This is a genomic window from Acinetobacter albensis (assembly GCF_900095025.1).
GTDB lineage: Bacteria > Pseudomonadota > Gammaproteobacteria > Pseudomonadales > Moraxellaceae > Acinetobacter > Acinetobacter albensis.
This window is the reverse complement of record NZ_FMBK01000009.1, coordinates 1-57671: the sequence shown is the minus strand read 5'-3', so window position 1 is coordinate 57671 and position 57671 is coordinate 1. Positions and strand designations below refer to the sequence as shown.

At 39.1% G+C, this 57671-nt stretch carries 58 protein-coding genes, 2 tRNA genes and 1 pseudogene (1 of these 61 running past the window's edge); 38 read left to right on the top strand and 23 right to left on the bottom strand.

Features of this window, described 5'->3' with window-relative positions:
• Positions 1-1234, top strand: the 3' portion of a protein-coding gene (locus tag GA0116959_RS08805) for a bifunctional 3-(3-hydroxy-phenyl)propionate/3-hydroxycinnamic acid hydroxylase (RefSeq protein WP_092720267.1). Its footprint begins 374 nt before the window's first position; 1234 of the gene's 1608 nt are visible here — the last part of the coding sequence; its start codon lies off the left edge, out of view; it ends in the stop codon at positions 1232-1234.
• Between the two features lie 103 nt (positions 1235-1337).
• On the opposite strand, the gene GA0116959_RS08800 is transcribed toward GA0116959_RS08805, so the two are convergent.
• Positions 1338-2231: a LysR substrate-binding domain-containing protein gene (locus tag GA0116959_RS08800; protein ID WP_092720266.1), complete on the bottom strand. Its 894-nt coding sequence runs from the start codon at positions 2229-2231 to the stop codon at positions 1338-1340.
• 619 nt (positions 2232-2850) lie between these two features.
• Here GA0116959_RS08800 and mhpT point away from each other — a divergent pair.
• A complete protein-coding gene (gene mhpT / locus GA0116959_RS08795; protein ID WP_092720264.1) occupies positions 2851-4056 on the top strand; it encodes a 3-(3-hydroxy-phenyl)propionate transporter MhpT in 1206 nt (401 codons plus the stop codon).
• Between the two features lie 381 nt (positions 4057-4437).
• Here the strand turns inward: mhpT and gorA are convergent, their stop codons facing one another.
• From gorA to GA0116959_RS08780, 3 genes are all read right to left on the bottom strand, one after another.
• Positions 4438-5790: a glutathione-disulfide reductase gene (gene gorA, locus GA0116959_RS08790; RefSeq protein ID WP_092720262.1), complete on the bottom strand. Its 1353-nt coding sequence runs from the start codon at positions 5788-5790 to the stop codon at positions 4438-4440.
• Positions 5791-6168: 378 nt separating this feature from the next.
• Positions 6169-6244, bottom strand: a tRNA-Gly gene (locus GA0116959_RS08785).
• A 39-nt stretch (positions 6245-6283) separates the two neighbouring features.
• Positions 6284-6359, bottom strand: a tRNA-Gly gene (locus GA0116959_RS08780).
• A 205-nt stretch (positions 6360-6564) separates the two neighbouring features.
• Between GA0116959_RS08780 and GA0116959_RS08775 the strand changes: the two genes are divergently transcribed.
• The 5 genes from GA0116959_RS08775 to GA0116959_RS08755 all read left to right on the top strand — a co-directional run bounded on the left by GA0116959_RS08775 (position 6565) and on the right by GA0116959_RS08755 (position 9416).
• Entirely contained in the window at positions 6565-6876 is a 312-nt protein-coding gene (locus GA0116959_RS08775) for a BolA family protein (protein ID WP_092720261.1), read from the top strand.
• 13 nt (positions 6877-6889) lie between these two features.
• Complete coding sequence (locus GA0116959_RS08770) at positions 6890-7282, top strand: SirB2 family protein (RefSeq protein ID WP_092720259.1); 393 nt, start codon at positions 6890-6892, stop codon at positions 7280-7282.
• A gap of 85 nt (positions 7283-7367) precedes the next feature.
• Positions 7368-8204, top strand: a complete 837-nt coding sequence (locus GA0116959_RS08765; protein WP_092720257.1) for a ParA family protein — start codon at positions 7368-7370, stop codon at positions 8202-8204.
• A 15-nt stretch (positions 8205-8219) separates the two neighbouring features.
• Complete coding sequence (locus GA0116959_RS08760; protein WP_053579041.1) at positions 8220-8606, top strand: hypothetical protein; 387 nt, start codon at positions 8220-8222, stop codon at positions 8604-8606.
• A gap of 219 nt (positions 8607-8825) precedes the next feature.
• Positions 8826-9416 carry a LysE family translocator gene (locus GA0116959_RS08755; protein WP_053579040.1) on the top strand — a complete coding sequence of 197 codons (591 nt, stop codon included), beginning with the start codon at positions 8826-8828 and terminating at the stop codon, positions 9414-9416.
• A 36-nt stretch (positions 9417-9452) separates the two neighbouring features.
• On the opposite strand, the gene GA0116959_RS08750 is transcribed toward GA0116959_RS08755, so the two are convergent.
• A complete protein-coding gene (locus tag GA0116959_RS08750) occupies positions 9453-10085 on the bottom strand; it encodes a DedA family protein (protein WP_053579039.1) in 633 nt (210 codons plus the stop codon).
• A gap of 191 nt (positions 10086-10276) precedes the next feature.
• Here GA0116959_RS08750 and GA0116959_RS08745 point away from each other — a divergent pair, with 191 nt between their 5' ends.
• From GA0116959_RS08745 to GA0116959_RS08730, 4 genes and pseudogenes are all read left to right on the top strand, one after another.
• Positions 10277-10696, top strand: coding sequence for a DoxX family protein (locus tag GA0116959_RS08745; RefSeq protein WP_092720255.1), 420 nt, complete (start codon positions 10277-10279; stop codon positions 10694-10696).
• Between the two features lie 141 nt (positions 10697-10837).
• The gene (locus GA0116959_RS08740) at positions 10838-11206 is read left to right on the top strand and encodes a NirD/YgiW/YdeI family stress tolerance protein (RefSeq protein ID WP_092720254.1); all 369 of its coding nucleotides are present in this window, start codon (positions 10838-10840) and stop codon (positions 11204-11206) included.
• A 143-nt stretch (positions 11207-11349) separates the two neighbouring features.
• On the top strand, positions 11350-12918 hold the full coding sequence (guaA, locus tag GA0116959_RS08735) for a glutamine-hydrolyzing GMP synthase (RefSeq protein ID WP_053579037.1): 1569 nt from the start codon (positions 11350-11352) through the stop codon (positions 12916-12918).
• Positions 12919-13010: 92 nt separating this feature from the next.
• Positions 13011-13949: pseudogene (locus GA0116959_RS08730) on the top strand (restriction endonuclease).
• On the opposite strand, the gene GA0116959_RS08725 reads toward GA0116959_RS08730, so the two are convergent.
• Positions 13950-15212: a GGDEF domain-containing protein gene (locus tag GA0116959_RS08725; protein WP_092720252.1), complete on the bottom strand. Its 1263-nt coding sequence runs from the start codon at positions 15210-15212 to the stop codon at positions 13950-13952.
• 313 nt (positions 15213-15525) lie between these two features.
• Between GA0116959_RS08725 and GA0116959_RS08720 the strand changes: the two genes are divergently transcribed.
• Entirely contained in the window at positions 15526-16473 is a 948-nt protein-coding gene (locus GA0116959_RS08720) for a pirin family protein (protein ID WP_092720251.1), read from the top strand.
• Positions 16474-16972: 499 nt separating this feature from the next.
• On the top strand, positions 16973-17620 hold the full coding sequence (locus tag GA0116959_RS08715; RefSeq protein WP_092720249.1) for a glutathione S-transferase family protein: 648 nt from the start codon (positions 16973-16975) through the stop codon (positions 17618-17620).
• A 48-nt stretch (positions 17621-17668) separates the two neighbouring features.
• Here GA0116959_RS08715 and phoR read toward each other — a convergent pair whose 3' ends face one another.
• The 3 genes from phoR to GA0116959_RS08700 form a co-directional block, all read right to left on the bottom strand.
• Positions 17669-19030: a phosphate regulon sensor histidine kinase PhoR gene (gene phoR / locus GA0116959_RS08710; protein ID WP_053579032.1), complete on the bottom strand. Its 1362-nt coding sequence runs from the start codon at positions 19028-19030 to the stop codon at positions 17669-17671.
• Between the two features lie 23 nt (positions 19031-19053).
• Positions 19054-19764, bottom strand: a complete 711-nt coding sequence (phoB, locus tag GA0116959_RS08705) for a phosphate regulon transcriptional regulator PhoB (protein WP_053579031.1) — start codon at positions 19762-19764, stop codon at positions 19054-19056.
• 237 nt (positions 19765-20001) lie between these two features.
• Complete coding sequence (locus GA0116959_RS08700) at positions 20002-20694, bottom strand: TetR/AcrR family transcriptional regulator (RefSeq protein ID WP_092720248.1); 693 nt, start codon at positions 20692-20694, stop codon at positions 20002-20004.
• Between the two features lie 233 nt (positions 20695-20927).
• On the opposite strand from GA0116959_RS08700, the gene GA0116959_RS08695 reads away from it, so the two are divergent.
• The 9 genes from GA0116959_RS08695 to GA0116959_RS08655 all read left to right on the top strand — a co-directional run bounded on the left by GA0116959_RS08695 (position 20928) and on the right by GA0116959_RS08655 (position 29214).
• Entirely contained in the window at positions 20928-21770 is an 843-nt protein-coding gene (locus GA0116959_RS08695) for an SDR family NAD(P)-dependent oxidoreductase (protein ID WP_092720246.1), read from the top strand.
• 282 nt (positions 21771-22052) lie between these two features.
• On the top strand, positions 22053-22994 hold the full coding sequence (locus tag GA0116959_RS08690; protein WP_171256895.1) for a TauD/TfdA dioxygenase family protein: 942 nt from the start codon (positions 22053-22055) through the stop codon (positions 22992-22994).
• A gap of 56 nt (positions 22995-23050) precedes the next feature.
• Positions 23051-23818: a Crp/Fnr family transcriptional regulator gene (locus GA0116959_RS08685; protein ID WP_244878582.1), complete on the top strand. Its 768-nt coding sequence runs from the start codon at positions 23051-23053 to the stop codon at positions 23816-23818.
• 110 nt (positions 23819-23928) lie between these two features.
• Positions 23929-24144 (top strand): TOBE domain-containing protein, encoded by a 216-nt coding sequence (locus GA0116959_RS08680; RefSeq protein ID WP_092720242.1) that lies wholly within the window; start codon positions 23929-23931, stop codon positions 24142-24144.
• A gap of 13 nt (positions 24145-24157) precedes the next feature.
• On the top strand, positions 24158-25636 hold the full coding sequence (locus GA0116959_RS08675) for a coiled-coil domain-containing protein (RefSeq protein WP_092720239.1): 1479 nt from the start codon (positions 24158-24160) through the stop codon (positions 25634-25636).
• Between the two features lie 34 nt (positions 25637-25670).
• Positions 25671-26738 (top strand): ABC transporter substrate-binding protein, encoded by a 1068-nt coding sequence (locus GA0116959_RS08670; protein WP_092720235.1) that lies wholly within the window; start codon positions 25671-25673, stop codon positions 26736-26738.
• Positions 26739-26767: 29 nt separating this feature from the next.
• A complete protein-coding gene (locus tag GA0116959_RS08665) occupies positions 26768-27628 on the top strand; it encodes an ABC transporter permease (protein WP_244878581.1) in 861 nt (286 codons plus the stop codon).
• Positions 27625-28392 carry an ABC transporter permease gene (locus tag GA0116959_RS08660; RefSeq protein WP_092720232.1) on the top strand — a complete coding sequence of 256 codons (768 nt, stop codon included), beginning with the start codon at positions 27625-27627 and terminating at the stop codon, positions 28390-28392. Before GA0116959_RS08665 ends, GA0116959_RS08660 begins: the two co-directional genes overlap by 4 nt.
• A gap of 9 nt (positions 28393-28401) precedes the next feature.
• Positions 28402-29214, top strand: a complete 813-nt coding sequence (locus GA0116959_RS08655) for an ABC transporter ATP-binding protein (protein ID WP_092720230.1) — start codon at positions 28402-28404, stop codon at positions 29212-29214.
• A 97-nt stretch (positions 29215-29311) separates the two neighbouring features.
• Here the strand turns inward: GA0116959_RS08655 and GA0116959_RS08650 are convergent, their stop codons facing one another.
• The 3 genes from GA0116959_RS08650 to GA0116959_RS08640 form a co-directional block, all read right to left on the bottom strand.
• The gene (locus GA0116959_RS08650) at positions 29312-30679 is read right to left on the bottom strand and encodes an MATE family efflux transporter (protein ID WP_092720228.1); all 1368 of its coding nucleotides are present in this window, start codon (positions 30677-30679) and stop codon (positions 29312-29314) included.
• Positions 30680-30794: 115 nt separating this feature from the next.
• Positions 30795-31949, bottom strand: coding sequence for a methionine aminotransferase (locus tag GA0116959_RS08645; RefSeq protein WP_092720227.1), 1155 nt, complete (start codon positions 31947-31949; stop codon positions 30795-30797).
• Between the two features lie 187 nt (positions 31950-32136).
• Positions 32137-33057: a Dyp-type peroxidase gene (locus tag GA0116959_RS08640; protein ID WP_092720225.1), complete on the bottom strand. Its 921-nt coding sequence runs from the start codon at positions 33055-33057 to the stop codon at positions 32137-32139.
• A 155-nt stretch (positions 33058-33212) separates the two neighbouring features.
• Between GA0116959_RS08640 and GA0116959_RS08635 the strand changes: the two genes are divergently transcribed.
• Positions 33213-33833, top strand: a complete 621-nt coding sequence (locus GA0116959_RS08635; protein WP_092720222.1) for a LysE family transporter — start codon at positions 33213-33215, stop codon at positions 33831-33833.
• Between the two features lie 124 nt (positions 33834-33957).
• Here GA0116959_RS08635 and znuB read toward each other — a convergent pair whose 3' ends face one another.
• Genes znuB through GA0116959_RS08620 form a run of 3 tightly spaced genes read right to left on the bottom strand, consistent with a single transcriptional unit; the run spans position 33958 to position 36023 of the window.
• Positions 33958-34758, bottom strand: coding sequence for a zinc ABC transporter permease subunit ZnuB (znuB, locus tag GA0116959_RS08630; protein WP_053579024.1), 801 nt, complete (start codon positions 34756-34758; stop codon positions 33958-33960).
• Between the two features lie 3 nt (positions 34759-34761).
• Positions 34762-35553: a zinc ABC transporter ATP-binding protein ZnuC gene (znuC, locus tag GA0116959_RS08625; RefSeq protein WP_092720221.1), complete on the bottom strand. Its 792-nt coding sequence runs from the start codon at positions 35551-35553 to the stop codon at positions 34762-34764.
• Entirely contained in the window at positions 35529-36023 is a 495-nt protein-coding gene (locus GA0116959_RS08620) for a transcriptional repressor (protein ID WP_092720219.1), read from the bottom strand. The genes znuC and GA0116959_RS08620 overlap by 25 nt, the downstream gene beginning before the upstream one ends.
• 142 nt (positions 36024-36165) lie before the next feature.
• Between GA0116959_RS08620 and GA0116959_RS08615 the strand changes: the two genes are divergently transcribed.
• From GA0116959_RS08615 to GA0116959_RS08570, 10 genes are all read left to right on the top strand, one after another.
• Entirely contained in the window at positions 36166-37005 is an 840-nt protein-coding gene (locus tag GA0116959_RS08615) for a metal ABC transporter solute-binding protein, Zn/Mn family (protein WP_092720217.1), read from the top strand.
• 170 nt (positions 37006-37175) lie between these two features.
• Positions 37176-37574, top strand: coding sequence for an ATP synthase subunit I (locus GA0116959_RS08610; RefSeq protein ID WP_092720215.1), 399 nt, complete (start codon positions 37176-37178; stop codon positions 37572-37574).
• A gap of 103 nt (positions 37575-37677) precedes the next feature.
• Positions 37678-38553 (top strand): F0F1 ATP synthase subunit A, encoded by an 876-nt coding sequence (gene atpB, locus GA0116959_RS08605; RefSeq protein WP_053579019.1) that lies wholly within the window; start codon positions 37678-37680, stop codon positions 38551-38553.
• Positions 38554-38635: 82 nt separating this feature from the next.
• On the top strand, positions 38636-38881 hold the full coding sequence (gene atpE, locus GA0116959_RS08600; protein WP_000424060.1) for a F0F1 ATP synthase subunit C: 246 nt from the start codon (positions 38636-38638) through the stop codon (positions 38879-38881).
• A 38-nt stretch (positions 38882-38919) separates the two neighbouring features.
• Positions 38920-39390 (top strand): F0F1 ATP synthase subunit B, encoded by a 471-nt coding sequence (locus GA0116959_RS08595; RefSeq protein ID WP_053579018.1) that lies wholly within the window; start codon positions 38920-38922, stop codon positions 39388-39390.
• Positions 39391-39401: 11 nt separating this feature from the next.
• Positions 39402-39938, top strand: a complete 537-nt coding sequence (locus tag GA0116959_RS08590; RefSeq protein WP_053579017.1) for a F0F1 ATP synthase subunit delta — start codon at positions 39402-39404, stop codon at positions 39936-39938.
• Between the two features lie 48 nt (positions 39939-39986).
• Entirely contained in the window at positions 39987-41531 is a 1545-nt protein-coding gene (atpA, locus tag GA0116959_RS08585) for a F0F1 ATP synthase subunit alpha (protein WP_053579016.1), read from the top strand.
• Between the two features lie 88 nt (positions 41532-41619).
• Positions 41620-42489 (top strand): F0F1 ATP synthase subunit gamma, encoded by an 870-nt coding sequence (gene atpG / locus GA0116959_RS08580; protein WP_053579015.1) that lies wholly within the window; start codon positions 41620-41622, stop codon positions 42487-42489.
• A 26-nt stretch (positions 42490-42515) separates the two neighbouring features.
• Entirely contained in the window at positions 42516-43910 is a 1395-nt protein-coding gene (gene atpD, locus GA0116959_RS08575) for a F0F1 ATP synthase subunit beta (RefSeq protein WP_053579014.1), read from the top strand.
• Between the two features lie 27 nt (positions 43911-43937).
• The gene (locus tag GA0116959_RS08570) at positions 43938-44357 is read left to right on the top strand and encodes a F0F1 ATP synthase subunit epsilon (RefSeq protein WP_005401890.1); all 420 of its coding nucleotides are present in this window, start codon (positions 43938-43940) and stop codon (positions 44355-44357) included.
• Positions 44358-44473: 116 nt separating this feature from the next.
• On the opposite strand, the gene GA0116959_RS08565 is transcribed toward GA0116959_RS08570, so the two are convergent.
• From GA0116959_RS08565 to GA0116959_RS08550, 4 genes are all read right to left on the bottom strand, one after another.
• Positions 44474-45052, bottom strand: a complete 579-nt coding sequence (locus GA0116959_RS08565) for a hypothetical protein (protein WP_092720213.1) — start codon at positions 45050-45052, stop codon at positions 44474-44476.
• 348 nt (positions 45053-45400) lie between these two features.
• A complete protein-coding gene (locus tag GA0116959_RS08560) occupies positions 45401-45946 on the bottom strand; it encodes a glutathione peroxidase (protein WP_092720212.1) in 546 nt (181 codons plus the stop codon).
• Between the two features lie 156 nt (positions 45947-46102).
• Positions 46103-46636 (bottom strand): hypothetical protein, encoded by a 534-nt coding sequence (locus tag GA0116959_RS08555; RefSeq protein WP_092720210.1) that lies wholly within the window; start codon positions 46634-46636, stop codon positions 46103-46105.
• A gap of 171 nt (positions 46637-46807) precedes the next feature.
• Complete coding sequence (locus GA0116959_RS08550) at positions 46808-47581, bottom strand: AraC family transcriptional regulator (protein WP_425304206.1); 774 nt, start codon at positions 47579-47581, stop codon at positions 46808-46810.
• A 149-nt stretch (positions 47582-47730) separates the two neighbouring features.
• Between GA0116959_RS08550 and GA0116959_RS08545 the strand changes: the two genes are divergently transcribed.
• Positions 47731-48639, top strand: a complete 909-nt coding sequence (locus GA0116959_RS08545) for a DMT family transporter (RefSeq protein ID WP_092720206.1) — start codon at positions 47731-47733, stop codon at positions 48637-48639.
• Between the two features lie 372 nt (positions 48640-49011).
• Here GA0116959_RS08545 and tsaC read toward each other — a convergent pair whose 3' ends face one another.
• Genes tsaC through GA0116959_RS08530 form a run of 3 tightly spaced genes read right to left on the bottom strand, consistent with a single transcriptional unit; the run spans position 49012 to position 52010 of the window.
• Positions 49012-49581 carry an L-threonylcarbamoyladenylate synthase type 1 TsaC gene (tsaC, locus tag GA0116959_RS08540; RefSeq protein ID WP_092720204.1) on the bottom strand — a complete coding sequence of 190 codons (570 nt, stop codon included), beginning with the start codon at positions 49579-49581 and terminating at the stop codon, positions 49012-49014.
• A gap of 42 nt (positions 49582-49623) precedes the next feature.
• Positions 49624-50835, bottom strand: a complete 1212-nt coding sequence (gene dprA, locus GA0116959_RS08535) for a DNA-processing protein DprA (RefSeq protein ID WP_092720202.1) — start codon at positions 50833-50835, stop codon at positions 49624-49626.
• 20 nt (positions 50836-50855) lie between these two features.
• Positions 50856-52010, bottom strand: coding sequence for a LysM peptidoglycan-binding domain-containing protein (locus GA0116959_RS08530; protein WP_092720201.1), 1155 nt, complete (start codon positions 52008-52010; stop codon positions 50856-50858).
• Positions 52011-52129: 119 nt separating this feature from the next.
• Between GA0116959_RS08530 and def the strand changes: the two genes are divergently transcribed.
• From def to GA0116959_RS08515, 3 genes are all read left to right on the top strand, one after another.
• A complete protein-coding gene (def, locus tag GA0116959_RS08525) occupies positions 52130-52660 on the top strand; it encodes a peptide deformylase (RefSeq protein ID WP_053579005.1) in 531 nt (176 codons plus the stop codon).
• Between the two features lie 89 nt (positions 52661-52749).
• Positions 52750-53175 carry a DUF2946 family protein gene (locus GA0116959_RS08520; protein ID WP_092720199.1) on the top strand — a complete coding sequence of 142 codons (426 nt, stop codon included), beginning with the start codon at positions 52750-52752 and terminating at the stop codon, positions 53173-53175.
• Between the two features lie 89 nt (positions 53176-53264).
• The gene (locus tag GA0116959_RS08515) at positions 53265-55328 is read left to right on the top strand and encodes a TonB-dependent copper receptor (protein ID WP_092720463.1); all 2064 of its coding nucleotides are present in this window, start codon (positions 53265-53267) and stop codon (positions 55326-55328) included.
• Between the two features lie 49 nt (positions 55329-55377).
• Here GA0116959_RS08515 and GA0116959_RS08510 read toward each other — a convergent pair whose 3' ends face one another.
• Positions 55378-56586: an oxygenase MpaB family protein gene (locus GA0116959_RS08510; protein ID WP_171256898.1), complete on the bottom strand. Its 1209-nt coding sequence runs from the start codon at positions 56584-56586 to the stop codon at positions 55378-55380.
• A gap of 95 nt (positions 56587-56681) precedes the next feature.
• On the opposite strand from GA0116959_RS08510, the gene GA0116959_RS08505 reads away from it, so the two are divergent.
• The gene (locus GA0116959_RS08505; RefSeq protein ID WP_092720196.1) at positions 56682-57278 is read left to right on the top strand and encodes a TetR/AcrR family transcriptional regulator; all 597 of its coding nucleotides are present in this window, start codon (positions 56682-56684) and stop codon (positions 57276-57278) included.
• The last annotated feature ends 393 nt before the right edge of the window (positions 57279-57671 follow it).

Sequence of the window (57671 nt, the reverse complement as noted above, 5' to 3'; positions counted from 1 at the left end):
AACAGCCCAGATTTTATTTTCGCGTGATCTGACCCAATTTAGTCAAGATGCCGATGGCGTCACTTTAAATATTCAAACTGCAGACCAGCAAGCTGAAGTGATTCAGGCTCAATATTTGATTGCGTGTGATGGAGGAAACTCTATTGTTCGACGCACGTTAAATATTGGATTTGATGGTAAAACAGCGCCCAATCAGTGGATTGTGATTGATCTTGAAAATGATCCATTAGCCACGCCACATGTTTATTTGTGTTGTGATCCTGTGCGTCCCTATGTTTCTGCTGCTTTACCACACGGTATCCGCCGTTTCGAATTCATGGTCATGCCGGGTGAAACTCAAGAAGAACTCAGCAAGCCGGAAAATATTAATAAACTTCTTGCTAAAGTCCTTCCAAATACTGAAAACATTGAAGTGATTCGTCAACGTGTCTACACCCATAATGCCCGTATTGCGGATAAATTCCGTGTTGATCGAATTTTATTGGCAGGTGATGCGGCCCACATTATGCCAGTATGGCAAGGCCAAGGTTATAACAGTGGTATGCGTGATGCATTCAACCTTGCTTGGAAAATTGCGTTGGTGGTCGAAGGCAAATCGGGTCCTGAATTACTCGACTCTTATCAACTTGAACGAAAAGATCATGCCAAAGCCATGATCGATCTTTCGGTCATGGCGGGTCATGTACTTGCACCGCCTAAAGTCTGGCAAGGTTTTGTCCGTGATCGAATTGCTTACGCTTTAAATTACATTAAACCCATCAAACAATATTTATTGGAAATGCGCTTTAAACCGATGCCTAAATACGCAGATGGTGCCTTGGTCAAAGATAGCAATAAGCATTCACCTATTGGTAAGATGTTTATTCAGCCTCAAGTTAAACTAGACTCTGGTGAATCGGTTTTACTGGATGAAGTGATTGCAAATGATTTTGCAATTATTGCTTGGGGTGTTAACCCTAAATGGGGCATCAATGATGCAACCATGCAAAAATGGCAAACTCTCGGGGTGAAATTTATCCAAGTACTTCCAGCAATACAAATGGATAATCCGCAACGTAAAAAACTAGATGGCGTAATTACGATTGGAGATGTGGGGATAGATATTCGTACATGGTTTGGTAAAACCACCCAATCGATTGTGATTTTACGTCCTGATCGTTTTGTGGCAGCCTTAGCGATTCCGCAGACAGTAAATAGTATTAGCAATCAGTTATTTGAAAAACTGTATTCATAATTACTGAATTAAATAAAAAAAGTCACTGAATTCAGTGACTTTTTTATCATCCATAAAACTCAATCACTTAAATTTCTCTGATTAAATTTTGTTTAGAGCTGAATTACAAAATATTAATATAAAAGTGTTCTTTTAATATTCTTAAAATTAAATCAATTGCTTCATTTTTCTGATTTTTGCGATAGCTGACATATAAGCTAATCATTGGTAAAGGTTCAACGGTATTTTTCACCACCACTTTATCACCCAAGAGTGGCGTTACATACATCGGTACGAGACTCCAACCTAATCCCATCCCCACTAAATTTACATTTAGTAAAATATTGGTCGAATACTGCACGATATTAGGGCTAAGTTTTTCTTTCTTTAAAAAGTTTTGAATAATTTTATAGAGTTGTGGTGAAGATGCTTCATCACTGATCACGAAATTTTGTTGATTGAAACTTTTAATATTGACTTGTTTTACTGATGTCACTGAGGCGTCTTTTGGAACAATTAAAACCAAAGGTTCTTGAAAAACTTGCAACGACTCAAGTTCTTCATTTTCATCGATATAACGTGTAAAGGCGATATCAATTTCGCCTTTTTTTAATGCCTGAAATTGCAATTCATCTGTCAGGCTTTGAAAATTAATGGTTAAACTAGGAAAGTGCGCACGAATATTGGGCATGATATAGGGGAATACCTTCATTTCTGCGACAGGAATAAAGCCTATATTTAAATGATCCTGATTAAACTTAGAGACTTGACGTGCATCGTGTATGGCTTTTTTTGCATGTTCTAAACAAAGTAATGCTTCTTTTAAAAATGCTTTTCCTTCTTCTGTCAGTTCAACTTTACGATTGGTACGTACCAAAAGTTGTACACCCACTTCTTGTTCTAAATCTTTAATTTGTTGACTTAATGAAGGTTGCACCGTACACATACGTTGAGCTGCTTTAGTGAAATTGAGCTCTTCAGCAACCGCAACAAAATACCGCAAATGACGTAATTCCATAATTTTACTGTATATTCCTTAAGGATTTAAAAATTGTACTAAACGTTCAGACTTGATCAAAAACCTATATTTTCATCAGAATGTTCTTCATACAGTGCAGATTTCATCTTATTCAATCAAACGATATCAGATTTTAACTGTATTTCGGCAAGGTTTTTATATTTTGGTTGTGTGGTTTTAATAATCAAGCATTAAGTGCTGATATGGGTTTGAATTAAATTTTTTGAGATGAAAGCAACTAAAAATTATTTTAAATATTGGATACACAAAAATGGTCAATATAAAAAATAAAAAGCTGAATGTGTCGTTAATTGGATTATTTAACGCTTAACCAATATTATTTTTTATTTCCAAATTTTAACTCATCTGTTTTGAGTATGGTTTAATCATAAATAACTACTTATTTTCATAAACATATGAATAGATTGAATAATAAAAATTATTTGATTATCCAAAACTCTTTTTTTTAATATTTTGATTCGAATAAGCGGTATTTTATTAAGTTTAGCTTGATTATATCCGACCATTGTCTTGGTATTTATGTATAAAGATTAAACACAGAATAGGGGAGCAAATCATCGTTTTAAAACGATTTGTATTTTATGGATGGAGATCAAGCATGACGCAGATACACACAGGGAAAGTACAAAAAATATTAACCATATTTTTATGTTTTTGGGTCGCTTTTTTTGAAGGCTTTGACCTTCAAGCCCCAGGCATTGCCGCCAAAGGAATCGCATTAACTTTCGGTTTAGACCAAGTGCAAATGGGCTATGTCTTTAGTTTAGGTGTCTTCGGAATGTTATTTGGCGCATTTTTTGGGGGGAGAATTGCAGATTATATGGGGCAAAAGAAAGTTCTTATGCTCTCTATTGCAATTTTTGGTGTGTTTATGTCTATCACTGCATTAGCACCGACTGTTGAAGTTTTATATGCCGCTCGTTTTATTACAGGTTTAGGTCTGGGGGCAGCAATGCCAACCATGATTTCAGTTGTGGGCGATGAAGCAACTGAAAAAAATCGGGGTAAATTAAATAGTTTGATGTATTGCGGATTACCTGTAGGCGCAATTTTTGTTGCCAGTCTTGCAATCTTATTACCCGAGATTAAATGGCAAACTTTATTTTTAATTGGCGGATTAATGCCGTTGTTATTAATTCCATTCATGGCCATTATTCTTAAAGATAAGCCGAAAGCATTGACTGTGAACCATACAGCAACAGAAACTGTGCCTAACATGGCACAGGTATTATTTAAAGATCAACAATATAAAAAGACTTTGCCGCTTTGGACAGGTTTTTTCTTTACCTTAATGATTAACTATATTTTGATTAGTTGGTTACCTAATTTATTGATGGAGCAAGGCTTAGAAAAACAACAAGCGTTTATGGTTATGTTGGTCTTTCAAGTGGGTGCAGTCATTGGTACTTTAGGATTGGGCTACTTACTGGATCGTTTAAAACTTTGGCAATTGGCCGCAATTATTTATAGTGGTCTATTTATTGCGTTAAGTTTATTGTTCACCACCACGTATATTCCGATGTTAATTATAGCTGGCGTGATGGGTGGCATCTTTTCTACAGGAGGACAATCTATTCTGTACGGGATCTCACCAATTTTCTACTCAGGTACAGGTAAAGTCACGGGTGTAGGCAGTGCGATTTCCTTAGGTCGGTTAGGCGCAATGACTGGGCCATTATTAACAGGAAAAATCTTGGCTTTAGGCGTGGGAACTACAGGAATTTTGGTCGCAAGTTTGCCTGCAGTCATTATTTCAGCAATTGCCGTTGCGACACTGTCACATTATAAATCTACGTTGAAATAAAATGATCATCTTATAGGTTGAACGATAAGGTGAATTGATCTTTACTGATCAAAAATACAGAGAAAGGGTTTTGTTGACTCAACTTAATCCTGTTCTATGGTGTAGTGAATTGAATCGAACGTAATCAAAATCAGATTGTGATATTGAAAATATTGATCAATGCTTATTTCTAATCACTCTTATCCTAGCTTTAGAGAGCACCCGATAAACTTTGGATTGAAAGGCGCTGTTTGTGCGTTGTGTCCTGATGGTTCTGAATGAATTTTTAACTTGAAAATAAGAACCTGATTTTATAAAACCCTGTCAGCGCTTTTGATAGATCCCAAAATAAAAATCCCAACAGGATGTCGGGATTTTTATGCTTTCTTTTTAACTCAAAAACTAACGCATGGTGACGAATTCTTCAGCTGAAGTCGGGTGGATAGCCACCGTATCATCAAAATCTTTTTTGGTGGCCCCCATTTTGAGTGCGACAGCAAAACCTTGCAAAATTTCATCCATCCCATAACCAATACCATGTATACCCACTATTTTTTCTTCAGCTCCAGAGCAAATTAATTTCATTTTTGAAGCTTGTCGATGCTCGGTTACTGCCGTATACATGGATGTAAAAGATGAGCTATATATTTTAATCTGGTCTTGTCCAAATTTTGAAACAGCCTGCTCCTCGGTTAAACCCACCGTGCCAATCGGTGGATGGCTAAAAACGACCGTGGGTATATTGTCATAATTTAAATATTCGCCAGATTTGCCATTAAACAAACGTTCTGAGAGTTTACGACCCGCAGCGACAGCCACAGGTGTTAATTCAACTTTACCCGTAATATCGCCTACTGCATAAATATGGGGTGCGGATGTGTTTTGGAACTGGTCAACTTGAATGTATTTGGAATCATCTAATTGAATAGAGGTATTTTCGAGTTTCAGTGCTTTGGTATTGGGGTTTCGTCCAACCGCCCAAATGAGGCAGTCAATACTATGCTGTGTACCATCTTCTAGATGTAAAAGGAGAGAACCATCTTCAAGTTTGGAGACTTTAGCAGGCGTTGCTTGGGTGTGAACTTGAATGTCATCGTTGCGCATGCTGTCTAACAAGGTTTCACTTAAAAACTTATCTAGACTGCGTAAGGGTAAGTTTTTACGTATACAGAGATGAACTTCAGAACCTAAAGAATTTAAAACACCTGCTAATTCAACAGCAATGTAACCTGAACCAATAATCGCCGTACGTTTTGGTAAGGCTTGTAACTCAAAGAAACCATTTGAATCAATGCCGAATTCAGCCCCTTCAATATCTGGGCGAGAGGGTTGAGTTCCTGTGGCAATCAAAATATGGTTTGCTGTATAGGTTTCACCATTAACTTCAATGGTTTTATCATCAACGAATGTTGCGAAACCATGGATCACATCCACATTGTTTTTACTGAGACCCGATTGATACGATGCGTGAATTCTTTTGATGTAGGCTTGTCTATTTTCTACCAGTTTTTCCCAATCAAATTTTTTAAGTTCAGTATTAAATCCATAACTCGGGCCATATTTTTGAATCGCATCTGCAATTTGAGCGGAGTACCACATGACTTTTTTAGGCACGCAGCCGACATTAACGCAAGTACCTCCTAAATCCGCGACTTCAATCAAGGCACATTTTTTTCCATAAGATGCAGCACGATTTACTGATGCAATTCCACCGCTACCACCACCAATGGCAATATAATCATAGTGTTTAGACATTTATGACCTCGTTATCTTTTTACGTTATTTTATTTAAAATGGCTCTTTCATTTTGAGCACTCAAAATAGGGATAAAGAGAGTTTAACATCGACTAAATTGAGGCCATTGCATTGTTTTGTATCTAGTCCGTGAATATATTTCCTTTTTTAACAGTATTTTATTGATCTCTTTTCTCTAACAATTAATAAGTTGGATATTTATTTTTATAATCTTAAATCAGCTATAGACAGATTTTGGTCACACTCTGGTCACAACGCTAAATTATATTAAGATGAGAAATAATAGAATGACTTAAAATTTGGATTCAAATGATAAACAGTGTTTTAAAAAACAATAAGAAAAAAGCTCCCATCTTTCGATGAGAGCTTTTTTAAATTTGGAGCGGGAAAAGAGACTCGAACTCTCGACCCCAACCTTGGCAAGGTTATGCTCTACCAACTGAGCTATTCCCGCTTATTGAGCAGTTTTTTCTAAAACTTACACTAAAAAATTTGGAGCGGGAAAAGAGACTCGAACTCTCGACCCCAACCTTGGCAAGGTTATGCTCTACCAACTGAGCTATTCCCGCATGCCGTGTATAATACATTATGTGAAAATGTGGTCAATCATTTTGTGAAAAAACTTGTATCAATTGCATAAAATAAAACCATTTTTCCTGCGTATTGTTTCTAAAATACTCAAATGTGACGAAGAGAAATGATTTATCACGTCTCTACTAAATATTTTATAAGAACAGGCTATACTGCAAGCAAAGTGATTTTGGAGTACTGAGAATGCATTTAGAACAACAACTGATTCAACGATTAAACGATTTATCACCGATACATTTAGAAGTGGTGAATGAATCTTCAGGTCATGGTGGATATTTTCCTGGAAAAGAATCCCATTTTAAAGTGATTGTGGTCAGTGAAGCATTTGAAGGCTTGCGCTTAGTACAACGTCATCAAAAAATTTATGCAGCTGCTGGAGATTTGTTGAGTCCAGGTGCGATTCATGCTTTAGCGATTCATACTTTCCTTCCTTCAGAATGGACAGGACAGGCCACGACAAGTCCTGATTGTGCACATGCACCAAAATCCGACTAAGGAAGCTTAATTTATGGATATGCAGCTAACGGTAAAAATAATTCACATGATCAGCATAACTGTGCTCATCGGAGTGATCATTGCACGCGCCTTTACTTTATTTATAGGTGTGCAAGGCAACCAGCCCAATCCTGTCGCACGTAAATTTTTTGTGGCACTACAACACTTGGTGATGACTTGTATTGTACTGACAGGCGTTGTTTCTTTAGTCATTAAAAACTTCGAGGTACAATCTTGGTTCTATGCCAAAGTGGTTTTATTTTTGGTGTTATTTTCATCATTAATCAAAGCCTATAAAAAAGATGATCAAATTTTGTTGATTCAGCGTCGCGCAGGTTTAGCGATTGCTATTGTTGCCTTAATTGCAATTTTAGCTTTGGTGATGATGAAACCAAATTTTGGTTAATTGTTGGACATAATTATTCTGAATAAAAAATCAGTAGGTTAAACTACTTCATGAATATATAAATACAAAATAATCGAGGACTGGAATGCGGACACGTGTGGTTTTTAATCAAAAGGGTGGCGTCGGTAAATCAAGTATTACCGTCAATTTAGCAGCAATCAGTGCTCATCAAGGTTTTAAAACCTTATTGATTGACCTCGATCCGCAAGCCAATTCCAGTCAATATTTGTTGGGGGATGATGCCACTTATTCTGCAGATAAACCCGCGCTTGAACCCAATATTGAAAATTATTTTGAAGAAGTATTGGGTAATCCGCAAGGCAAAGGACTTTTAAGCAATGCGATTGGCTCCATTTTAAAAAACCGTAGCAAAGGTTTAGAAAGCTATGTACATCAATCTCCCTTTAAAAATCTAGACGTGATTCCAGCCAGTCCAACATTGGGCAATTTGGCTCATGCTCTAGAATCGAAACACAAAATTTATAAATTGCGCGATGCTTTGCAACAACTGGCAGAACAATATGAACGTGTTTATATTGATACACCGCCTGCGTTTAATTTCTTTACTTTATCGGCTTTGATTGCCGCAGATCGAGTCCTCATTCCGTTTGACTGCGATGTGTTTTCAAAACGAGCTTTAAACACGTTAATTGAAAATATCATTGAAACTCAGGACGACCATAATGATCGTTTAGAGATTGAAGGCATTGTGGTGAACCAGTTTCAAGCACAGGCAAAATTACCGCGTGAAGTGGTACAACAACTTAAAGATGAAGGGATGCCAGTTTTAGACAATATGTTGCCGCCTTCCATTTTGATGAAAGAATCGCATGTAAAAAATCAGCCTCTCATTCATTTGGCTGCTGAACATAAGTTGACGCAGGCCTATCAATTATTGTTCAATGAAATTGAGCAAAAATAAGATTTGAGATTAACTATGAAAACGCTTTATCTCGGTTTATTGATCAGCAGTACTTTTTTACTTGGTGCGTGTGCAACAACGGTGAAACCCAGCTACGTTTCACCAACACAATATCAAGCCCTGAATTGTTCACAGTTGCAAAGTGAATATAATCGTATTCAGCACTATGTTGACAATGGCGTGCAAGCACCTAAGCGAACAGGTGTGGGCGTTGGTCTCGGTCTTGGCGGTGGTTGGGGAAGTCGTGGAGGTTGGGGAATAGGGCCGAGCGTTTCAGTCAATATGGGTCAATCCTCTAACACAAAAAATACCGAATTAGCACGGCTTTTAGGTGAGCAAGAAGCAATGGTTCAAGCAGCTCAATTTAAAAACTGCCCCATCATTCTTCGTAATAAAGCATGAATTTCACAAAAATAGCCATACAGTTGTTGAGTTAAAAAGTGGGCTGTTTTGACAAAATGTTAGCAAAATGTTTCATAAAAAAATGAATTAAAATAATTGTTTATGATTTTAAAGAGCTAAATTAAAACCATAGAGACTATATTTTCGCATTAAAAAATATGTCACTTTTTATGAGTTTCGTATAAGGTGTGTTCCTGTTTAATGGTGATGTAGGTCTTTATGATTGAAAGTTGGCTTTTTGTATTGGCAATGATTGCGGTACTGATGATTCCAGGCCCAACCAACGCATTACTTGCAAGTTCAGCACATCAACAAGGACTTAAAAAAACCAGTCTATTTATTCCCGCAGAATTATTTGGCTATTTCTATGCCATTAATTTATGGGCAATTTTTCTGCATTTATGTCATCCTATTTGGCCACATCTCACCCATATTTTACATCTTTTAAGTGCAGCTTATGTACTGTGGCTGGCGTTCCATTTATGGCGTTCAGCACATTTACAGCAGCATAATCAACGCTATGTTGCCATTACACCGCGTCAGCTATTTTTTTCCACATTAAAGAATCCGAAGGCACTCTTATTCGCAGCGGGCGTTTTTCCACCAGAAACATGGTCTAACCCGACCAATTTTATTGTGGTTTTTGCAATTTTTGGGTTGGTGTTATTGCCAAGTGTTCTGTTTTGGATGTCTTTCGGCCGTGCTATTTTGGCGGGTCAATTTAAGCAAATAAAAACCGATCTTTTATATAAAGGATCGGCCATGTTGCTGCTGATGTGTATGTTACCCGTGGTGATTCGTTTTTTTTAATTTTTATCTTTCAAGATTATTTTTTATACAGAAAAATTAGTTGTTCTTTTTCATCTTCTGACGAATAAAACCAATAATGCCCGGAAGAACACTAATAATAATAATGCCAAAAATTAAATGGGTGAAATTATCTTTGACAATGGGCATATTTCCAAATAAATAACCCAAAGTAATAAAAGAGCTAATCCAGCAAAAAGCACCAATGACATTATAGGACAGAAAATATTTATAATTCATGCTGCCTGCCCCTGCCACAAAAGGTGCAAACGTACGGGCAAAAGGAACAAATCGAGCAAAAATAATGGTTTTGCCGCCATGCTTTTCAAAAAACTTTTGGGTATACGCCAAGTGTTGTTTGTTGATAAAACGGGATTCTACTTCAAATACACGTGGCCCAATAAATTTACCAATATGATAATTTAAAGTATCGCCTAACACGGCCGCAATAAAGAGTAGTCCCATGAGTACCCAAGGATCCATTGCTCCCGTGGATGCAGCCAATGCACCTGCTGCAAACAATAAACTATCGCCAGGGAGAAACGGCATGACCACCAAACCTGTCTCTACAAAAATAATGAGAAATAAAATGGCATAAATCCAGACACCATAATTGTTTATAAACTCAAGCAAGTGTTCATCGACATGTAATATAAAATCAAGCAGTTCCATGGGATCACAGGTAGGGAAAATGTGCTGAAATCCTAGCAGTCTAAGCCTTGAAAGTCAGTATAAATCAGGAAATAAATTCCAGTATAATCATTCTATTTTTGCAACGATGTATCTGCAAATAGATGCTTTATTATTCAATACAAACCGCCTAATATCGATTCATCCAAACAAAATATTCAGGTCATGGTCTTATGTTAAATCCCAATGTTGTGGTAAAAAATTTCGTTCAAAATACCCATGTCGATGCTTGGGTTAGTCTGATCGCACGGATCCTGATGGCGTATATTTTTATTGTGGCAGGTTGGGGCAAAATAACTGCGTATAGTGCAACAGTGGGTTATATGGAAAATATGGGTGTGCCTGGTGCCATGCTGCCGTTAACGATTCTGATTGAGTTTGGTGGTGGTTTAGCCTTGTTATTTGGTTTTCAAGCGCGCTTTGCAGCATTTGGTTTAGCTATATTTAGTTTGATCACTGCATTTTTATTTCATGGCAGTGCAGAAGATAGTATTGATTTTATGAAAAACTTTGCAATGACAGGCGGTCTGTTGTTTTTGATGTTGCATGGTGCAGGTAAATTCAGTCTAGATAGTCAAATAGAAAAGCCTTGAATTAAATCATGGTAGTTGGCTGAATTTTTCAGCCAATTTTGCATATTGTGGTGCATTCGCTTAGTTACAAAAGATCAGCGTACAGCATGCCTATTTTTGTTTAAATTAAAAGCTTGATCCTGATAACAAGAGAAATAATTCATGAATAAAATGTGGATGACATTGTGTCTAACAGGTTCGCTTTTGGCTACAACAAGCGTTTGGGCAGGGAAAGATGATCACGTGATTGTGGCTGAGGCAGCACAAAAAGTTGTAACAGTGGCTGAGGCTAAAAAACTGCCAGATGCAACTGCGGTGACTTTGACAGGAACATTGTTGAAACATCTAAATCAGGAACATTATGAATTTAATGATGGTACAGGACTGATCTTACTTGAAATAGATGATGACCTCTGGAAAGCAGCAGGGTTAAAAGCAGGGGATAAAGTCACTGCAATAGGAGAAGTCGATACGCATCGTTATAAACCGACCGATATTGAAGTGGTTAAAATAGAGAAAGTCACTGAATAAAAAATGCACCTGAAAAGGTGCTTTTTTCTGTCCGAAATATTACATAATCAAAAGCATACAGCGCTTGAGCGAATAGTATGCGTATTGCCTGGAAAAATGTTAGAATATCGCGCTTATATTCGTTGCCTGCATAGTTGTTTGCCATGACTACCAATACCCAAATTACTGAAGATCGTATCCTAATTTTGGATTTCGGTTCTCAATATAGCCAGCTGATTGCACGTCGTGTACGTGAGGCTGGTGTTTATTCAGAAATGTACGCATTTGATATGTCTGAAGAAGACATTCGTGCATTTAACCCAAACGGGATTATCCTTTCAGGTGGTCCAGAAAGTGTTCATGAAGAAGGTAGTCCACGTGCACCAGAAGTTGTATTCAACTTAGGCGTACCTGTTCTAGGTATTTGCTATGGTTTACAAACCATGTCAGAACAACTTGGCGGTAAAGTAGAGCCAGGAACTGTACATGAGTTTGGCTATGCTGAAGTGAATATTCAGGTTCGTGACAAACTGATTGGTGATCTTGAAGATACCAAAGATCAACTTAAAGTTTGGATGAGCCATGGTGACAAAGTAACGCGTATTCCAACGGGTTTCCAAGTGACTGCCAGCACACCAAGTTGCCCATTTGCAATGGTTTCTGATGAAGAGCGTCGTTTCTACGGTATTCAATTCCATCCAGAAGTTACCCACACTACTCAAGGTGCGGAATTACTCTCTAACTTCGTTCACGGTATCTGTGGTTGCCGTAACCTATGGAATTCTGAAAACATCATTGACTTACGTGTTGAGCAATTACGTGCACAAATTGGTGATCAAAAAGTATTGTTAGGTCTTTCAGGTGGTGTCGATTCATCTGTGGTGGCTGCACTTTTACATCGTGCCATTGGCGACCAACTCACTTGTGTATTCGTAGATAACGGTTTACTTCGTTTAAACGAAGGCGAACAAGTGATGGATATGTTTGCGAAAAACATGGGTATCCGTGTGATTCGTGCTGATGCTGAAGAGCGTTTCTTAACTGCGCTGAAAGGTGAAGTGGATCCTGAGAAAAAACGTAAGATCATTGGCCGTGAGTTCATTGGTGTATTTGCAGAAGAAGCACGTAAACTTGATGGCGTAAACTTCCTTGCACAAGGCACCATTTATCCAGACGTAATCGAATCTGCTGCAACTAAAAATGGTAAAGCGCATGTGATTAAATCGCACCACAACGTGGGCGGTTTACCAGAAGATTTGGCCTTTGAATTGGTTGAGCCAATCCGTGATTTGTTTAAAGACGAAGTTCGCCGTTTAGGTACAACTTTAGGTCTTCCGTTCGAAATGCTTTACCGTCATCCATTCCCAGGTCCGGGTTTGGGCGTGCGTATTTTGGGTGAAGTGAAAAAAGAATATGCTGACATTTTACGTTTAGCAGATGACATTTTCATGCAAGAGCTTCGTGCTAGCGGCTGGTATGACAAAACTGCGCAAGCATTTGCTGTATTCCAACCTGTTAAATCGGTTGGTGTGGTAGGTGATGGCCGTCGTTATGCGTGGGTGATTGCACTTCGTGCTGTTGAAACTGTTGACTTTATGACAGCACGTTTTGCGCATCTTCCATATGATTTAGTAGACAAGATCTCGACGCGTATTATGAATGAAATTGTTGACGTTTCTCGTGTGGTTTATGACGTGTCTTCTAAGCCACCTGCTACGATTGAATGGGAATAATTTTCTAACGAAAATTATCTTTAAAAAAGAGCGCCTAAGCGCTCTTTTCTTTTTATACTGTTTGAAAACTAGTATCTTAATTAGAGAATAAAATGTCTTTGCCAACTTACGATCAATTGATGCTTCCATTGCTGAAGTTACTTTCAGAGCAACAAGAGGCCATTAAATTTGGTGAAATGGCTAGGCTTTTGGCAGAGAGTTCAGGGCTTAGTCAAGAAGAACTGAGTTTAAGATTATCAAGTGGTACAAAAACAGTTTTTTATGATCGTACTGGCTGGGCTAAAACTTATTTAGCTAAGGCAGGTTTGATAAATCAGCCTTAGCGTGGATTTTGTGAATTAAGCCCAATAGGACGTCAATTGGATTTAGTAAAGTTGACAAGTATTACGAATGAGTTTTTGATGCAGTTCGAAAGTTTCTCAAATTATAAATTAGGAATCTCTAAAGAAAATCAGGAAATTCAGCAAGAAAAAAATATTGATAGGATACTATTACAGAAGTCAGATGATCAAAGAACGCCTGATGAAATAATCATAGAGACAACTGAATTATTAAAAGAATCATTAAAGAGTGATTTACTGAAATTGGTTAAAGAAAATAATCCTGCATTTTTCGAAAGATTAGTCGTCGATTTATTGGTTGCTATGAGGTATGGCGGTTCGCATCAAGATGCTGCTCAAGCGATAGGCAAAACAAGTGATGGTGGGATTGACGGTATTATTAGCGAAGATCGTTTAGGTTTAGATAAGATTTATATTCAAGCCAAACGTTGGGAAAATACGGTGGGCCGTCCTGATATTCAACAATTTAAAGGCGCATTGGCAGATCAAGTGGCTAAGAAGGGGGTATTTATTACCACCTCAACTTTTAGCAAAGAAGCTAAAGAGTCTGCGGGTAAATCTGGGATTGTTTTAATAGATGGGGATAAGCTTACTTCGTTAATGATTGAGTTCGGTTTAGGTGTACAAGTGGAAAGGAGCTTTCATATCTATAAAATAGACCAAGATCGCTTTGATGAAGAAAATTTTTAGCTATTCACAGGTATAAACAGCAACTTGATTACGTCCATTTTTCTTGGCTTGATAAAGTGCAATGTCGGCATTTTTAATCAGGACAGTTAAATCATTTTCTTGAGATTGTAGCTGAGAGACACCAATCGAGACGGTAAAATTAAAAAAGAATTTATTTTGAATATTGACTTGATGATCTTCTATTTTTTTACATAAACGATTTGCAAGAATAACTGCATCATCTAAAGTAGTGTTTGGCAATAAGGCAATAAATTCTTCCCCACCAAAACGCGCAAGCACATCAGTAAATCGCATTTCATTACGGGTAATTTCAGAGAGTATACGCAGAACTTCATCACCCACATCATGCCCATATGTATCATTAATTTTTTTAAAAAAATCGATATCGAACATCAGTAAACAAGCTAAATTATATTTTGGCCATTTACGAATAGTTTGGTCTGCAACTTGCATAAATTGCCGACGGTTATTCAATTGGGTTAATTCATCGGTATGTGCCAGTTCAGTTAATGCATAATAATTCCAGTCATTTAACAGAACACGTAAAAAATTTCTTTTTGAATTTAAAGTGTTATTCCAACTAATATACATGCTCAGTAATAGGACAGGAATATAAGTTAATAAGAAAATAATCACATCTTGATAATCAAATATTCGATACACCCCCTGAAGAATCACGAGGCTAATTAGAAATGAAGTAAGGACGGAATATCGAAAACACACCTGTACACATAAATTTCCCAATAAAATGAAAATAACAGCTGCGTAGATATAGTTTGAAACAATAGGGCTATTCGATAGATATAACAGCTCAACCCATATAGCGGCAGCCAAAGTCACGTAAACTGGAAGCAGACTGTCTAAAATCTTGATATTTTTGCAATAACGGAAAATAAATGAATTGATTAAAAGTGTGCAAAGTACGAGGCTTAAACGCAAAATACCTGAAAGTGTCGCAATATCAGGTAAAAGGAACCAGTCGACAAAGAAATAACTTAAAAAAGTCAGTTGGCCAATCAGATTGACACGCTCTAAAAACTGGCGCTGATGCTTGTTTTGATAGTCAAAATAGTAGGGTTTTAATGATTCGGGAACACGTGTTTTCGTGTCAATGAGTGCCTGCTCTATCGCGTTGCGATTTTCAAGCGTACATAATTGTTCTGGCAAAATATATGCTGTTTCATGATTGGTGTGACTCCCTTCACTATAATAATTTTTTTTATTATTGTTGTACTGAGAATTCCCTATCTTTCCTATCGACATAAAACTGCCCCTAATTGGGATTCTTATCGATTGATCATATTCTGAAGCTTAAATTTTGTATATAAAATAACAAGCAAAATGCGTAAAAAGAATTGTGACAAAATTCTTTTTATTTTTAAAATTCATATAAATAAGCGCTTAAAGCTTGAATAATCTATAAAATAGTTAAAAATTGCAAAAATAATATTGTTCTCATTAGAATATTTGGCATATTGATTTAAAGCTAGGTTGAATCTGTCCATGGTTATAGGATCATCAATCAAGATTCAGAATAGGCAAGTATCATCGCGTTAATAGAATTGAGGATTATCATATGACCAATAGCAATTATACAGAGCTTTCTTACTCAGACGATTGTGAAAAATACGTCAATCAATTTATTCAAGAATTTCCACTACGAAGTGCAGAAATTGGACAAGGCACTGTAATTAAACGGGCTTTACCGAGTCGACATAAACGTTTAATTGGCGCATGGTGTTTTCTGGATCATGCGGGTCCAGTGACTTTTCCTCAAGGCGAAGGGTTGGATGTCGGTCCACATCCACATATTGGTTTGCAAACATTCACTTGGATGATTGAAGGCACCATGATGCATAGCGACAGTTTGGGAACTCAGCAATTAATTCGTCCCAAACAGGTCAATTTGATGACAGCAGGGCATGGTATTTCGCATACCGAAGTTGCTCCAGAAACAGAAACCCACATGCATGCTGCTCAGCTTTGGATTGCCTTACCAGATGATAAGTTGAATATCGAACCGCGTTTTGATCATTATCCAGAACTGCCCGTGGTAGAAAAAGATCAAATTGAATTTACGGTGCTAGTGGGAGAGTTTTTAGACACTCAGTCTCCTGTTGTTGTACATAGTGCATTGTTGGGCGTAGATTTAACCGCCAAAGAAACGACCACGACTCGAATTGTGCTGAATCCTGCTTTTGAATATGGATTTATGGCGTTGGAAGGCGGAGCAGTCGTCAATGGACATGAATTAAATGAAGATAATATGGTGGTATTGGAACCGGGTTTGCTCGAAATAGACATTCAATTACATGGCGGGAGTCGTATTTTATTATTGGGTGGTGAGCCTTTTGAGTCGCCTATTTTACTGTGGTGGAATTTTGTTGGGCGTACCCAAGAAGAGTTGTATCAAGCGCGCGAACAATGGATTAATCAAGATGAGCGTTTTGGTCATATTCCCGATTACGAAGGCCCACGCTTAGAAGCACCGACATTTCCAGAAAGAATGCGGGCTTCAAAATAAAGACAGAATTCAGGAAATAGACATAGGATAATGGGTACAACTTCTAATGGCCAGTATTTGGCTGAGCCGCGGTCGAGTATAAAGCAGCAGAGATACTTCATTTAACACCGATAGATAGATCAGCATTTTGAGGTGGGGCAAAGGTCCAGTTAGCGGCTCATGTGTAATGTAGCATCATTATCCTTGCGTCTACGCTCATGGTCTTCAGTCAATGTTATAAAGTCATTTTTCTGTAGATGCGACTTTAACGAGCATCAACAAGCTGAAGTGTCGATTGAATATCAGCTGTATTTTGTGTAAGCCTGAATGCAAAAATTAAAGAAAAAAGTTGTAGAGATTCTTGCTCAAACAGCTTTAAATCAGACCAGACTTATTAAGCGCGAAATGAAGACGGAATTGGTTGAATTGACTGTAGCGTTATGCTTTTTTGTGTAAAGCAGGCTGTCTTTTTTTTAAGCCAATAGCGTATAGTCAATTCATAAAAATAGAGACCAGAATCATGATTACCTTACATCATTTAGATCAATCACGTTCATTTCGTATTTTATGGGCTTTAGAAGAATTGGGACTGGATTATCAGATTAAGTTTTACAAACGTCTGCCCAGTTTTATTGCACCTCCTGAATTAAAACAGATTCATCCTTTGGCTAAAGCACCCGTAATGACTGATGCAGATCAGACCATTGCTGAATCGGCTGTCATTTTAGAGTATCTCCAAGAAACTTATGATGTAGAGCAACAATTTAAACCACAGGATAAAGCGGACCAACTGCAATATCGTTATTTTATGCATTATGCTGAAGGGTCTTTGATGCCGCTTTTGGTCATGCAATTGGTGATGAATAACGTGCCTCAAAATGTGCCTTGGTTAATCAAACCAATTGCAAAAAAAATTACAGCAGGGGTGAAAGGCCATTTTATTCAGCCGCGTTTAAAAGATCATATTGCTTTTTTAGAAGATTATTTAGCACAGCATGACTATTTGGCCGGTCATTTTTCTTTTGCCGATGTTCAAATGGGTTTTCCGTTAGAAGCAATCCAATCTAGAATATCGGGAACCTATCCAAATATTGCGGCGTATGTAAAAAGAATCCAACAACGCCCTGCTTATCAAAAGGCACGTTTAAAAGAACAGAATTTAGGTTAATAAGTATATCTACACACTGCGATATTTTGCCGAATTTGATTCGGCAGATTATTCTGTCATTTGATACAGGCGTTCTTTTGGAAATATCGCTTTAAAAATAGATCCTTGATTTTCTTTAGATTCAATTTCTAAGTATGCACCGTGTTGCATCAACACATGTTTGACAATTGCCAAGCCTAAACCAGTGCCTCCAGTTTGACGACTACGGGCGCTATCCACTCGATAGAACCGTTCAGTTAAACGTGGCAAATGTTTTGGATCAATGCCAATACCCGTATCTTGTACAGTAAAAATGCCCTGTTCACCATCGTCATGCCAACCCATGGTGATGGTTCCACCTTTGGGTGTGTACTTGATGGCATTGGTAATGAGGTTGCTAAATGCACTGGCCAGTTCCATATCTGAACCAATCAAGTCACAGTGACTATCAATATCCAAATTTAAAGTATGATGATAATCCACGTTATAGGCCTGAGCATCATCAAACAATTGATTCATTAAACTGGGCATTTCAATGATTTGATTTTTGGCAATTTGTTTATTACTTTCTAAACGTGACAATAACAATAAATCATTCACCAAGGCATTCATGCGTTTATTTTGTGCCTGCATCTGGTCAAAAGCACGTTTCCAACGTGGATTAAGGTCTTCTTGATCGAGAAAGGTTTCGATATAACCACTGAGTACTGTGAGAGGTGTACGTAATTCATGCGAAATATTATCGACAAAGTCTTTACGCATTTGCTCTAGATTATGCATTCGCGTTACATCATAAGCCACCAGTAAGCGACTTTCGCCGCCAAAACGGGTCATTTTAACTTGCACATAATGGTCTTCAAAGGCAGAAGATTTCATTTTCAAGCCATCGGGTGCTTGATCGATGTGGTTAAAATATTCAATAAAACTGGGTTGACGTAAAATGGTTAAAATATTACGACCACGGTCTAAAGTTTGAATTCCCAAGAGTTTTTCTGCTGCTGGGTTCCACCATTCAATTTGTTGTAATTCATCAATTAACACTACTGCTTCAGCCAGTGCAACCAATGACGATTGCGCTCGATCAATTAGACCAACCATTTCTGCTTGTACAATGCGTTCCTGACGTTGTGCGCGGTAAACATTGAATAGCAAAGCCCCCCAAATCCCATGTAGGTTGGGAGGGACATCATAGGGACGATTGGAAATCCATTCATTAACCAAATACAGTGAACGTAATTGCAAGGTAAAAAATATTAAAAAAGCGCTAAAAATACAAATCCAAAAATACCCAAGCCCAATTCCGACACATGCTGCAATGAGCAGTAAAAAAGCCAGTAATCGCAAATCTTGTTTGGCAAAAGCCCATAAGCTACTGTAACGGAATTTTTTATGTTCACGTGCAAGTTCTGGGACGGGGTACGGTTCATACATAAAACACGATTTACCTAAAATGATTAACCTAGAGCGACATCTGCACGGGTCGAAAAGCGATAACCCGTACCACGAACAGTTTGTACAAAACGATCAGCTCCATAAGGTTCTAGCACTTTACGTAAGCGACGAATATGGACATCAATCGTGCGGTCTTCAATATAAACATTTCCACCCCATACTTGGTCAAGCAATTGAGCACGGGTATAGGCACGTTCTGGATGGGTCATAAAGAAGGCCAATAAACGATATTCTGTAGGCCCCATCTCTAAAATATTTTGACCAAAACTAACGCGCTGACTGACTGGATCTAAGATTAGACCATTGGCATCAATGGTTTTCTCACCACTTAATGCATTTGCACGGCGTAATACTGCTTTAATGCGTGATACCAATTCTCGGGTCGAAAAAGGTTTGGTCATGTAGTCATCTGCACCTGCGTCTAGACCTTGAACTTTATGGTCTTCTTCGCCACGCGCAGTGAGCATGATCACTGGAATTTCAGTTAAATTTTCATCACGTTTTAAACGACGACACAAGTCTACGCCACTGATTCCACCAGGAAGCATCCAATCCAGTAAAATGAGAGAAGGACGTTGATCGACAATCATTTGATGTGCCTGTTTTGCATCTTCGGCTTGTAAACATTGAAAGCCTGCCATATCGAGAGACGTATGAATCATCTCTCGAATGGGAAGTTCGTCATCGACGATTAATATATAGTCATCTTTCACAACGCAATATCCTATTTGATGTTAACGGTGAACCGTTTTGTATTTATGACAGGCTTATTACAAAGATTAATTATGACAGTATGATTGCAGAAAAGGGAATGAATGATACTTTCGCAAACAAATGTGACAATTTTAAGACGGTTAAAACAACTTTTCTTGCTAAATTTTTATTTAAAATTAATAAATTTCATAACTTTATGCATAGAATATAGATGAATATCAATTCTAAATTTCTTTTTAAATATTTTTACCCTTTTCTTCAAAAGTATTGACCAAAGACAGAAAAACAATACTACATGAGGACAATACCTCATCCATGGACTGTTTAAAGCCACTCATGACCCATCGAATAGCAATTTGGGTAATATATCCATTTAGACCTGTGGCGATTAAAGAAATTTCACGTTCCGAGCGTTTAATATGCGGCATCGTCAACATCACAAAGGCATGGATCATGCGTTCAAAGCGCGACATGGTTTCATGAATAGTGGCTTGGTTATGTAACTCTTGAACCAGCATAGCATCAATATAAATAATGCGTGCCATCCCCGGATTATTTTTCAAAGTGGTGAGTAAAGCAGTCAAACCTGATGCAATCATTTTTTCTGGAACAGGTGATGCTTGCATAATAGCTTGCATGACATTTTGTTGTAATTGATCAATTAAAGTTAAAAAAATGGTTTGAAAAAGTTCATCACTTTTCTTAAATGATTCATAAAAATAGCGTTCTGTTAGCTTGGCTTCATTACAAATATCTTTCACCGTTACCGCAAAAAAACCCTGACGACCATAAGCCTCAATGCCTGCCTGAATTAATTTTTCACGCCGTGCCTGTTTGCGCTCTGTTAAAGATAAACCTTTAAATTGACGTTCTTTGGTTTTTACAGATTTATTGTTTTTTTCTTCAAGATTTGTCTGCTGTTCAGTCATAAAGGTCGTATGCCAAGTTCAATCTAGATATGTTGCTATCTTAGCAATATTTTCCGCCTACACCTATGCAGGAAATGAAAAGCGAGTGCTATTTTCAATTGAGTTTGGTGATTTATTATATTGACAATACTCATTGTCAAAATTATATTAATGAAAGCAACTGACATCATCACGGCAGAAAAAGAAGCAACTGGTTGAGATGGATGATGCAAATCATTAAATAAGGATGAATCATGAAAAATTTTAAAAATAAAGTGGCCGCAATTACTGGGGCAGGTTCAGGCATTGGTCAGCAATTGGCAATCCTGTTGGCAAAACAAGGCTGTCATTTGTCATTAAGTGATGTGAATGAGCAAGGTTTGGCGCAAACAGCAGAGCTGGTCAAAAGCAGCAACGTTCGGGTAACAACAAAAAAAGTGAATGTTGCAAATTTGGAAGAAATACGGACTTGGGCGCAGGACACTGTACAGAATCATGGTTCTATCAATATGATTTTTAATAATGCGGGCGTGGCGCTCGGTTCGACAGTTGAAGGTGCGAGTTATGAGGAATTGGAATGGATTGTAAATATTAACTTTTGGGGCGTGGTATATGGCACCAAGGAGTTCTTGCCACTGATTAAAAAGTCAGGTGAAGGACATATTGTAAACATTTCAAGTTTATTTGGTTTGACCGCTCAACCGACACAGTCGGCCTATAATGCCACCAAATTTGCGGTACGTGGTTTTACCGAATCATTACGTCAGGAATTGGACATGGAAAACTGTGGTGTGAGCGCACTATGTGTCCATCCGGGTGGTATTCGAACCAATATTGCCAATGCTGCTAAAATGAATGATAGCTTACGCACTTTGGGACTCAATCCTGAAAAATCAGCTCAGACTTTTAATAAATTCTTACGTTGTCCGCCTGAAGAAGCAGCACGTCAAATTTTAGAAGCTGTACAAAAAGATAAACGCCGTTTATTGATTGGGAACGATGCAAAGACTTTAGATTTAATCCAGCGGATTTTACCGACAGGCTATCAAAAAGTAACAGCCTTGGCGACCAAATGGAGCCAAGGAAAAGGGCAATAAACTTTTTCCTCAATGATAAAAAAGTCCGCATTAGGCGGACTTTTTTATCACCAAGAAACCAGTTTATCTTTATTGAAAGTCGATTGATCTAGAAGATTGTGCAAGGTTTTTACAGAAAACGCGTGCAATAGGATTTGGCATTTTTAATGCTTCTTTTAATTTTTATATATCTGAAATGCAGTATAAGAATGTCAATTTTTTGACAGATATGAATAAGTAAATTCTTCATGATGATGCCACAGACACACTGTCTATCAGATATAGATCTATGAGGAATTGAACATGAGCATTCAATATCAACACATTCAAGTTAAAGCGATTAATGGGCGTATTGGAGCAGTGATTGAAGGTGTCAAACTATCATCATCACTTGATGCTACAGTGGTACAAGAAATTAATCAGGCCTTACTCAAACATAAAGTCATTTTTTTTAAAGATCAGTCACATTTGGATGATATTGAGCAAGAGGCTTTTGCTGCGCGTTTGGGCACGCCCTTGAATCATCCGACTGTTCCTGTGAAGCAAGGTTCAAATCATATTTTAGAGTTAGATTCACGTGGCGCACGGGCAGACAGTTGGCATACAGATATCACCTTTTTAGATGCTTATCCAAAAGCATCTATCTTACGCAGTATTGTTGCACCAGAGGTTGGTGGAAATACTGTTTGGGCCAATACCACAACGGCCTATAATGATTTGCCAGAAGAACTCAAAACCTTGGCAGAAAGCTTAAGAGCCATTCACAGCAATAATTATGATTACGCAGCCAAAGCCAGTGTGCCTGCTGAAGTATTGGCAAAGTATAAAGATTTCTTTAATTCGACAGAATACGAAACTGAGCATCCCTTGGTGCGCGTGCATCCAGAAACAGCTGAAAAAACCTTAGTCCTTGGTCATTTCTTTCAAAAATTTGTGGGCTATAGCCAAGCTGATTCGCGCCGTTTATTTGATATATTCCAAAATTATGTAGAAAAACTGGAAAATATTGTCAGTTGGCGTTGGGAAGCGGGTGATATTGCCATTTGGGATAATCGTGCAACACAACACCGTGCAATTAATGACTATGGAGATCAGCACCGTGTAGTTCGCCGGGTCACTTTAGAAGGGGATATTCCGGTCGGTGTTGATGGTCAATTGAGTCAAGTCATTCGTAAAGAAGTAAAACGCGATGTGTCTGACTACCGTTATGTCGCCTCAGAAGTCGATTATGAAAAAGTTTCATAATAAAAGCTGATTGATTGACAAGGTTTGCAGATAAAGTGAAAACCAATCAAGAATAAATGATTCGTCAGCCTAAAATAATCCATCTAATATTAATTTTGAAAATATTGGATGGATCAATAATGGGGCTTCATAATTTAAATGAAAAAATGAACAATCAGATATTAAGAAATATTTTTAAAACATTATCTGATGATCATATTTATTCTATTTTGGAATCTTCATTTATTAAAAAATACCAAAAAGGTAATTTAATATTAAATAAAAATAATTGTAGAGAGTCAGTTTTTATTTTACTCGATGGGATTATCCAAATTGGATATTTAAGCCCATCGGGTCGTTTTCATGCTTTTAATTATTTTTCAGAAAAGAGCCCAATAAATTTATTGGCCTGCATTAATCAACAAGTCGTTGATTATGATTATTATGCCTTTAATCAAGTCAAAATATTACATATTCCTATATTGGTTTTTCAAACAGAAATGAGCAGGAATAATGCATTAAAACAAGATGCTTTGCATATTTTAAGTCTGCGTATGCAAGATCTTTTACAGCAACTTAAATTTATACAAGTTGCTAGTTTACATCAAAAAATTTGTAAAATATTATTCGATTTGTCGCATCAATATGGTATTAATCACCATTTGGGTACTGAAATTGGTTTAAAGATCTCACAGCATGATTTGGCTGATTTATTATCTTCTTCTAGGCAAACCATTAATAAAGAAATTAAGAAATTAAAAACACAGAATGTTATTTTTTGGCAATATGAAAATATTATTATTAAAGATCAAGATTATCTAAAATATCAGATAAATTGGATTTAAAATCACTTTTTTAGATTTTATAAAATAAGATATAAAAAGCAAATTATATTATTTTTGGGAATATAAAAAATAGGCCATAGTGATTCCAACGAAAACCGCGGGAATTAAAAATGACTATTCAATCGATTAATGTACGTAATCAAATTAAAGGCACGATTCAGGAAATTGTAAAAGGTGATGTTGTTTCAGAGGTGGATGTAGTAACGGCATCGGGTGTATTTACTTCAGTGATTACCACTCGCTCAGTGGAAGAGTTGGATTTACAGATTGGCAGCCAAGTGCTTGTACTGATTAAATCGACCGATGTGTCGCTTGCCAAGCTGTAGGTATTTGTTTTCCATGAAGAACTATATAACAAAAAGTGCAGGCGTATTGACCTTACTCAGTGCCAGCATTGCCATCAGCCATGCAGATGCCGATGTCGCGCAGTTACAGCAGCAAGTCAGCCAGCTTGAGCAGTCGCTGAAGCAGTTAAAAACAGAATTGGGGCGTATACAGGGGCAGAACCAGACAACAGCACTAGCAGATATCGAGGGTGTTGATGCTGAACTGACATCCGAAGGTGGAGATGATCAAAGCTTTGTCACCCGAGCAGAACTGCAAGGCTTACAGAGTGATATTGAAAACTATAAATATCAAGTGCAACGTGAGCGTGATACCAAAACGGCATTATCAACCCGTCAATTATTGATCAATGGAGTGGTGCAGGCCAAAGCGTCTTATCTCGATGAAGCTCAAGTTACACAGCCACAAGGTCAAAATACGGGTTCTGCGGTGAATAATCGTCGTTCATCTTTTGATTTGGGGGCAGTGCAAGTTGGCTTTGCGGGAAACCTGTTTAAAGATTATGAACAGGGTAAAAATCTAGACTTCAATTTGCGCTTTGGTACATCACCACAAACAGGAACCAATAATAGTTATCTGAATTTATTGGATGCACAGCTGATTTATAACGTGCTGCCGACCTTAAGTGCAGATACAGGTCGTTTGACTGTCACCTTGGGTCAGCAATTATTGCCTTTTGGGCAGGAAGTTCAAGCGACTGAAGATTTAAAACCAACCATCAACAATGCATTGTTTAGCTTACCTGGTTATGGCTATGGTCTGGCGCTGCGTGAAGTCGGTTTGATTGTGCGTGGAGATGCTTTACCAACGGTCGATTATGGTTACAACTACCGCTCACCTATGATCAGTTATGCCTTTGGTTTGGTGAATGGCAATGGTGCCAATAAGTCGGATGACAATGATGATAAAAACTTGATTGGACGCCTGCGTTATACCTTGCCTGCGGAATATAACTCATGGCTACGTGAGCTAAGTTTTGGTGTGTCGTGGTATCAGGGTAAGAGCAATTTGTTTGATACCTCAGGTGCTTCAGCCTCTTTTGCGGGCAAAGGCGATGTGTTGCGTAAAGGTTTTGATATTTATTATAACCATCATCCTTTTGGCGCAACCTATGAATATGTTCAAGGTGAAGATCAGACGTATAGCCATCAAACAGCATCGGTCTATCAGCGTGAAAGCGAATCTCATACCGGCACATTATTCTGGAACTTTGGGGAACAATTCGTAAAAGGTTTCCGCAACCAAGGTCGCTATGACGACTGGTGGCCAAAGTCTTATCAAGGTTTTTATCGTTTTGACAGCATTGATCGTGACAAAAATGCATCCAATCAAACTATTGATATTCACAGCGTGGGTCTGAATACATTCTTTGCAGAAACCACCAAATTCCAAGTGAATTTAAACCATATCAATAATGAAATTACCAACAAGAGTTATAACGAGCTGGTCGCACAGCTTCAATACGGTTTCTAAATGTTTTAAATTGAATTCAGAGGAAAGGCTAGAGATGTACAAGTGGACTAAAATTTTATTTACAGGTGTACTCGCAGTAACCACGTTGGTGCCGACTGTTCAGGTCATGGCTGCTGAAGCTAAGCCGAGTGTCATTCGTTTTGCATCACCTTATGTCGGTACCGGTAACCGTCCAGTCGGTTATGGCAACTATTATTCCACCACACAAACTTTGGGTTTGATTGAAAAAGAATTTCAAAAAGATGGGATTAAAGTGCAGTGGAATAACTTTAAAGGTGCAGGTCCTGCCATTAATGAGTCCTATGCCAATGGCTTAGTCGATATTACTTGGTTAGGTGATTTACCCGCCTTGATTGGTAAGGCCAGCCGTTTAGATACCAAATTGATTGCGATTGGTGGTACCAGTGACAACACCTATTTGGCTGTACCGACAGGATCAAGTGCAAAATCAATAGTAGATTTAAAAGGTAAACGTATTGGATTCTTTAAAGGAACCAACCTGCATTTATCAATCATTAATGTGATTAAGAAATACGGTTTAACTGAAAAAGACTTCCGTTTTGTCAATATGGATGGTCCTGTCGGTTATGCAGCCTTAGCCAGTGGTGATATTGATGCTATTTGGAGTAATCAAGCCTTATTACCCGTGGTTGATCGTGGTATTGCCAAGATTATTTACACGACTAAAAAAGAACCGGATGTCTATAAGCTCTCTGGTTATGTGTTGGTGAATTCAAAATTTGAACAAAAATATCCTGAAACCGTACAGCGTGTCGTGAATGTACTGGTCAAACAAGCTGCATGGGAAAGTGATCCGGCTCATAAAGATGCTTTATTCAAAACGTGGTCCAAATCTGGCTTATCGTTTAGTAATATTGCCAAAGCCAACGCAGGTGTGGATTTAAAGCGTCATAGCGCGCCCATTTTTGATGCTTACAATGTGACTTTAATTAAGCAAAAGCTCAAAGCGGGGCAAGATTTGAAATTGATCCGAGGCAATATTGATGTCGATCGCTGGATTGAGCCGAAATATGTTAACAATGCGTTGAAAAGTCAAAACTTGCAGAATTTCTGGACGCCTTTAAATGCCAGTGGCAAATAAGCCATTGGCCCGCTTAAGGAGCATCGCGGATGTTACAAGAACTTGAACTGAGCAGAACAAAATCAGAAACTCCATCCAGCACAGAAAACACACAAAAAATCTGGGCATGGCTCAGTCAGCGCTGGGCAGTGCAGTGGAGTATCGGTCTCATATTCCCGATTGGATTGCTCTGGCTATGGCAGATTTCTGTGGCAAAAAACTGGGTAAATCCTTTGTTGTTACCTTCGCCAGAATTGGTCTGGATAGCTCTAAAAGACTTATACAGTAGTGGTGAACTGTGGAGCAATCTTCGCGTAAGTTTGATTCGTATTGCGTATGGGTTCAGTGCTGGCGTATTACTGGCCTTGGCTTTGGGTTTAATCATGGGTTTATCACGTCGGGCCGAAGCCTATATTTGGCCGACCTTTAAAGTCATTAATTTAGTGCCTGTCGTAGGTTGGATTCCCTTGCTCATCTTGGTGGTGGGAATTGATGAAGCCTTAAAAATTATTCTAATTGCCAAAGCGGCTTTGGTGCCTATGACCATTAATGTCTTTAAGGGTGTACGCAATATTCCACAGCCCTTAACTGAGGTGGCACAGGCTTATCAATTGAGAACATGGTCAAAGTTTAAAAATCTCGTTTTGCCTGGGGCATTCGTGAGTTTTATAGGCGGATTACGTTTATCACTGGCCAGTGCATGGGGTGCTTTGGTTGCGGTGGAATTGTTGGCTTCTAGTGAAGGGATTGGCTATGTCATGGTCTATGGCCGGCAAATTTTTCAGTTAGATGTGGTCATGGCGACGGTGATTGTGATTGGTTTGGTGGGTTTTGCTTTTGATGTGTTGATCAGCCTTTTACAAAAAAATTCCGTGGTTGGGACAAGGCCATATAAGCAGGTGAACTCATGAAAAAATTTGATTATCGAGGCTGGGTCATTCCACTCATTTTATTTGGAGTGTGGTCACTGGTGACAGCAAAACAATGGGTCGATCCAGCGCTATTGGCACCACCTAAACAGGTTTGGCAGGCATTTTTAAATGGTCTTCAGTCTGGTGAATTGTATGAAAATGTGATTGCCAGTTTGTTAAGAAATAGCACCGGTTTTGTTGCGGGCGGTTTAATTGGGACAGGTTTGGGTTTGCTATTGGGTTTAAATATCTGGCTAGATCGGTTTTTTTCACCGACATTGAATGCCATTAAACATGTCGCGGTTTTTGCATGGATTCCACTCATGATCATGTGGTTTGGTCATGGCGAATTATCTAAAGTGATTTTTATTGCCTTGGTGGTGTTCTATCCCGTGTTTTTTAATACCTATGATGGTGTAAAAAATGTGCCAAATAAAATTAGAGAGGTGGCACAGATTTTTCAATTGAGTCCTATCAGTACATTTTTTAAAGTGATTTTGCCAGCCGCTGCACCCAGTATTTTTGCTGGTTTAAATATTGCATTGGTGTTCTCTTGGGTCGCAACGGTGGGAGCAGAATATTTCTTTGTATCATCGTTAGGTGTGGTTAACCCGATTTTGGATGGGCAAAATCTTTTTCAAATGGACGTTGTATTGTATGGCATGGCAGTGATTGCTGTGGTGGGTTTAGTATTTTCCAAAGCAGCTCAGTTTTTCGAGAATTATAATTTACGTTGGCGTCAGGCCGTGAATAAAAAAAGTTGAGGGTATAACATGAATCAATCAGTCAATGTTTTAGGTCATGTTCAGATTCAAAAATTAGATAAATTTTTTCCCCAAGAGGGAGAAGCCTTACAAGTGTTGGAACAGATTAATTTAAATATTCAGCCCGGTGAATTTATTAGTATTGTAGGCAATAGTGGTTGTGGGAAATCAACACTCTTGCGCTTATTGGTAGGCTTAGATGCAGATTTTCAAGGCAGTATTTTAATTGATGGAAAGCCCATTCAAGGCACCAGTTTAGAACGTGGTATTGTCTTTCAGGATCACCGACTTTTTCCATGGTTAAATGTAGAGCAAAACGTGGCTTTGGCGTTAGAACAAAGTTCACTTTCTAAAACTGAAAAACAGGAATTAATTGATTATCACCTCAATTTGGTACAACTCAGCTCATTTAAAAAAGCCTATCCAAGTCAATTGTCTGGTGGGATGAGTCAGCGTGTCGCGATTGCGCGTAGCTTGGTCAATCGTCCACAAATTTTATTGCTGGATGAGCCGTTTGGTGCCTTGGATGCTTTAACCCGTGCCAATTTACAGCAAGAGTTACAACGCATTTGGCAGTCCGAAAAAATCACCACCATTTTGGTCACACATGACGTAGAAGAAGCAGTACTTTTAGGGGATCGAGTGGTGGTCATGCAACCGCACCCAGGACGGATTAAACGGATTGTGCCTATACATTTAGAGCGCCCCCGTAAACGTGAAGACTACCGTTTGGCTTCTATTAAAAATGATATTTTACGAGACTTCCAAGAGCATATTGATGTGCTACCACATGAATTGGATCAATATAAATTGTCGTGGTAAACAGACAGCTCTTATAAAAAAATCCTGCAATAAGCAGGTTTTTTTATTTAAATTTTTCACTTGATCCATCAAAAGATTAAAACCAATGAATTCCAAATTAGATTAAGGCTTTAACGGCTTTTTTCTTCCAGAAAAATTGATAATACAGTCCTTGTAAAATACACAGACTGACAAAGGCCAAAGCATAAGCATACCAAATACCTTTTAAGCCCCACCATTCACTAAACAAGTAAGCAAAAGGGACTTCAATAAATAAAATAGCCACAATATTAATGATCATAGGCACGGTAACCGTACCACTGGCACGCATAATAGAGGCGAAAATGGCACTTGCGCCAAAGAATAAAATAGACCACAGCACAATAAATAGCAGTTGTTGACCCAAGACTACAACTTGCGGATCAGTAATAAACAGCGCCATTAAGTACTTAGAAAATAAATAAGCCAAAGTCACTAAAGTACCGGTAATCGCAATATTCATCCCCAAGGCTGTACGGGTAACTTTGTTCAGTAATTCTGATTTGCCTGCACCAATCGCTTGAGCCGCAAAAATAGAGGCCGCAATTGAAATAGAGAGGGCGGGGAATTGAATATAATTCAATACTTGATTTACTGCCCCATAGGCTGCGGTCGCATCAGCTCCATAACGGTTCACTAAGCCGACAATGACTAGACCTGCAATGGAGGTGGTCATCATTTGAATACCTGTGGGTATGCCTAAGCGCAGAATAATTTTACTCAGTTCGGGCTGATGACGAACATGTTTCATTAAAGCCAAATCTGGACGCAAAGGATGATCGGTTCTATTTAAATAGATATATAAAAAAATCAGAGCGATCAAGAAACCAATGGTGGTGGCAATCGCAGGCGCAATAATGCCCAATTGGGGAAAACCAAACTTACCTAAAATCAGCACAGGCGTAATAATTAATCCTGTACCAATGGTCATGGCCGAGGCAATCAATGGAGTGGTACTATCGCCGACCCCACGCAGAATAGAGGTATAAATAATATAGATAAACAGGAGTGGACTACCGGCCAACATCCACTGGACATAGGGAACTGATAAATGCAGTACATCGGGTGCTGTACCCAAAGCCAACAGAATAGATTTGGTAAAAAAAACGCCCAAGAACGCAATAAGTGTGCCCCCAATGAGGGTCATGTATAAAGTCGAGCCGACGACACAGCGAACCTTTTCTACATTTTTTGCGCCCCAAGCTTGTCCGACCAACACGGTTGCCCCAGCAGATAAACCAATCACAAAGGCCATGAGACAAAACAGAATAGGAAAAAAAACGGCAACGGCAGCAATGGCATGTACACCTAGCATTTGTCCAACAAAGATCGTATTAATGGTACCTGACAGGTTTTGTAGAATATTGGTCGCGATCAAAGGAAGTAGAAAAATTAAGAAGGTTTTCCATAGTTTTTGTTGTTTGACGAGCGGTTGATGCTCAGGCATACGCAATCCTTTGATATTTTATTGTTGGCAGTGTTTTGTTGTTCACATTAGCATATTTGTCATAAAAAAAGCCTGAGCTTTTAAGTAACTCAGGCTTTAAGTTTAATTTATAGCATTATACCGCGGATAAAATCTGTCCTGCTTGCTGGAGCGTGGCTTGTTTTTTTGCAAAACAAAAACGAATTAAGCGCAAATTTTCAGGTGGTTTTTGATAAAAAACAGAAACGGGAATCGCAACAATACCGTGTTGTTCTGCTAAATACTGACACATCGCGACATCATTTAAATCAGGACGGATGGTGCTGTAATCTAAATTTTGAAAATAAGTGCCTGGTGATGGTGTGAATTGGAAACGTGATTCTTTTAAACCTGCATTGAACATATCGCGTTTGGCTTGATAGAAGTTTGCCAGTTCCGCAATATGTTCAGGATGTTTGTCCATAAATGTAGCCAAAGCCATTTGCACAGGGGTGACCCCGCAGAAATTAGTAAATTGATAAATCTGACGAAATACTTGCATGAGTGCGGGTGCTGCAATGCAATAACCCGTTTTCCATCCTGTGACATGAAAGGTTTTACCAAAAGAGCCCACAACAAAACTACGTTCACGGAGTTCTGGGAAGCACAGCGCTGAATAGTGTCTCTTTCCATCATAAATGAGATGTTCATAGACCTCATCAGACAGCACAACGATATTTTTATCTTCAATTAATGTAATCAGTTGTAGCCAGTCTTGCTTTGCCCAAATGGCCCCTGTCGGATTGTGAGGTGTATTTACAATGATCATACGGGTTTTATCATTTATGGCATGCTGTACTTGATTCCAATCCACATGAAAATCAGGAGTTTGCAACGGAATATGTACTGCTACACCACCAGCCAATTTCACACTCGGGGCATAACTGTCATAGCTTGGGTCAAAAATAATGACTTCATCGCCAGGATTGACCACGGCATGAATCGCACTAAAAAGACCAATGGTTGCTCCCGGTGTAATGGTTATTTCACTGATAGGATCAATCTGTAATTGATCTCGTTGTAAAAATAATTTGGCCAGTTGTTCGCGTAAAATCAGCAAGCCATCACCTGCTGCATACTGATTAAATCCATCCTGTGTTGCTTGACCTAAGGCCTCTAATAAAGCGGGTGGGGCAGGAAAGTCTGGAAAGCCTTGAGACATATTTAAAGCATTCAAACGCTGTGCCATCGCACTCATAACGCTAAAAATAGTGACACCTTGGTCAGAGAGCTTGGAATGGATATTGAGCATAATCTGAACTCACCTAATGACTTTTTGATGTTTTTTAATTGTAGGCGTAAGTGGGGAAAGGTTGAATAAAACCGCGTAAATTTAACAAAGCCCCGTTTTTTATCTAGCGCATGATTTCTTCGAGAGGCAAACACACTTATCCACCCATAAAACTAAAAGGTAGCTGTACCAACAGCTACCTTTCTAATCAACCTTCCAAAAGCTCTTCTAATAATTCTTCACTCGGCGCGAAATAATAGGCACCATCCAAAGCAGTTACAAAATGTAAAAGCCGATCGTGAATTCCATCGCCGCTTGTACCAAACATACGTAGAAGCATGCGATCAATACGTGTGAGATCTTTGGTATAGGCAATAAAAAATAAACCTTGATCACCCTGACCATCCCCATAAGGCAAAGAATGACGTAAAATTTCTAACTCTTCACCCTGTTCATCCTCAATTACAGTACGGGCAACATGCGCATTTTCGGGCTTAACATCGTCATCCAATTCAATACTTTCAAGTTTAGTACGACCCATGACATGCTCTTGCGCATCTACTTTTAATTTTTTCCATTTTTCCAGATTGTGTGAATAACGCTGAGCAAAAATAAATGAGCCGTCGGCAAAAATACCTGCATCTTCGCCCAACAAGGCTGTTTCTGCACGATCATCTGGAAATTGAGGATTTTCTGTGCCATCAATAAAACCTGTAATGTCACGACCATCAAAATAACGGAAACAAACGCGTTCATCTAAAACTTCAACTTTATCTTGAATGCCTTCAAAGAAAGATTGGCTGAGTGCAAAACAGATATCGGTTCGTTGCGAAGCGACGTGAATTAAAATATCAGCAGGAACAACCGGCATTTGAAATGCCCCTTGAATGGGGGCCAATTGGGTAAATCCTTCAGGCGTTTGAGCATAGAGCTTGGCCCATAATTCGGGACCAAAAGCCACGCCAGTTTTAATTTGTGCATTCGGATGTTGAGTGATTAAACGGTCACGTGTACTAAATAAATCTTCTAATTTTTCTTTTAACTGTTGAATGCTTAAGTCTTTTAGGCGCAAAACAATAAACCGAGCATGATCTGAAGGTAACGGTAAAATTACAGATTGGGCGGTCATATACATGGCTCCTAAAATCATTTTATGAAATATATAATGGACTTTATTGTGCCTGATCGATGCTTAACTGAATAGTCCAAATTTTATTTGATGATTTAATTTTTAAAACATGAAAAGTCATATAATGAGGTCTATTTTTATTTCCTGATTTTGTCATGTCTTACCAAATTTGGCTTGCCTACATGTTAGCGTGTTGGGTGATTAGTATTTCACCGGGAGCGGGAGCAATTGCTTCTATGTCGAGTGGCTTGAATTATGGCTTCCGACATGGTTACTGGAATGCAGTGGGTTTGCAACTGGCTTTGTTGGTACAAATTGGCATTGTAGCAGCAGGGGTAGGTGTTTTATTTGCCACGACGCCTTGGGCTTTTCTTGTGGTGAAATGGTTTGGTGTAGGATACTTATTATATTTGGCCTACTTGCAGTGGCGTGCGCCCGTACACACCATAGAAATACAGCCAGAAATTCAATACAAATCGCGTGCAAAATTGGTAGGGTATGGTTTTCTGATTAATATGAGTAATCCGAAGGCGATTGTATTTTTATTGGCAGTTCTACCCCAATTTTTAGATTTATCTAAGCCACAGGGACTGCAATATGTAATGATGGCGACAACGATGGTGACAATTGATCTGATCGTCATGGCAGGCTATACCGGACTGGCGGCTAAAGTATTGCGATTACTCAAGTCTCCAAAACAACAAAAATATATCAATCGAACTTTTGCGGTGTTATTCGGTTGTGCTGCCTTGCTGTTAAGTCTGCTGTCTCAGTAATGAAACCTCAGAAAAGGTTGATTTTACTCAATCAAGAGCAGCCGTAATATTTAGACAGAAAAATCAATTTTCAAACCAGCTCGAAAATAAATATGATCCTTAAAATACAGCAGTTAAGGGAAGTCTAACGGTGCTTCTTCATTTTTTGCAGCGTAAAAATGAGTGCGAATAAAATAGCCATGGTGAGCACAATACTCAAACCCGTAGAAATATCTAAACCTGCACTGGACCAAAGTCCAACCGTAATCGCGATTTGTGCAAGAACAAAAGCCCAAATCACCATCTGCCGCGGGGAGTGGGCCAGTAAACGCGCAGTGAGTGCAGGAATGACCAATAAAGCACCCATCAGTAAAGATCCGACTGCACGTAAAGCCAATACGGTAAATAATGCTAGCAAAAGCATAAAGACCAGACGTTGCCATTTTGCATTTACGCCTTCACTGATGGCCATATCAGGATCAATCGCAATTTGAATTTGCGCTTGCCAGTTTTTATAAAGAACGATTAAAGCGACAACAATCACCAAAGCAAACATCGGCAAGTCTGACCATGAAATTTGCAGCAGATCGCCAAAGAGATAGCTCAGCAATTCTGGTCTTAAACTGGGGATATGTTGAATAAACAATAAACCAGAACAAAGCAAGGTCGCAGAACAGAGGGCGAGGAGGGCATCATTGGGTAGGCGTGGGTCGTGTAAGATCCATAAAATAGCCACCAATAAAAATGCCAATAATGACACACCGAACCAAAGTGGAAGACTCAATGCCCCTGCGATCGCAACACCAAGCAAAGTTCCATGCGCCATGGTATCTGCAAAAAAAGACATGCGTCGCCACAGCATTAAACAACCCAAAGGTGCCGTTAGAAAAACCAAGAGTGTGCCCATGGTCCATGCAGGTAACAACAATTGCAACCATTCCATCATGGCTTAGGCTTCCGGTTCGGGGTGAATATGTGGGCGAGTATCATGCTGACAGGGAACAGCACTATCTCCATGTGCGCAATGATCATGATGATGTTGATAAAATACTCGGTTGGTGCCAAAAATCGCTTGATATTCGGGGTGTTGCTGTACATTTTCAGGTGAACCACTACAGCAGATATGTTTATTTAGGCAGACCACACGGTGTGTGCCTTGCATTACCCATTGTAAATCATGCGATACCATCAGTACTGCACAGTTATATTTAAGTGGTAAACTTCTAACATATTCATATAGTTCTGCTTCAGATTGAATATCCAAACCTTGCATCGGTTCATCAAGTACCAAAATATCCGGTTGACGCAATAAAGCTCGCGCCAGTAATACTCGCTGTCTTTCACCACCAGACAATTGTTGAACAGCAGTATCCTGTAACTTAACAATACCAGTATCTTGGATAATTTCTTTTTTTCGCGCTAAATCACATTTTTCCAAAGCCAATAAATCTTTAACCCGCAAAGGCAAACTGTGCGATGGATTAAATTTCTGCGGAACATAAGAGAATTTTAATTTTTTTTGTTGATGGATTTGGCCTGTACTGGCTTTCACAATACCTAAAAGAACTTTAATTAAAGTGGATTTACCAGCGCCATTGGGGCCAATTAATGTGACAATTTCTCGCTCAAATAAAGCGAAATCAATATTTTTTAAAATGTCACGTTCATTCAGACGTACACTGATTCTATCTAGTGAAATCAGTGTTTTGTTGTTTTTTATTTGTTGTGACACTGCTGACATATTCCAGAAATTTCAATAATACTTTGATGGGCTGTAAATTGGTCAGATGCAGAAAGTGCATCTAATTGAGTTAATAAACCTTGTGCCGAAGCCTCTTTGACATTTTTACACTCAGTACAAATCAGAAAAGCAGCTTGATGTCCTTCACGTGGATGGCAACAGGGAATATAGGCATTAATCGAGGTCAAACGATGAATTAAGCCTTTTTCCAATAAAAAATCTAGCGTTCTATAAACAGTAGGGGGAGCAGCAGGACGGTCAGATTCACTTTTTATTTTGGCAAGTAAGTCGTAAGCACCCATTGGACCTGTTGCATTTAAAATCAAACCCAGCACTTCTTTGCGTAACGGCGTTAAACGTGCGCCTGTACTTACACATAAACTTTCTGCCTCAGCAAGACGTGTTTCGACATTATGATGGTCATGTACACCATGCAATGCATTGTGATGTTCGTGTGAACATACGCTCATAACCTAACCTCAAGTACGAATTTTATAAAAACAGAACAGCATTAAATCTTAACATGAAGCGACCCCTGTTTTGATTAGACATAGGTATTTTTGTAAATTTGTTATATTATAACATCTATTGAGTGTTTTGGTGATCGTGTTCATGTCCCGTTTTTTTGCTTTGTGGGTTTTGGCTTTGTTGAGTCCTTTAAGTTGGTCACAAAGTCTAGTGGTATCTACACACCCTATTTATCTAATTGCTCAAGAAATTACACAAGGGATAGAAGAGCCCGTTTTATTGTTGGCCGATCAAACTGGACATGATGTGACTTTAACACCAGTGCACCGTAAAATTATTCAGGATGCGGCAATCATTATTTGGTTGGGCAAAGCGCATGAAGCACCGTTAGATAAATTATTGTCCAATAACCCCAAAGCCATTTCGATTTTAGCATCGGATATTGTACAAATGCTGCCGCAACGCAACACACGTGGTAAGGCATTGAACAATACAGTCGATACGCATGTCTGGTTAGACCCTAATAATGCCGTAAGAATTGGTTTTTTTATCGCAGCATTACGCTCGCAACAAGTCCCCGAACATAAAGAAGCCTATTGGGCGAATGCAAAACGCTTTGCACAAGAAATGCTTATGGCAGGGCAACAGTATAATAGTCATACACAATCCAAAAGCTATTGGTCCTATCACGATGCTTATCAATATTTGGAGCGCGCACTGAATTTGAAATTTGCAGGGGCATTAACGGATGATCCGCATGTCGCACCGACCATAGCGCAAATTAAGTATCTCAATCAGAGTCGACCAAATCGAAATATGTGTTTATTGGCAGAAGGGCATGCCAGTAAAAGTCAGTATCAAAAACTTAATCCAATTACATTTCAGGCTGTAGACGAACGCATGAATGGGGCAGGGGATTTTGTGCAGGCGTGGAAAGTATTGGCAGCACAAACACACAAGTGTGTGTTAAGTGCACAAAAATGATGCAAAAAATAAACAATGCTCTCATACCCTAAAATCTGTTTATATAATGAAAAAAATAGACTTAGATCGGGAAAAGATTGCATGTTCAAGGGTGTAACTCTATAATGCCATCGATTAAAAACGATCATCAGCTAAACTTGTCAAGCATAAATGCTGTGAGTGAATAAATAATGAGCCGAACTAGTCGCATGATTGATCGACGATTAGCGAAAGCTTTAGTCATTTTACAAGCAGGTATGATCCCTGTTTCAGCCTTGGTAGCGTGGCTTTTGAAAGATACAACAGCAGCTTTAAGCGCAGCACTTGGTGCTTTTGTTTGCTGGCTTGCAAGTTGTTATTTTTCTTGGCAATCGTTTCGAGCGGCAGGTGCCCGTGCTTCAAAACAGGTTCTTTCGAACATGTATAGAGGCCTGATGGGTAAGTTTGCAATCGTGATTGTTGGTTTCATTTTAATTTTAAGCAATGTAAAACCGTTGTCAGCGGGAGCGTTGTTTTGTGGTTTTATTCTCGTTCAAGCCATGTCGTGGGTCGCTCCTTTTTGGGTGTCACGGCAACAAAAACGAGTATAGGCGCAACAAAAAATTGAAAAGTTTTTAGGAGATGGACGAGACGTCAAGCAGCACGCGACGTTCGTTCACTCCATTAGTATTTGACATTGACCAGGTGTGATTTATGGCTGCTGAAGAACATGCCCTTACTTCGACCGAGTATATCAAGCATCACTTGACCAATATGACCTATGGCAAGATGCCGGATGGCTCGTGGAAGTTGGCTGAGACTGCTGAAGAAGCTCAACAGATGGGGTTCACTGCTATTCACTTGGATTCAATGGGTTGGTCAATCACGCTAGGTGTGATTTTCTGTTTGTTGTTCTGGTGTGTAGCGAAAGCTGCAAACTCTGGTGTTCCTACCAAGTTCCAGTCAGCAATTGAAATGATCATTGAGTTTGTTGACTCAAGTGTTCGTGATACTTTCCACGGAAAGTCACGTTTGATTGCACCGCTTGCACTGACCATTTTCGTGTGGATTTTCCTCATGAATGCGATGGACTTAGTGCCTGTAGATTTCATTCCTCATTTAGCTACGATTATTGGTAGCAATGTATTTGGAATGGATCCACACAGCGTGTATTTCAAAATCGTACCAACAACAGATCCAAACATCACTTTAGGGATGTCTTTATCTGTATTTGCTCTCATCATTTTCTACAGTATTCGTGAAAAAGGTGTCAGTGGTTTTGTTGGTGAGTTGGCGCTGAATCCGTTCAATCCAAAGAATCCAATCGCTAAAGCGCTTTTAATTCCATTTAACTTGCTTTTGGAATTGGTAACTTTCCTTGCACGTCCAATTTCATTGGCTCTGCGACTGTTCGGTAACATGTATGCGGGTGAGTTAATCTTCATCCTGATCGCGTTACTACCGTTCTGGATCCAATGGGCATTGTCTGTGCCATGGGCTATTTTCCATATCTTAATTATTACGCTACAAGCATTTATTTTCATGATGCTGACTATCGTATATTTGAGCATGGCAAGCGAAAAGCATTAATGGTAATTGCCTAACTATCATAAGATGGTTAGGTACAATTTTTAATTTAATTGGGTAAAACCTAACCTCTGAGGAATTTTTCATGGAACTCACTTTAGGTCTAGTTGCAATTGCATCTGCTATCTTGATCGCTTTTGGTGCTTTAGGTACTGCGATTGGTTTTGGTCTGTTAGGCGGCCGTTTCCTTGAAGCTGTTGCACGTCAACCAGAATTGGCTCCACAACTTCAAACTCGTATGTTCTTAATCGCGGGTCTTCTTGATGCTGTGCCTATGATCGGTGTTGGTATTGGCTTGTTCTTCATCTTCGCTAATCCATTTGTAGGTTAATCGGCTTAATTCCTAAATTAAACTATTGAGGAATAGCAATGAATATCAACCTCACATTGATTGGCCAAGCGATTGCATTTGCGATGTTTGTCGCATTCTGCATGAAATTTGTATGGCCACCACTAATCAATGCGATTAGTGAGCGTCAGCGTCGTATCGCTGATGGCTTAAATGCTGCTGAAAAAGCCAAAGATGACCTTGCTGATGCGCAAGCACAAGTAAAGCAAGAGTTAGATGCAGCAAAAGCACAAGCGGCTCAATTGATCGAACAAGCGAACCGTCGCGGTGCACAATTGATCGAAGAAGCGCGTACCCAAGCATCTGCTGAAGGTGAGCGTATCCGTCAACAGGCGAAAGAAACTGTTGATACTGAAATCAATGCTGCTCGTGAAGAATTGCGTCAACAAGTGGCTGCTCTTGCAGTAACTGGTGCTGAGAAAATTCTTAGCCAACAAGTTGATGCGGAAGCTCACAATGCCATGCTTACTCAGCTGGCTGCTAAACTTTAAGCGAGGCGATTATGGCTGAACTCTTGACGTTGGCACGCCCGTACGCCAAAGCAGCATTTGCTTTCGCTTCTGAGCAAGGTGCAACTGACAATTGGTCGAATGCGTTACAAATGCTCAGTGCTGCGGTGCAAGATGAAGCATTTTCCGCTTATTTGAATCGCCCTGAGCTTACTCCTGCTGAGCAGGTCAGTGTTTTCGCAAAAGTTTTAGGTGAAAATCAAACACAGGAAGTGTCGAACTTTTTGACTCTTCTTGCAGACAATGCGCGTTTAGCATTGTTACCTGAAATTGAAGCAGAATACGAGCTACTCAAATCACAGAATAACAATACTGTGGATGTTGTGATTGAATCAGCATTCCCAATGACTTCTGTACAGGAACAATTACTGGCACATGCATTAGAGAAAAAATTTAATGCTACGGTAAATGTCACTGTTGAAGTTAACCCAGCTTTAATTGCGGGTGTTGTTATTCGTGCAGGCGACCAAGTGATAGATGACTCTGCGCTTAACAAGCTTGAAAAAATGCGGACTCGTCTTCTTGCATAATTATGCATAGAAGAAGACTGAACTTATAAAAGATTGAGGTATAGCGCAATGCAACAACTGAATCCATCCGAGATCAGTGCGCTCATTAAACAGCGTATCGGCGATCTGGACACCAGCGCGACCGCTAAGAACGAAGGAACCATTGTTATGGTTTCCGACGGTATTGTGCGTATTCACGGCCTTGCTGATGCAATGTACGGTGAAATGATCGAATTCGACGGCGGCTTATTTGGTATGGCACTGAACCTAGAACAGGATTCAGTGGGCGTCGTTGTTTTAGGTAACTACTTAAGCCTTCAAGAAGGTCAAAAAGCGCGTTGCACAGGTCGTGTATTAGAAGTTCCGGTTGGTCCTGAACTTCTTGGCCGTGTAGTAGATGCTTTGGGTAACCCAATTGATGGTAAAGGCCCGATCGATGCTAAATTAACTGATGCTGTTGAAAAAGTAGCACCAGGTGTAATTTGGCGTCAATCAGTGGATCAACCTGTACAAACTGGTTATAAATCAGTAGATACTATGATCCCTGTGGGCCGTGGTCAACGTGAGTTGATCATTGGTGACCGTCAAACTGGTAAAACAGCTATGGCGATCGATGCGATCATCGCTCAGAAACATTCTGGCATTAAGTGTGTATACGTAGCGATTGGTCAAAAACAATCGACTATCGCTAACGTGGTACGCAAGTTAGAAGAAACTGGCGCTATGGCGTATACGACTGTTGTCGCAGCAGGTGCATCTGATCCAGCAGCAATGCTGTATTTAGCTCCGTATTCTGGCTGTACAATGGGTGAATACTTCCGTGATCGTGGTGAAGACGCACTTATCATTTATGATGACTTGTCTAAACAAGCGGTTGCTTACCGTCAGATTTCATTGCTTTTACGCCGTCCACCAGGTCGTGAAGCATATCCTGGTGACGTATTCTATCTTCACTCGCGTCTTCTTGAACGTGCTTCGCGCGTATCTGCTGACTACGTTGAGAAATTCACTAACGGTGAAGTTAAAGGCCAAACTGGTTCATTAACTGCATTACCGATTATTGAAACTCAAGCCGGTGACGTATCTGCATTCGTACCAACCAACGTAATTTCGATTACTGATGGTCAGATCTTCTTAGAAACATCATTATTCAACGCAGGTATTCGTCCTGCTGTGAACGCGGGTATCTCTGTATCTCGTGTTGGTGGTTCTGCGCAAACCAAGATCATCAAAAAATTGTCTGGTGGTATCCGTACTGCTTTGGCGCAATACCGTGAATTGGCAGCATTTGCTCAGTTCGCTTCTGATCTTGATGAAGCAACGCGTAAGCAACTTGAACATGGTCAACGTGTAACTGAATTAATGAAGCAAAAACAATATGCTCCATATTCAATTGCTGACCAAGCTGTTTCAATTTATGCATCTAACGAAGGTTATATGACTGACGTTGAAGTGAAGAAAATTGTAGATTTTGATGCTGCACTTATTTCTTACTTCCGTTCAGAAAATGCTGCGTTGATGCAAAAAATCGATGAATCTGGTGATTATAACAAAGACATCGAAGCTGCAATTAAAGCAGGTATTGAAAGCTTTAAAGCGACTCAAACTTACTAATTTTAGCAGTTGCTAAAAGCTAGTTAAGTTTGGTTCACGGATCAACCTTCGGAGGCTTGAAAAAGCCTTCGAATACTAGGTTAAGCGTATGGCAAATTTAAAAGAAATTCGCGCCAAAGTAGCTAGTATCAAGAGCACGCAAAAGATCACTCGCGCGATGCAAATGGTAGCAGCTTCTAAGATGCGTCGTGCGCAAGAGCGCATGGCTCAAGGCCGTCCGTATGCCGAAAATATGCACCGTGTAATTGCTCACTTGGTACAAGCGAATCCTGAATATAAACACCGTTATATGGTCGAACGCCCTGTAAAACGCGTTGGCTATATTATTGTTTCTTCAGATCGTGGTTTGGCAGGCGGCTTGAACATTAACTTGTTCAAGAAAGTTGTTAAGCACGTACAACAGCAACAAGAGCAGTCAATTGAAGTTCAATTTGCTTTAATTGGTCAAAAAGCGGTTTCGTTTTTTAAAAACTACGGCGGTAAAGTACTAGGTGCAACGACGAATGTCGGTGATACACCAAGTCTTGAACAGTTATCTGGCTCTGTACAGGTGATGTTGGATGCTTATGATAAAGGCGAGTTAGATCGTATTTATCTTGTGTCGAATGGCTTTGTGAATGCCATGACTCAAAATCAAAAGATTGAGCAACTCGTTCCTTTGGCTGCGGCTAAAGAAGGCGATAATTTGAATCGTTCTTACGGTTGGGATTACTTATATGAGCCTGAAGCTGAAGAGCTTCTAAATGGCTTGTTGGTTCGCTATATCGAGTCTGTGGTGTATCAAGGTGTGATTGAAAATATCGCATGTGAGCAATCTGCACGTATGGTCGCTATGAAAGCAGCGACAGATAATGCAGGTGACATCATCAAGAGCCTACAACTTATTTATAACAAGCTGCGTCAAGCCGCGATTACTCAGGAAATTTCTGAGATCGTTGGTGGTGCCGCTGCCGTTTAACATTATTTTGAATTGAGGAGACAGCCATGAATAGCGGTCGTATCATTCAGATCATCGGCGCGGTTATCGACGTCGAGTTTGAACGCAATAGCGTTCCTAAGATCTATGACGCTCTACAAGTTGTTGGTACTGAAACTACTTTAGAAGTTCAGCAACAGCTTGGTGATGGCGTAGTTCGTACCATCGCAATGGGATCTACTGAAGGTCTTAAACGCGGTTTAACCGTGACCAATACTGAAGCGCCAATTTCTGTACCTGTAGGTACAGCGACTTTAGGTCGTATCATGGATGTTTTAGGACGTCCAATTGATGAAGCTGGTCCAGTTGCAACTGAAGTGCGTTTGCCGATTCACCGTCAACCACCTTCATATGCAGAACAAGCCGCTTCTACTGACCTTTTAGAAACTGGTATTAAAGTAATCGATTTACTTTGCCCGTTTGCTAAAGGTGGTAAAGTTGGTTTGTTCGGTGGTGCCGGTGTTGGTAAAACTGTAAACATGATGGAATTGATCAACAACATCGCGAAAGCTCACTCAGGTTTATCTGTGTTTGCTGGTGTTGGTGAACGTACTCGTGAAGGTAATGACTTCTATCACGAAATGAAAGATTCTAACGTTCTAGACAAAGTAGCCATGGTCTACGGTCAGATGAATGAGCCACCGGGTAACCGTTTACGCGTAGCGTTAACTGGTTTGACCATGGCTGAATATTTCCGTGATGAGAAAGACGAAAACGGTAAAGGCCGTGACGTATTGTTGTTCGTTGACAACATTTACCGTTACACATTGGCTGGTACCGAAGTGTCTGCTCTTCTAGGTCGTATGCCATCTGCAGTAGGTTATCAACCTACACTTGCAGAGGAAATGGGTCTTCTTCAAGAGCGTATTACATCAACTAAGTCTGGTTCGATCACGTCGATCCAAGCGGTTTATGTACCTGCCGATGACTTAACAGATCCATCGCCTGCGACAACGTTTGCTCACTTAGATGCAACTGTTGTATTGAGCCGTGACATCGCGTCTTCTGGTATTTACCCAGCGATCGATCCACTAGATTCAACGTCACGTCAGCTAGATCCTTTAGTTGTTGGTGCTGAGCATTATGAAATTGCACGTTCTGTACAGAACATCTTGCAACGTTATAAAGAGCTTAAAGACATCATCGCAATTTTGGGTATGGACGAATTGGCTGAAGAAGATAAATTGGTTGTTTACCGTGCGCGTAAAATCCAACGTTTCTTCTCTCAACCGTTCCACGTAGCTGAAGTGTTTACTGGTGCTCCTGGTAAACTTGTACCGCTTAAAGAAACAATTCGTGGCTTTAAAGGTCTTTTAGCTGGTGAATACGATCACATCCCAGAACAAGCGTTCTACATGGTGGGTGGTATTGACGAAGTGATTGCTAAAGCCGAGAAACTTTAATTAGCGACTCTAATTTAGGAGATTCTCATGGCGACTATGCAGTGTGATGTTGTAAGTGTGAACGAGTCTTTGTACTCAGGCACTGTAACGATGCTAATTGCAAAAGGTGCAGGCGGTGAGCTAGGTATTATGCCTGGTCATGCGCCACTTGTAACTTTGCTTCAACCGGGTGCAATTCGCGTTCTGTTGGAAAATGGTACAGAAGAGTTGATCTATGTATCTGGTGGTGTTCTAGAAGTTCAACCGCATGTCATCACGATTCTTGCAGATACTGCAGTTCGTGCTGAAAACTTGGATGAAGCTGCAATTCTTGAGGCACGTAAAAATGCTGAAGCTTTGCTTGCAAACCAAAAAAGCGATTTGGACACAGCTGCAGCACTTGCTGTGTTGGCAGAAACTGTTGCTCAGTTAGAAACGATCCGAAAAATCAAAAACCGCGCTCAATAAGAGACGGTTCGAGATTAAAAAAGCCACCGAAAGGTGGCTTTTTTAATTGGAAATATCAAAAATTTAATCCATCACTATTTTTAATCTATAACTCTATAGGAAAGTGTTGCTTCAGCTTAGGAAGCTTCCTGTTCAGTAGAATTTTCACCTGTTGGAATAAGCATGCCAGCTAACTTAATCATCTCAAGCTGAATACTGCCCATTTGTTGTTGAATTTTTTTAAAATCGACCTGACTTAAATCAACTTGGCCATTGAGAAATGGTGTTGCCAATACTTGTTGGTTGGCTTGCAAAATATTTTGACGAATCGAATCAATTTCCTGACTCTTTAAATTTAAACTTGTTAAAGCCTGATTAAATCCAGTCAGTTGTTGTTGTAAAGTACTTGCAGTTGCTTGCAATTGTTGATGATCTTGAGCACTAATCGCTGTTTGTAAATCAGTTTGTGTTTGCTTAAGCTGTTCAACATAATCTCCCGCTTTTAATTGCATATCTGCAACATCGCGGACAATATAAAACATATTGCCATTTTTTAACTCGGTCGCTTCACCTGTATGATTGCCTGAAATATCCGAAGATTCTGTTGTTTGAATATCCTCAGATTGTGGCTCAGTGGCTTGTTCGCAACCCATCAATAAGACTCCAGCTGTGAAAATAACAAAAGGAGTAACTGTATTTTGGATGAGTTTTTTCATACATTCATTCATATATTTACTAAATAAAGTCCAATATAAATCTGAAATATGTATAAATAACTGATTGTTGCAAATGAATAACAAATTTATATTAAATCAAAAATGATATTCAAGTTGCTTTCTAGCAAAATATTTTTGATTTAAAGCCATTTTAATCATGTCGTGGTGCAAGCTGGCCTATTTCATTATTCTTAGTAAAATATTGCTTTCATTTTTCTGACACGTATTTCTGGGTTGTTGAATTTATTATTATGTTTTGATGAATATTTTTTGAATAGACTTAAATTTTTTTAATCTAAGACAGATAAGCACCGATCCCGTCGATCAGTGCTTAATGGTGATTATAAATTACTTTGCAAGTTCAGCATTAATTGCATCAACAATACGTGAATCATCTGCCTGAATATCTGGAGCAAAACGAGCAACTACTTCGCCATTTTTATTGACTAAAAATTTTTCGAAATTCCACAATACTTCGGGTGGCTCGTTAGGGGTTAAGCCATAATCGACTAAATCTTTCCACCATGGACCTTCGCCAGTACGAACTGGAATGGCTTGGGTTAAAGCTTGATACAGTGGATGTTTGTCTTCACCCGCAACGGAAATTTTAGAAAATAGCGGAAAATTGATTTGGTAATTAAGCGAGCAAAATGCTTGAATTTCATCATCGGAACCAGGTTCCTGCGCTAGGAAATTGTTCGCAGGAAAGCCTAGAATTTCAAGACCTTGCTCTTTTTTTTCAGTATATAGTTTCTCTAAACCTTCGTACTGAGGCGTTAGGCCACATTTTGAAGCGGTATTGACAATCAGTAAAACTTTGCCTTGATACGAGTTCAAGGTGGTGTCATTGCCTTGGATGGTTTTGACAGGAATGTCATATACGGAATGGCCCATGAAATTGTCCTTAAATATTGAAGATGATTACTACTTTGTTGTAACGTTTATTCATCAAGACGACAAGTATTTATTTTGAAATAGGATTAAATTTTAGGATAAACACAAGATTTAAAAAACAGGTCTAATGACCTGTTTTTAAATATATATTATAGATTATGCTGCTGCATTAGCTTTGGTTTGTAAAGTTTGCATTTCAGCAACTAGTTCCTTTTGTAATGCCGTTGCTCGGTTTTGTAATTCTGTAATTTTTTTCATATCTGGATTATCTACAATGCTTGCTTCAGACAATTCAATTCCTAGGTTATTCGACTCTTTCATTTTGTCACGTATAGCTGCAACTTCAGTACTTTTCAGTGCTAAGGCATCAAGGTCTGTATTCAATTTATCAATATAGGTTTTCATTTCGGTCACGATGGAGTTTAAGGTTGCTTTATCTCCCTTTTGTGCAGCCTGAGTGGCCTTATTTTGAAAGTCGATGGCTTCTTGAGCACGACTATTTGACAAAGTTTGAACCTGATTCAAATCATTTTTAATATCAGTATTGTTGTTGGTACTCATGCTTGGAGCTGCAGTTTGAGCAGTTGCGACAGTTTTTTCTGACGAAGGGGTTGCTTCATTTGGCTTTTGGTTACACGCAGTGAGTGCTGCAGCAGCAACACAAAGTGATGCAAGTAATCGTTTTTTCATAATTCATCCTCTTCGATTCAGTATGAGCACTAAACCCAAATTTATTTAAAATTAAAAATAATACGCAAGCTAAATGAAATGCTGTTATTAAAATTGCATATTTATCTTGGCCTTGGATACAGCGTTTTTGTTGTCAAGCTGCTGCATTTTGCAAAGAAGCGTAATAAAAATTTAAATATCCCGAAATTTGGCAGGGGTTTGATCCGTATAGCGCTTAAAAAATTCGATGAAACTTGAACTATGTTGATAGCCCAGTTCATAAGCCAGTTTTTTGATGGTTTTGCCTTGTCGAAGTTGAGTAATGGCATAGATAATTTTGGCACGATTACGCCATTCTAATAAACTGAGTTGTAATTCTTGTTGGCTTAAGCGCAGTAAGTGACGTTCACTAAAGGGGATAGGATGCAAAAGTTGCTGCAAATTTTGGTGGAATAATTCAGGATTAGACAGGTGTTGCAATAAGGGTTTAAGTAATACGTGATTGGTTTGGGGTAAATAATTGTCATACGCAGGGGCAATTTTCAATTGATCCAAAAGTACCTGCAATAAATGTTGATATTCCAAACTGTATTTGTTCTGGTGCGCTAGAATCTCATGGACTAAATTGCGCAGAAAAGGACCAATACTTAAAATTTTAGTACAAGCAGCAAAATGTTGGCATAAAGATGGGTGTACTCGAATACAGACATAATGTGTCTCTTTTTCATCTAACGCGATAGAGGTATGAGCTGTTTGAGGAGGGAGCCATAAACCATAATTGGGCGGAGATAAATAGATTTTCTCCTCAATTTTATACTCTAAAATACCATTTAAGCTAAAATTGAAGTCACCCCAAAGTGAACTATGAGGTGCCACAACCTCATCTTTTTGATAAAAAAAATCATTCACTTCTAATCGATATTGAATCTGTTCTAAATGGGAGAGATCTGGATCATTCATTTTCATCTCTTTATAAACTCATGATGCAGCATTTGAAATAAACCTGAAATCATCGATGATGTCCAAAGGGCAATACAAATGTCCGAAATTCGATATTTTAATTATTTCAGACTTTGGTCAAAATGAATATGAAATATTCAAAGACAGGATAAAAGATGGTAACGCAAAGTAAAACAGTCTGGTGGGCGTTGGCCTTACCGTTGCTCGCAGTTTTAATTTGGTCGATGAATATTGCCGTTACTCGCTATGTCGTGGATTATATTTCTCCTGTCAGTATTAGTTTTTATCGTTGGTTAGTCGCATTTTTGGTTTTAACCCCTTTTATGGCGACACGAGTATGGCGAGAACGGGTGCTAATTCAACAATACTGGAAAAAGTTGGCAGTCCTTGCGGCTTTTGGCATGGTGCTTTATCAAGGCTTGGGTTATACCGCCGCGCATTATACTTCTGCCACCAATATGGGGATCATTAATGCCTTTATTCCGATTTTTACCATCTTTGTTTCAATGTTTTTGCTCAAAGAAATTCCAAATCGTTTTGCAATAGTCGGCAGTATTTTATCTTTTTTGGGCTTACTCTATGTCATGGCGCAAGGAAATTTGGCAGGCTTGATTCAATCTGGTGGACATCTGGGTGATGTCATGATGGTCTTGGCGGTATTTTTTTATGCCTTTTACGGGGTTTTTTTGAAAAAATGGCAACTCAACATTCCATTGATGATCAGCTTATATATCCAAATTATTTTTGCTTTGCTTTATCACCTTCCATTTGTACTATGGTTGGGCCTAGAAGCAATTAACCCACAAAATATCAGCAGTGTTTTATATGCGGGTATATTTCCATCTTTAATTGCACCTTTGGTTTGGATGTTGGCGGTACAAATGATTGGGCCGAATCGAACCAGTATTTTTATGAATTTGATGCCTGTTTTTACCGCAATTATTGCTTATATATGGCTAAATGAAGCTTGGACTGTCTATCACAGTATCGGAGGAGCCATTATTTTATTAGGAATTTTACTGGCACAGAAAAAACCTCAAACCCACATTAAGGCTTCAAGTTAAAGAGAGTTAAAACTCGAAATGAATTTTTTTAATTATATTTAATTTTCAATGCCATACTCTAAAAGCTAGACATTTGAAAAAAATCTCAGTTTTTATCAAATGTCTTCCTAAAAGAACAAGATAATTTAAACACTCGAATTAAGTGGTTTAGATTAAGTATTTTTAAGTTGATCTTGATATAAATAATCTATTTGTGTTGTAAGAAAAATTGATAGATAATATGCGCACACTAAATGTTGTCGTTGTTTTTCAGCTTTTTAGTACCTAATTCAGACCCTCTGGATGTGGTTTACACATCCTTTTTTATGCTCAACCCTTTTCATAGGGTTGAGCTTTTTTTTATCTTTCATTTTTATAAAAATGAGTTTAAAACTAGGCTCGGATTATCTCACCAGTAACTGCATCAATAATACGGCTAGGTTCTTGGCTTAGTCCCAAGTCTCCATTTAAATAATCAACCTGCTGAGAAAAATATTGGCTTGCCTCTTGAAGAGAATGAGCAGGCTGAGCACCAGCTGGATTGGCGCTGGTAGATACAATAAAACCGTTAAAAGCATTACACAACGCGACACAGAGCGGATGTGTGGTGACGCGAACTGCAACTTTACTATGATTGCCTTTAATCCAAGCGGGAATATCTTCGCCAGCTGGCAATAACCAAGTCGTTGCTCTAGCATTTGATTTTTGATACAGCCATGAATCAAGCACTTTTTGTTGCATTTCTGGTTGTAGAGAGATTAATAAATGTTCAACTTGAGAGAGTTGCGATGCCAGTAAAATTACACCTTTTTCAATCGGACGTTGTTTTAACGCTAAAATTGCTGAGAAAGCAGTTTCATTGAATGGATCACAGCCTAAGCCCCAGACCGCCTCAGTGGGGTATGCTAAAACGTGTCCTTGTTTTAAACATTCAGCCGCTTCGGTTACACAGGTGCTAATCATCAGGTTTTATCCGTACAAATTTTAAAAACGATATTGTGAACCTTATTTGCTTGCACGACAACGTAGATACAAACCACCTTGTTGCATACACAAACCGAGTAATTCCAGCTCCATGAGTTGACTGGTTAACGTACTGATATCTAAATTTAGTTTAATAATCAGATCATCAATCGATTGTCCAATCCAGTCGAGCTGGTTATAGAGCGAGAGCAAATTTTGAGGAATGTGTATTTGGTTTAGTGGAGAGGGCTGGACAGCGCTTGATAACGCTGAGAGTTGCTGTACGGCTTGACTTTCTTTGGGTGAAATCTGATTTACAATTTGTGTTTGATCATTTCTTTGCTGACATTGCCATTGGGTTGGAAGTGCCAGATCTTCAACCACCTGTTCAGGATGGTCAACTAAAATAGCACCTTCACGAATCAGTTGATGGCAGCCTTGGTGGTGTTCGCTATAAATATGACCCGGAATCGCAAAAATTAATTTACCTTGTTCAGCAGCCCATTTTGCTGTGATGAGTGAACCACTTTTGAGTGCGGCTTCTGCAACAATGACTCCGAGACTTAAAGCACTGACAATCCTGTTGCGCCGTGGAAAATGTTGTTGTAAGGGAGGTGTACCGGGTAAAAATTCAGTAATAATTGTCCCTGATTGGGCAATAATGTGCTGTCTGAGCTGCTGATGTAGACTTGGGTAGGTTTGATCCAGTCCTGTGCCCATTACAGCAATAGTACGATTATGCCGTAAAGCCCCTTGATGTGCGGCTTCATCAATACCTTCGGCTAAACCACTCGTCACATAAAAACCTTGATCACTTAAGTAGTAAGCAAAATCATAAGCCACTTGCCGTCCATGTGTACTGGGTTTACGACTGCCGACAATCGCGATTTGAGGCTGTAGTAAAGCTTGTGCATTGCCTTGACCAAAAAGAATCGGTGGTTTGTTTGTATAGGGCAACAGTTGGGTCGGATAGTCGGGCTGATCCAAGGTTAAAATGAAATCAGTATGCTTTTGAATATCTTGAATTAAGTGTTTAAAATTTTGTTGGCCAGCTTCAGTTTGAAATTCACTGAGACGCTGTAAGTGATTTTTATGCAGCGCAAGAGTCGACCATTGAGAAAAGTTTTTTGGATCAACTGCTTGTGACACTGTACCAAAATATTTTTCTAATTTATAAAAACTCGAAAGAGAATGCTGAACCAAATACCATAACGTAATTGTGGCAACTTGCGTCTCGGATAAAGGGTTCAACATAAAAAAAGACCTTAACTTGATTAATCATCCAATAATGGCGGTTGAATCGCTGCACCGACTTTAATCGGTAATTCGCTATCCAATACATACGCATAACTTAGGTGGTCAAAGCTTTTGAACACCATAATATTGCCAATACGTTGACCTGGTAATTGAATTCTTTCTTTGGTTTTTGGATCAGTCACTGTTTCACCAGTTTGATTGACAGCAAATACGTGTCCAACCTGAACCCCTTGCAAACGACCGCGGTCAATAGTGACTACACTGTGTTTAGCTGCTGTGCCAATAGACCCCATCACCCGCACAATTTTTCCACCTGCAACAACATCTTCGGCATGAGTAGGATAAAATAGAGTCGGTAACATTGGATCGTATTCAGGTAGGACACGGTCACCACGACGAACCTCGCCATTGTAGGTATCTGTAAGTTCTAACGTAGTAATGTCATTTTCACCGCGAATAGAGGTTCCAGCTGCCACTTGAATCAACTCAAGTCCTGCATTGTATTTTTTGCCATTTGCATCGGTAAACATATACGGTTCAGCTTCACGATATACAGCATAGCGTTGACCTACTTCTAAACCATTGCCACGTGCATAAACGGTTTGACCTTTGGCTGCTAAAACGCGCTGATCAGCAGTGCCTAAAATATAAGGCGTATCGGTAATTGATTCAGGTGCAATAATGGTGCTGCGTTCTAACCAATGTTTAATATATTCTAGTGGAATCACAGGAATAGCATTGTTTAAAGATTCAATCCGAACCTGTGGTTGGAGCTTGGTGCCGCCAGTATAGCGACGGATAATCCCTTCGCAGCCATCCCCTTCATCTTTACCGATAATGGGACGACCGTTATAGGTACACATCAATAAACGGTCACCAGGAAAAATCCAGTGCGGATTTTTAACATGTTTATTGCTGGCCCAAATTTCAGGCCAACGCACAGGATTTTTCAAAAAACGTTTGGAAATATCCCATAAGGTATCGCCTTTTTTTACCACATAAACTTGTGGTGCTCCGGCTTTTAATGCGGGCGGATTAATATTTCGAGCAGGCGCTGCTTCAGCCATACTCACCATACCCACTCCAACACTTACACACACGGCAAGTGCCAATAATTGTTTTTTAAACCCCAAGGCACTAAAAGTTGGTACGGCCTTCAAAACCTTTTTCATTATCATAATTCCTAAAATTATGTATGTAGTTGCGTTATAATAACGATATTACACACAATTTTTTGATGAAGCATTGCTTCATTTTGTTTTTTGATCAATGGCATAAGTGAGGACACCGTATGGCCTTATTACCTATTTTAAGTTTCCCGGATCCCCGTCTTCGTACCATTGCTAAACCAGTCGAAGAAGTCACTGATGAAATTCGTCAGCTTGCAGCAGATATGTTTGAAACGATGTATGAAGCCCCAGGTATCGGTTTGGCTGCCACACAGGTCGATCAACATATTCAGCTGATTGTCATGGATTTATCTGAAAATAAAGATCAACCCATGGTTTTTATTAACCCCAAAATTACCCCATTGACTGCAGAAACGATGCCTTACGAAGAGGGCTGTCTATCAGTGCCTCAAATATACGACAAAGTCGAGCGTCCGTCACGTGTAAAAATTGAAGCGCTGAACCTTGAAGGACAATCATTTCAGATAGAAGCAGACGAACTTCTCGCTGTGTGTATTCAACATGAAATGGATCACTTAAATGGCAAATTATTCGTCGATTATTTATCACCATTAAAACGTCAGCGGATAAGGGATAAATTGGAAAAAGTATCGCGTCAACGCCAAAAAGAAAAAGTGGCTGTTAAACGATAATGAAAGTTTTTAAAAAGAGATGAATGACTTAGCCCAATTTGATTGGGCTTTGTTATAATTGGGTCGCGAAAAAATGCAGGATTAGCGTTTTGTTGTTACGTGGTGGTTTGCTACTTTCTTGTCTAGCAGTTTTTTTACAGATTGCTGTTTTTTTACAGCCTTTGTTGCCGAAGCAATATCAAGTTGCTCCGGTCTGTGAAACCATCACGCGTGCATTATTGCTTCAACCAACGATTTCTCATCAGTCCCATCATCAATCTTCTCATCATACTGTTGATCAGGACAGTCAACTGCATAGCCAAGATGCAGGACATCATCATGATGCCAACCATCAATGTCAGTACTGTACGGTTTATGGCAATTTGGTTTTACCGCCTGAACTGAATATAAAAGAAGTTTTAGTTCGTATTCAAATTCGTTTATTGGCATTCCAAAAAACCTTTAGTCATGTTTGGTTTGTATTACAACGACTATATTTACTGCCACAAGGGCGAGCCCCTCCGATCTTTGCATAAATCAAAACCTAATTTGTTAGGTCTTTAATGACTTCAGCGCTTGCGCTGTTTTAGTCACAGCTCCTATTTATGATTTCAGAGAGATGAAAATGGCTCAGCCTAAATTCTTTTTACAGCCACTTGCGGCTGCGATTTGTGTTGCATGTTATTCAGGTTCAGCTTCTGCTGCACAGCAAAGTGTCATTCAAACTTTAGCGCCTATTGTTGCAACAGCTTACCAAGGCAACGATGCCAATGGTTTAATTGTACATGCCGATCCTAAACAGCCGATTCAACCTATTCCTGCAACAGATGGCGCAGATTACTTACAAAGTATTGTTGGATTTAATGCCATACAGAGTGGTGGAACCAATAGTGATGTCACTTTCCGTGGAATGTTTGGTTCCCGAATTAAAATATTGACTGACGGTGCAGAAAATTTAGGGGCTTGTCCGGCTCGTATGGATGCACCCACTTCTTATATTTCACCTGAAAGTTATGATCAAATTACGGTGATTAAAGGCCCGCAAACCGTTCAGTATGCCAATACAGGTTCAGCTGCTACAGTCATTTTTGAGCGACAAAAACCTGAAATTACGACAGAAAAACCATATTTGGGTCAAGCCAGTGTATTGATGGGATCATTTGGTCGTTTAGATCATAACGTCGAGGCAACTGTAGGAGATGAAAGTAAATATATACGTTTAAATGCCAATCGTTCTGTATCGGATAGTTATAAAGATGGCGATGGAAATAAAGTACCTTCAGATTGGGAACGTTGGAATGCAGATATCGCTTTGGGTTGGACGCCAGATCAAAATACATGGCTAGAATTGACAGGTGGTAAAGCCGATGGTGAAGCGGTTTATGCAGGGCGTTCAATGGATGGTTCGCAATTTGCACGTGAAAGTTTGGGTCTACGTGTTGAAAAGAAAAATATTAGTGAAGTGATTCAAAAAATTGAAGCTCAAGTTAATTACAGCTTTAATGATCATATTATGGATAACTTTAGCTTGCGTACGCCAGAAATGAAGCATGATCATGCAACTGGTAAAATGTATTTGAATAAATCTTCCATGCAAGTGACACGCCGTAGTTTAAATAGTCGTATTGCAGTTACATCAGCATGGGATAAATTTAATCTGATTAGCGGTGTTGATGTACAGCAAAATCGTCGTGCTGGAAATATGATTGCTCATAGCATGAATATGCCCATGACCACCGATATGAAATTTAATTCATATGGGGCTTTTGGGGAACTCAGTTATACATTGAGCGATCAAAATAAGTTGGTGACGGGGGGGCGTGTAGATCAAGTCAAAATTGATGCGCTTAAACTGAATGATGATCGTTCTGAAACTTTACCTAGCGCATTTATTCGTTTAGAAAATCAACATCCCGAGCATCAGGCTAAAAGCTATATTGGTCTTGGTTATGTGGAGCGTGTGCCTGATTATTGGGAATTGTTTAGTACAGCGCACGGGAATACCGGTACCCCTGTTCCAACGTTTAATGATTTAAACACTGAAAAAACGTTACAGCTCGACATGGGTTATCAACATCAACATGGTGCCTTTAATTCATGGACTTCTGCTTACGCAGGATTAATTAATGACTATATTTTGATGAGCTATCATAACCATCCAAGTTCAGGTATGGGTGGACATGAACATGGTTCTTCATTTAGTGCAGGGGCAAAAAATGTGGATGCCACCATTGCTGGTGCGGAAGCGGGCATAGGTTATCAGTTTACAGATGCCATTCAGGCAGATATCAGTGCGATGTATGCATGGGGAAAAAACACCAGCGATGACAAACCTTTACCACAAATTTCACCTTTAGAGGCACGTGTTAATCTGCGTTATGTGCAAGATAAATACACATTAGGTGCACTGTGGCGAGTGGTTAATGGTCAGAACCGTGTAAGTTTGAATCAAGGCAATATCGTAGGCTATGACGTGAAGGAGAGTAGTGGCTTTGCTACATTATCTTTAAATGGAACTTACCATGTCTTGAAAGGTGTTGATGTGTCGATGGGAATTGATAACGTATTGGATAAAACCTATAGCGAACACTTAAATAAAATGGGTGATGCAGGTATAGGATTAGTTGCTACTGAACAATTTAATAACACAGGCCGCAATTATTGGGCGCGCGTCAGTTTAAAGTTTTAAGCATTAAAAAAGCAGAGTAAGCACTCTGCTTTTTTGTAGAGCGAGATGGCTATTGATGCATACTCGCCAATTGTTTGGCTTTACTCTGATAAAGAGCTAAGCCAAGCTTTTGAATTTTTCGACCTTGTTTAATTAAGCGCTCATCGAGTGTAGGTAAATGTTTAGCACCTGTATAAAGCGCTAAATTTCTTGCAATTAAATAATAGGCAAACCATGCGGCGGAACGAGGTTTTAGCCCTAAGTTGGACATTCTTTTTTTGCCAATAAAGAACTGTGTTACTTGCAAATGTTGCTGATAAGCAAGTTTTTGCTGCAAAGGACGAAAATAACGATATTGACGCTCGAAAGGCTCTTTTGAAAGACTTGAGCCGAGTGCTGTACTGCTTGCATCCGTTTGTGGATGAGCGAATTGCATCCAATATAAAAGTTTCCAGCCTTCAGATTCTTGATTGATTAACCATTTTTCTTCAACACCCATAAGCCAACCAATATAGCGCCAAAAATGTAGAAAATTTTCAATCTCAGTTTTGTTTGGAAAAATGCCTAAAGCTCGAATACCAAGTAGAACTACACTGCTAAAGGCTAAATTAGTCATGGCTAAATCAAATTGGCTAATCGGCATTCCCCACGTTTCAGCATCCCATTGCTTGCCTTTTTTGAGTGAATATCGAACTAAAGCATGTATAAATCGGACATAAATGGTGGAGGTAAACCCTGAATTAAAACGTTCAAGTCCATTGGGTTCAGTAATATCGACCCACCACTTTGTGGTTTCAGCCAGACGCGTTCCTGCCTGTTTCTTTAAAGCACCTGTTAGTACCAAAGGTTGATTGAAACCTGGATACAAATAGCCCGCCATTAAGGATAAGTCACGTAAAATAAAACCATTGTTAATCCCTAATCGGTGGGTAAAGGTCAGAGCGTGTTGTAATTTATTTTCATCTAACCAGCTGGGTTTCGTGGTGACCTGTTGAAAAAAAGTTTCTATTTCGGGAATAGCATGAGGCAATTGATCTAAGCCATGAAAGAGCGCAGTTTCAAAATAACTTCGATGTAATTTCGGATTTTGCATCACCCATTGCATTAAAGGTTCCATTAAATCATCACCTTTGGTCAGCGCATCATTTAGTGACAAATATTCACTATAGGTTGGTTGTAACGGTTGTTTGATCAAATGACTCAGAATTTGACTTTGCCAGTTGGTTTTTTGCATGCTTTGAAAAGAAGCTAAACGGCTGGGATTCAGTAGTTCCATTATTTTTATACCAAGTATATTATTTCATACCACCATAATATGAATATTTATTCGTATTCAATTCGTATTTATAAAACTAAAAAAGATTCAGGAAAACGATGAGAAAACAACCGAAACAACAACGTGCCAAAATGATTGTGGATGATATTTTACAAGCCACTCAACAATGTATTGCAGAATATGGACTGGCTGGTTTGACTACACCCAAAATTGCAGAATGCTCTGGGGTTGGCGTCGGGTCTATTTATCAATATTTTGAAAATAAGGAACAAATTGTTGAAGAGTTACTTTTACGAAAAAGTGAAAGCTTGGGATTACGTTTAAAACACATGGTGATGGAGAAACAGAGTATTCACGACATAATTCCATCGAGTATTCAGTTTGGATTTGATGTGATGAGAGAAGACAAGGGATTTTTTATTGAAATTCTTAAATATTGGCATAATTATAATAATTCAAATTCCGCTAAAATTTTGGAAAAACATTTTTTTGAGCTTGGTTTGTATGTATTTAATCGTTTCTATCGACATTGGGATTTTGAAATGCTTAAAAACAAATCATTTGTCATCATCAATAGTACGTTGTTTACGATGATGCGCTATGTTAGCAACAATGAATTTCTTATTTCAGAACAAGAGCTTAAGCGAGAATTAAGTACTATGATTTTGGCCTACCTAGACCATGAGAATGAGTGAAAAATATAATTAAAATAAATTAACTTTAAAAATCAATAACTTGAATTTTATTAGTTTGAAAAATAAACACTCAAATGAATAAATATAAAAAAGGGGTTGTGTAGTGATTAAAATGCTGTAGAATGCACATCCATCGGCGGTGATGTTGATTAAAACTTGTTGAGAAACAAGGATTTAGCTTAAAGGGTTAAATCTAGGGATCTTAAAGAAGTTTAAAAATAATCAATAAAACCAGTTGACTCTTTATGAATAAAGAGTAATATAGCCGACCTAGCTTGCTGGTGACGAATCAGCAAGAAGATCATTAAGAGCTTATGAAGAACAACTTGTGTGGATTTTTACTGATTGATTGATCGAAATTATTTTCATTGATTGATGGTAGAAATTACTCGA

Coding starts and splice junctions, on each gene's coding strand:
- GA0116959_RS08700 (WP_092720248.1), bottom strand. CDS start 20,694: ATGACTGAACAGCAGACAAATCTTGAAGAAAAAAACAATAAATCTGTA.
- GA0116959_RS08725 (WP_092720252.1), bottom strand. CDS start 15,212: ATGTCGATAGGAAAGATAGGGAATTCTCAGTACAACAATAATAAAAAA.
- GA0116959_RS08680 (WP_092720242.1), top strand. CDS start 23,929: ATGACTATTCAATCGATTAATGTACGTAATCAAATTAAAGGCACGATT.
- GA0116959_RS08620 (WP_092720219.1), bottom strand. CDS start 36,023: ATGAGCGTATGTTCACACGAACATCACAATGCATTGCATGGTGTACAT.
- GA0116959_RS08530 (WP_092720201.1), bottom strand. CDS start 52,010: ATGAAAAAGGTTTTGAAGGCCGTACCAACTTTTAGTGCCTTGGGGTTT.
- GA0116959_RS08655 (WP_092720230.1), top strand. CDS start 28,402: ATGAATCAATCAGTCAATGTTTTAGGTCATGTTCAGATTCAAAAATTA.
- GA0116959_RS08505 (WP_092720196.1), top strand. CDS start 56,682: ATGAGAAAACAACCGAAACAACAACGTGCCAAAATGATTGTGGATGAT.
- GA0116959_RS08640 (WP_092720225.1), bottom strand. CDS start 33,057: ATGACCGCCCAATCTGTAATTTTACCGTTACCTTCAGATCATGCTCGG.
- GA0116959_RS08645 (WP_092720227.1), bottom strand. CDS start 31,949: ATGCTCAATATCCATTCCAAGCTCTCTGACCAAGGTGTCACTATTTTT.
- GA0116959_RS08695 (WP_092720246.1), top strand. CDS start 20,928: ATGAAAAATTTTAAAAATAAAGTGGCCGCAATTACTGGGGCAGGTTCA.
- atpE (WP_000424060.1), top strand. CDS start 38,636: ATGGAACTCACTTTAGGTCTAGTTGCAATTGCATCTGCTATCTTGATC.
- GA0116959_RS08570 (WP_005401890.1), top strand. CDS start 43,938: ATGGCGACTATGCAGTGTGATGTTGTAAGTGTGAACGAGTCTTTGTAC.
- gorA (WP_092720262.1), bottom strand. CDS start 5,790: ATGTCTAAACACTATGATTATATTGCCATTGGTGGTGGTAGCGGTGGA.
- GA0116959_RS08545 (WP_092720206.1), top strand. CDS start 47,731: ATGGTAACGCAAAGTAAAACAGTCTGGTGGGCGTTGGCCTTACCGTTG.
- GA0116959_RS08745 (WP_092720255.1), top strand. CDS start 10,277: ATGTTAAATCCCAATGTTGTGGTAAAAAATTTCGTTCAAAATACCCAT.
- tsaC (WP_092720204.1), bottom strand. CDS start 49,581: ATGATTAGCACCTGTGTAACCGAAGCGGCTGAATGTTTAAAACAAGGA.
- GA0116959_RS08650 (WP_092720228.1), bottom strand. CDS start 30,679: ATGCCTGAGCATCAACCGCTCGTCAAACAACAAAAACTATGGAAAACC.
- guaA (WP_053579037.1), top strand. CDS start 11,350: ATGACTACCAATACCCAAATTACTGAAGATCGTATCCTAATTTTGGAT.
- mhpT (WP_092720264.1), top strand. CDS start 2,851: ATGACGCAGATACACACAGGGAAAGTACAAAAAATATTAACCATATTT.
- GA0116959_RS08685 (WP_244878582.1), top strand. CDS start 23,051: ATGATTCGTCAGCCTAAAATAATCCATCTAATATTAATTTTGAAAATA.
- GA0116959_RS08635 (WP_092720222.1), top strand. CDS start 33,213: ATGTCTTACCAAATTTGGCTTGCCTACATGTTAGCGTGTTGGGTGATT.
- GA0116959_RS08560 (WP_092720212.1), bottom strand. CDS start 45,946: ATGGGCCATTCCGTATATGACATTCCTGTCAAAACCATCCAAGGCAAT.
- GA0116959_RS08765 (WP_092720257.1), top strand. CDS start 7,368: ATGCGGACACGTGTGGTTTTTAATCAAAAGGGTGGCGTCGGTAAATCA.
- dprA (WP_092720202.1), bottom strand. CDS start 50,835: ATGTTGAACCCTTTATCCGAGACGCAAGTTGCCACAATTACGTTATGG.
- atpB (WP_053579019.1), top strand. CDS start 37,678: ATGGCTGCTGAAGAACATGCCCTTACTTCGACCGAGTATATCAAGCAT.
- znuC (WP_092720221.1), bottom strand. CDS start 35,553: ATGTCAGCAGTGTCACAACAAATAAAAAACAACAAAACACTGATTTCA.
- phoR (WP_053579032.1), bottom strand. CDS start 19,030: ATGTATGAACCGTACCCCGTCCCAGAACTTGCACGTGAACATAAAAAA.
- GA0116959_RS08670 (WP_092720235.1), top strand. CDS start 25,671: ATGTACAAGTGGACTAAAATTTTATTTACAGGTGTACTCGCAGTAACC.
- GA0116959_RS08800 (WP_092720266.1), bottom strand. CDS start 2,231: ATGGAATTACGTCATTTGCGGTATTTTGTTGCGGTTGCTGAAGAGCTC.
- GA0116959_RS08750 (WP_053579039.1), bottom strand. CDS start 10,085: ATGGAACTGCTTGATTTTATATTACATGTCGATGAACACTTGCTTGAG.
- GA0116959_RS08660 (WP_092720232.1), top strand. CDS start 27,625: ATGAAAAAATTTGATTATCGAGGCTGGGTCATTCCACTCATTTTATTT.
- atpD (WP_053579014.1), top strand. CDS start 42,516: ATGAATAGCGGTCGTATCATTCAGATCATCGGCGCGGTTATCGACGTC.
- znuB (WP_053579024.1), bottom strand. CDS start 34,758: ATGATGGAATGGTTGCAATTGTTGTTACCTGCATGGACCATGGGCACA.
- GA0116959_RS08720 (WP_092720251.1), top strand. CDS start 15,526: ATGACCAATAGCAATTATACAGAGCTTTCTTACTCAGACGATTGTGAA.
- def (WP_053579005.1), top strand. CDS start 52,130: ATGGCCTTATTACCTATTTTAAGTTTCCCGGATCCCCGTCTTCGTACC.
- GA0116959_RS08770 (WP_092720259.1), top strand. CDS start 6,890: ATGGATATGCAGCTAACGGTAAAAATAATTCACATGATCAGCATAACT.
- GA0116959_RS08740 (WP_092720254.1), top strand. CDS start 10,838: ATGAATAAAATGTGGATGACATTGTGTCTAACAGGTTCGCTTTTGGCT.
- GA0116959_RS08550 (WP_425304206.1), bottom strand. CDS start 47,581: ATGAAAATGAATGATCCAGATCTCTCCCATTTAGAACAGATTCAATAT.
- GA0116959_RS08555 (WP_092720210.1), bottom strand. CDS start 46,636: ATGAAAAAACGATTACTTGCATCACTTTGTGTTGCTGCTGCAGCACTC.
- GA0116959_RS08665 (WP_244878581.1), top strand. CDS start 26,768: ATGTTACAAGAACTTGAACTGAGCAGAACAAAATCAGAAACTCCATCC.
- GA0116959_RS08595 (WP_053579018.1), top strand. CDS start 38,920: ATGAATATCAACCTCACATTGATTGGCCAAGCGATTGCATTTGCGATG.
- atpA (WP_053579016.1), top strand. CDS start 39,987: ATGCAACAACTGAATCCATCCGAGATCAGTGCGCTCATTAAACAGCGT.
- GA0116959_RS08760 (WP_053579041.1), top strand. CDS start 8,220: ATGAAAACGCTTTATCTCGGTTTATTGATCAGCAGTACTTTTTTACTT.
- GA0116959_RS08610 (WP_092720215.1), top strand. CDS start 37,176: ATGAGCCGAACTAGTCGCATGATTGATCGACGATTAGCGAAAGCTTTA.
- GA0116959_RS08775 (WP_092720261.1), top strand. CDS start 6,565: ATGCATTTAGAACAACAACTGATTCAACGATTAAACGATTTATCACCG.
- atpG (WP_053579015.1), top strand. CDS start 41,620: ATGGCAAATTTAAAAGAAATTCGCGCCAAAGTAGCTAGTATCAAGAGC.
- GA0116959_RS08755 (WP_053579040.1), top strand. CDS start 8,826: ATGATTGAAAGTTGGCTTTTTGTATTGGCAATGATTGCGGTACTGATG.
- GA0116959_RS08565 (WP_092720213.1), bottom strand. CDS start 45,052: ATGAAAAAACTCATCCAAAATACAGTTACTCCTTTTGTTATTTTCACA.
- GA0116959_RS08515 (WP_092720463.1), top strand. CDS start 53,265: ATGGCTCAGCCTAAATTCTTTTTACAGCCACTTGCGGCTGCGATTTGT.
- GA0116959_RS08690 (WP_171256895.1), top strand. CDS start 22,053: ATGAGCATTCAATATCAACACATTCAAGTTAAAGCGATTAATGGGCGT.
- GA0116959_RS08615 (WP_092720217.1), top strand. CDS start 36,166: ATGTCCCGTTTTTTTGCTTTGTGGGTTTTGGCTTTGTTGAGTCCTTTA.
- GA0116959_RS08715 (WP_092720249.1), top strand. CDS start 16,973: ATGATTACCTTACATCATTTAGATCAATCACGTTCATTTCGTATTTTA.
- GA0116959_RS08590 (WP_053579017.1), top strand. CDS start 39,402: ATGGCTGAACTCTTGACGTTGGCACGCCCGTACGCCAAAGCAGCATTT.
- GA0116959_RS08675 (WP_092720239.1), top strand. CDS start 24,158: ATGAAGAACTATATAACAAAAAGTGCAGGCGTATTGACCTTACTCAGT.